This is a genomic window from Amycolatopsis sp. A133, from assembly GCF_031082405.1.
Lineage (GTDB): Bacteria > Actinomycetota > Actinomycetes > Mycobacteriales > Pseudonocardiaceae > Amycolatopsis.
In genome coordinates this window covers 286,426-344,096 of record NZ_JAVHJU010000057.1, presented here as the reverse complement: position 1 = coordinate 344,096, position 57,671 = coordinate 286,426, and the positions used below count along the sequence as shown (strand labels likewise).

The 57,671-nt window shown below is 72.7% G+C and carries 47 protein-coding genes (2 of these 47 only partly in view); 27 read left to right on the top strand and 20 right to left on the bottom strand.

All coding sequences use genetic code 11. The annotated features are described in order from the left end of the window. The 3 genes from Q5425_RS33995 to Q5425_RS33985 all read left to right on the top strand — a co-directional run. Positions 1–1,431, top strand: partial view of a phospholipid carrier-dependent glycosyltransferase gene (locus Q5425_RS33995; RefSeq protein ID WP_308676452.1) — the 3' portion only. It extends 204 nt beyond the left edge of the window; the window shows 1,431 of its 1,635 coding nt (coding positions 205–1,635); the start codon falls outside the window, past its left edge; its stop codon occupies positions 1,429–1,431. A 222-nt stretch (positions 1,432–1,653) separates the two neighbouring features. Further along, positions 1,654–2,106, top strand: coding sequence for a hypothetical protein (locus Q5425_RS33990; RefSeq protein ID WP_308676451.1), 453 nt, complete (start codon positions 1,654–1,656; stop codon positions 2,104–2,106). A gap of 233 nt (positions 2,107–2,339) precedes the next feature. Beyond that, positions 2,340–5,999: a glycoside hydrolase family 3 C-terminal domain-containing protein gene (locus Q5425_RS33985; RefSeq protein WP_308676450.1), complete on the top strand. Its 3,660-nt coding sequence runs from the start codon at positions 2,340–2,342 to the stop codon at positions 5,997–5,999. A gap of 9 nt (positions 6,000–6,008) precedes the next feature. Here Q5425_RS33985 and Q5425_RS33980 read toward each other — a convergent pair whose 3' ends face one another. Beyond that, complete coding sequence (locus Q5425_RS33980; protein WP_308676449.1) at positions 6,009–7,628, bottom strand: tannase/feruloyl esterase family alpha/beta hydrolase; 1,620 nt, start codon at positions 7,626–7,628, stop codon at positions 6,009–6,011. Between the two features lie 27 nt (positions 7,629–7,655). Beyond that, positions 7,656–9,044, bottom strand: a complete 1,389-nt coding sequence (locus Q5425_RS33975) for an MFS transporter (RefSeq protein WP_308676448.1) — start codon at positions 9,042–9,044, stop codon at positions 7,656–7,658. Positions 9,045–9,189: 145 nt separating this feature from the next. Between Q5425_RS33975 and Q5425_RS33970 the strand changes: the two genes are divergently transcribed. Then, a complete protein-coding gene (locus tag Q5425_RS33970) occupies positions 9,190–10,878 on the top strand; it encodes a GAF domain-containing protein (protein ID WP_308676447.1) in 1,689 nt (562 codons plus the stop codon). A gap of 6 nt (positions 10,879–10,884) precedes the next feature. Here Q5425_RS33970 and Q5425_RS33965 read toward each other — a convergent pair whose 3' ends face one another. Further along, a complete protein-coding gene (locus Q5425_RS33965) occupies positions 10,885–12,498 on the bottom strand; it encodes a long-chain fatty acid--CoA ligase (RefSeq protein WP_308676446.1) in 1,614 nt (537 codons plus the stop codon). Between the two features lie 201 nt (positions 12,499–12,699). Beyond that, a complete protein-coding gene (locus Q5425_RS33960; protein WP_308676445.1) occupies positions 12,700–13,461 on the bottom strand; it encodes a TetR/AcrR family transcriptional regulator in 762 nt (253 codons plus the stop codon). 109 nt (positions 13,462–13,570) lie between these two features. Between Q5425_RS33960 and Q5425_RS33955 the strand changes: the two genes are divergently transcribed. Both Q5425_RS33955 and Q5425_RS33950 read left to right on the top strand, forming a co-directional pair. Continuing rightward, positions 13,571–14,533 carry an ATP-binding cassette domain-containing protein gene (locus Q5425_RS33955; RefSeq protein WP_308676444.1) on the top strand — a complete coding sequence of 321 codons (963 nt, stop codon included), beginning with the start codon at positions 13,571–13,573 and terminating at the stop codon, positions 14,531–14,533. Continuing rightward, entirely contained in the window at positions 14,526–15,308 is a 783-nt protein-coding gene (locus Q5425_RS33950) for an ABC transporter permease (protein ID WP_308676443.1), read from the top strand. The genes Q5425_RS33955 and Q5425_RS33950 overlap by 8 nt, the downstream gene beginning before the upstream one ends. On the opposite strand, the gene Q5425_RS33945 is transcribed toward Q5425_RS33950, so the two are convergent. Next, positions 15,289–15,882, bottom strand: a complete 594-nt coding sequence (locus tag Q5425_RS33945) for a TetR family transcriptional regulator (RefSeq protein WP_308676442.1) — start codon at positions 15,880–15,882, stop codon at positions 15,289–15,291. The genes Q5425_RS33950 and Q5425_RS33945 overlap by 20 nt on opposite strands. Before the next feature lie 98 nt (positions 15,883–15,980). Here Q5425_RS33945 and Q5425_RS33940 point away from each other — a divergent pair, with 98 nt between their 5' ends. Next, positions 15,981–17,015: an NAD(P)-dependent alcohol dehydrogenase gene (locus Q5425_RS33940; RefSeq protein ID WP_308676441.1), complete on the top strand. Its 1,035-nt coding sequence runs from the start codon at positions 15,981–15,983 to the stop codon at positions 17,013–17,015. A gap of 121 nt (positions 17,016–17,136) precedes the next feature. Here the strand turns inward: Q5425_RS33940 and Q5425_RS33935 are convergent, their stop codons facing one another. Then, positions 17,137–19,518, bottom strand: a complete 2,382-nt coding sequence (locus Q5425_RS33935; RefSeq protein WP_308676440.1) for a ricin-type beta-trefoil lectin domain protein — start codon at positions 19,516–19,518, stop codon at positions 17,137–17,139. 362 nt (positions 19,519–19,880) lie between these two features. Between Q5425_RS33935 and Q5425_RS33930 the strand changes: the two genes are divergently transcribed. Next, entirely contained in the window at positions 19,881–21,236 is a 1,356-nt protein-coding gene (locus tag Q5425_RS33930; protein ID WP_308676682.1) for a glycoside hydrolase family 6 protein, read from the top strand. On the opposite strand, the gene Q5425_RS33925 is transcribed toward Q5425_RS33930, so the two are convergent. Next, positions 21,224–21,358 (bottom strand): hypothetical protein, encoded by a 135-nt coding sequence (locus tag Q5425_RS33925; RefSeq protein WP_308676439.1) that lies wholly within the window; start codon positions 21,356–21,358, stop codon positions 21,224–21,226. The two genes, Q5425_RS33930 and Q5425_RS33925, sit on opposite strands and share 13 nt — an antisense overlap. 122 nt (positions 21,359–21,480) lie before the next feature. Between Q5425_RS33925 and Q5425_RS33920 the strand changes: the two genes are divergently transcribed. Beyond that, the gene (locus Q5425_RS33920) at positions 21,481–22,068 is read left to right on the top strand and encodes a TetR family transcriptional regulator (RefSeq protein ID WP_308676438.1); all 588 of its coding nucleotides are present in this window, start codon (positions 21,481–21,483) and stop codon (positions 22,066–22,068) included. Here Q5425_RS33920 and Q5425_RS33915 read toward each other — a convergent pair. Next, entirely contained in the window at positions 22,052–22,207 is a 156-nt protein-coding gene (locus Q5425_RS33915) for a hypothetical protein (RefSeq protein WP_308676437.1), read from the bottom strand. The two genes, Q5425_RS33920 and Q5425_RS33915, sit on opposite strands and share 17 nt — an antisense overlap. A 94-nt stretch (positions 22,208–22,301) precedes the next feature. On the opposite strand from Q5425_RS33915, the gene Q5425_RS33910 reads away from it, so the two are divergent. The 4 genes from Q5425_RS33910 to Q5425_RS33895 all read left to right on the top strand — a co-directional run bounded on the left by Q5425_RS33910 (position 22,302) and on the right by Q5425_RS33895 (position 28,818). Then, positions 22,302–22,952, top strand: a complete 651-nt coding sequence (locus Q5425_RS33910; protein WP_308676436.1) for a DUF4230 domain-containing protein — start codon at positions 22,302–22,304, stop codon at positions 22,950–22,952. 26 nt (positions 22,953–22,978) lie between these two features. Continuing rightward, positions 22,979–24,424, top strand: a complete 1,446-nt coding sequence (locus tag Q5425_RS33905; RefSeq protein WP_308676435.1) for a hypothetical protein — start codon at positions 22,979–22,981, stop codon at positions 24,422–24,424. Between the two features lie 140 nt (positions 24,425–24,564). After that, entirely contained in the window at positions 24,565–25,923 is a 1,359-nt protein-coding gene (locus tag Q5425_RS33900) for an RICIN domain-containing protein (protein WP_308676434.1), read from the top strand. A gap of 30 nt (positions 25,924–25,953) precedes the next feature. Continuing rightward, positions 25,954–28,818, top strand: coding sequence for a glycosyl hydrolase family 95 catalytic domain-containing protein (locus Q5425_RS33895; protein ID WP_308676433.1), 2,865 nt, complete (start codon positions 25,954–25,956; stop codon positions 28,816–28,818). Between the two features lie 324 nt (positions 28,819–29,142). Here the strand turns inward: Q5425_RS33895 and Q5425_RS33890 are convergent, their stop codons facing one another. Continuing rightward, the gene (locus Q5425_RS33890) at positions 29,143–30,096 is read right to left on the bottom strand and encodes a LysR family transcriptional regulator (protein WP_308676432.1); all 954 of its coding nucleotides are present in this window, start codon (positions 30,094–30,096) and stop codon (positions 29,143–29,145) included. Between the two features lie 115 nt (positions 30,097–30,211). Between Q5425_RS33890 and Q5425_RS33885 the strand changes: the two genes are divergently transcribed. The 12 genes from Q5425_RS33885 (at position 30,212) to Q5425_RS33830 (ending at position 40,349) form a co-directional block, all read left to right on the top strand. Then, entirely contained in the window at positions 30,212–31,129 is a 918-nt protein-coding gene (locus Q5425_RS33885) for an NAD(P)H-binding protein (protein WP_308676431.1), read from the top strand. Next, positions 31,119–31,484 carry a darcynin family protein gene (locus Q5425_RS33880; RefSeq protein WP_308676430.1) on the top strand — a complete coding sequence of 122 codons (366 nt, stop codon included), beginning with the start codon at positions 31,119–31,121 and terminating at the stop codon, positions 31,482–31,484. The genes Q5425_RS33885 and Q5425_RS33880 overlap by 11 nt, the downstream gene beginning before the upstream one ends. A gap of 434 nt (positions 31,485–31,918) precedes the next feature. Continuing rightward, positions 31,919–32,164 carry a zf-HC2 domain-containing protein gene (locus Q5425_RS33875; RefSeq protein ID WP_308676681.1) on the top strand — a complete coding sequence of 82 codons (246 nt, stop codon included), beginning with the start codon at positions 31,919–31,921 and terminating at the stop codon, positions 32,162–32,164. Then, positions 32,161–32,787 (top strand): sigma-70 family RNA polymerase sigma factor, encoded by a 627-nt coding sequence (locus tag Q5425_RS33870; RefSeq protein ID WP_308676429.1) that lies wholly within the window; start codon positions 32,161–32,163, stop codon positions 32,785–32,787. Before Q5425_RS33875 ends, Q5425_RS33870 begins: the two co-directional genes overlap by 4 nt. 116 nt (positions 32,788–32,903) lie before the next feature. Further along, positions 32,904–34,154, top strand: coding sequence for an MFS transporter (locus Q5425_RS33865; RefSeq protein WP_308676428.1), 1,251 nt, complete (start codon positions 32,904–32,906; stop codon positions 34,152–34,154). A gap of 122 nt (positions 34,155–34,276) precedes the next feature. Beyond that, positions 34,277–35,080 carry a BTAD domain-containing putative transcriptional regulator gene (locus Q5425_RS33860; RefSeq protein ID WP_308676427.1) on the top strand — a complete coding sequence of 268 codons (804 nt, stop codon included), beginning with the start codon at positions 34,277–34,279 and terminating at the stop codon, positions 35,078–35,080. 167 nt (positions 35,081–35,247) lie between these two features. Continuing rightward, positions 35,248–36,795: a hypothetical protein gene (locus Q5425_RS33855; protein WP_308676426.1), complete on the top strand. Its 1,548-nt coding sequence runs from the start codon at positions 35,248–35,250 to the stop codon at positions 36,793–36,795. A gap of 13 nt (positions 36,796–36,808) precedes the next feature. After that, positions 36,809–37,246, top strand: a complete 438-nt coding sequence (locus Q5425_RS33850; protein ID WP_308676425.1) for a hypothetical protein — start codon at positions 36,809–36,811, stop codon at positions 37,244–37,246. After that, positions 37,243–38,238 carry an FHA domain-containing protein gene (locus Q5425_RS33845; protein WP_308676424.1) on the top strand — a complete coding sequence of 332 codons (996 nt, stop codon included), beginning with the start codon at positions 37,243–37,245 and terminating at the stop codon, positions 38,236–38,238. The genes Q5425_RS33850 and Q5425_RS33845 overlap by 4 nt, the downstream gene beginning before the upstream one ends. A 19-nt stretch (positions 38,239–38,257) precedes the next feature. Then, the gene (locus Q5425_RS33840) at positions 38,258–38,545 is read left to right on the top strand and encodes a hypothetical protein (RefSeq protein ID WP_308676423.1); all 288 of its coding nucleotides are present in this window, start codon (positions 38,258–38,260) and stop codon (positions 38,543–38,545) included. After that, positions 38,542–39,753 (top strand): cation:proton antiporter, encoded by a 1,212-nt coding sequence (locus tag Q5425_RS33835; protein WP_308676422.1) that lies wholly within the window; start codon positions 38,542–38,544, stop codon positions 39,751–39,753. The genes Q5425_RS33840 and Q5425_RS33835 overlap by 4 nt, the downstream gene beginning before the upstream one ends. 80 nt (positions 39,754–39,833) lie before the next feature. Beyond that, on the top strand, positions 39,834–40,349 hold the full coding sequence (locus tag Q5425_RS33830) for a DM13 domain-containing protein (RefSeq protein ID WP_308676421.1): 516 nt from the start codon (positions 39,834–39,836) through the stop codon (positions 40,347–40,349). A 56-nt stretch (positions 40,350–40,405) separates the two neighbouring features. On the opposite strand, the gene Q5425_RS33825 is transcribed toward Q5425_RS33830, so the two are convergent. From Q5425_RS33825 to Q5425_RS33790, 8 genes are read right to left on the bottom strand one after another with little or no spacing between them, the layout of a single operon-like run. Continuing rightward, positions 40,406–40,807 carry a thioesterase, FlK family gene (locus tag Q5425_RS33825; RefSeq protein WP_308676420.1) on the bottom strand — a complete coding sequence of 134 codons (402 nt, stop codon included), beginning with the start codon at positions 40,805–40,807 and terminating at the stop codon, positions 40,406–40,408. Between the two features lie 15 nt (positions 40,808–40,822). After that, positions 40,823–42,250 (bottom strand): pyridoxal-dependent decarboxylase, encoded by a 1,428-nt coding sequence (locus Q5425_RS33820; protein WP_308676419.1) that lies wholly within the window; start codon positions 42,248–42,250, stop codon positions 40,823–40,825. Next, positions 42,247–43,530, bottom strand: coding sequence for a diaminobutyrate--2-oxoglutarate transaminase (locus Q5425_RS33815; RefSeq protein ID WP_308676418.1), 1,284 nt, complete (start codon positions 43,528–43,530; stop codon positions 42,247–42,249). Before Q5425_RS33815 ends, Q5425_RS33820 begins: the two co-directional genes overlap by 4 nt. Positions 43,531–43,563: 33 nt before the next feature. Continuing rightward, a complete protein-coding gene (locus Q5425_RS33810; protein ID WP_308676417.1) occupies positions 43,564–44,913 on the bottom strand; it encodes a peptide ligase PGM1-related protein in 1,350 nt (449 codons plus the stop codon). Positions 44,914–44,938: 25 nt separating this feature from the next. Further along, positions 44,939–46,117: an acyl-CoA dehydrogenase family protein gene (locus Q5425_RS33805; RefSeq protein WP_308676416.1), complete on the bottom strand. Its 1,179-nt coding sequence runs from the start codon at positions 46,115–46,117 to the stop codon at positions 44,939–44,941. Then, on the bottom strand, positions 46,117–47,442 hold the full coding sequence (locus Q5425_RS33800; protein WP_308676415.1) for an aminotransferase class III-fold pyridoxal phosphate-dependent enzyme: 1,326 nt from the start codon (positions 47,440–47,442) through the stop codon (positions 46,117–46,119). Before Q5425_RS33800 ends, Q5425_RS33805 begins: the two co-directional genes overlap by 1 nt. After that, positions 47,439–48,437 carry a ketoacyl-ACP synthase III gene (locus Q5425_RS33795; RefSeq protein ID WP_308676414.1) on the bottom strand — a complete coding sequence of 333 codons (999 nt, stop codon included), beginning with the start codon at positions 48,435–48,437 and terminating at the stop codon, positions 47,439–47,441. Before Q5425_RS33795 ends, Q5425_RS33800 begins: the two co-directional genes overlap by 4 nt. 32 nt (positions 48,438–48,469) lie before the next feature. Beyond that, positions 48,470–50,053: a beta-propeller fold lactonase family protein gene (locus Q5425_RS33790; protein WP_308676413.1), complete on the bottom strand. Its 1,584-nt coding sequence runs from the start codon at positions 50,051–50,053 to the stop codon at positions 48,470–48,472. A gap of 186 nt (positions 50,054–50,239) precedes the next feature. On the opposite strand from Q5425_RS33790, the gene Q5425_RS33785 reads away from it, so the two are divergent. After that, complete coding sequence (locus Q5425_RS33785; RefSeq protein ID WP_308676412.1) at positions 50,240–50,893, top strand: DUF2278 family protein; 654 nt, start codon at positions 50,240–50,242, stop codon at positions 50,891–50,893. 4 nt (positions 50,894–50,897) lie between these two features. Here the strand turns inward: Q5425_RS33785 and Q5425_RS33780 are convergent, their stop codons facing one another. From Q5425_RS33780 to Q5425_RS33770, 3 genes are all read right to left on the bottom strand, one after another. Beyond that, complete coding sequence (locus Q5425_RS33780; protein WP_308676411.1) at positions 50,898–51,836, bottom strand: TIGR03564 family F420-dependent LLM class oxidoreductase; 939 nt, start codon at positions 51,834–51,836, stop codon at positions 50,898–50,900. A gap of 321 nt (positions 51,837–52,157) precedes the next feature. After that, positions 52,158–54,707 carry a transcriptional regulator gene (locus Q5425_RS33775; RefSeq protein WP_308676410.1) on the bottom strand — a complete coding sequence of 850 codons (2,550 nt, stop codon included), beginning with the start codon at positions 54,705–54,707 and terminating at the stop codon, positions 52,158–52,160. Between the two features lie 15 nt (positions 54,708–54,722). Next, positions 54,723–55,952 carry a pyridoxal-dependent decarboxylase, exosortase A system-associated gene (locus Q5425_RS33770; RefSeq protein ID WP_308676409.1) on the bottom strand — a complete coding sequence of 410 codons (1,230 nt, stop codon included), beginning with the start codon at positions 55,950–55,952 and terminating at the stop codon, positions 54,723–54,725. A gap of 482 nt (positions 55,953–56,434) precedes the next feature. Here Q5425_RS33770 and Q5425_RS33765 point away from each other — a divergent pair, with 482 nt between their 5' ends. Then, positions 56,435–57,671 carry the start of a type I polyketide synthase gene (locus Q5425_RS33765; RefSeq protein WP_308676408.1) on the top strand. It continues 6,758 nt past the right edge of the window, so 1,237 of the gene's 7,995 nt are visible here — the first part of the coding sequence; the start codon lies at positions 56,435–56,437; the stop codon falls past the right edge of the window.

Here is a 57,671-nt window from a genome sequence, read left to right as displayed (position 1 = left end):
CACCCGCCGCTGGGCAAGCTGATCATCGCGACCGGCCTGGCCTTCTCCGGCGCCCAGGCCGACCCGGGGTTCGACGGCGACCAGACGCAGCTCGGCCGGCACGTGCTGTACGAGCGAGGCAGCGACCCGGCCCGGCTGATGCTGCTCGCGCGGCTGCCGGTGATGGTGCTGACGCTGCTGTTCGGGCTGGTCGTCTTCGCGTTCGCCCGCGACCTGACCGGCCGTGCGGGCGGGGTGACGGCGCTGGCCCTGTATGCGCTTTCTCCCGACGTCATCGCGCACGGTTCGCTGGCCACCCTCGACGTGCCGGTGGCCGGTTTCCTGGTGACGTCGGCCTGGCTGCTGTGGCGGGCCCGTGCCCGCCCCGGCCGTTACCTCCCCCTCGCGGGCCTCGCCCTGGGTGCGGCCGTGGCGACGAAGATGAGCGCCCTCGCCGCGGTCCCCGTGCTGCTGCTCTTGGCCGCGCTCTCGGTCCGGCGGCCCGCTGGTCCACAAAGGACGCTCCGGCCCCTCGGGCTCGGCCTGGCGGCGGCCGCCGGCGTGGCGCTGCTCGCGATCGCCGTGGTGTGGGCGTCCTACCTCGCGGTGGATCCCCGGCTGCGGTGGGTGCCGCCGCCGGGGATGCCGGCCGTCCACGGCGTGCGCGCGCTCGCCGTGCTCCTGCCGCTGCCTCAGCCGTACCTCGACGGGATGCGCGTCCAGTTCGGCTTCGAGGACCAGGTGTGGAGCACGTTCCTGTTCGGCAGGCTCCACGTCGGTTCGCTGTGGTACTACCTCCCGGCGGCGCTGCTGGTGAAGACGCCGCTGGGCACGCTGGCGCTGTGGGCGGCCGGCGTGGTGGCGATGGTGGCGGTCCCCCGGCTGCGCCCGGCGGCACCGTACGTCCTCCTCCCCGCGGCGGTGCTGCTGGCCTCGGCCATGACCGGCAGCCGCGACCTCGGCGTCCGCTACGCGCTCTTCGTCCCGATGTTCCTGGCGATCGCGGCGGCCGGCGTGGTCGCCGTCCGCCGGCGGTGGGCGCACATCGCCGTGGCGGCCTTGGCCGGCTTCACGGCGATCAGCTCGCTGGCGACGTTCCCCTACTACCTGCCGTATGCGAACGAGGCGTTCGGCGGGCCATCGGCGACCCACCGCCGGCTGCACGACTCGAACGTCGACTGGGGCCAGGACCTGGGCCGCTTGGCCGACCGGCTGCGGCAGCGGTACCCGGGTGAGCGGATCTGGCTGGTGTACAAGGGCAGCGGCGTGCCGTCGTACTACGGGATCGCCGCGGCGGATCCGTTCGCCGTGCCCCCGGAGGAGGTGCGCGGCCTGCTGGTGGTGTCGGATTCGGCGGCCGCCAAAGCGGACGGCCGCCTGGCGGCGTTGATCGGCAGCAGCGCCCCGATCGACGAGGTGGGCCACTCGATCACCATCTACCGGCGGCCCTGACTCGAACCGGGCTTCCACGGTAGCGCAGTGGCGCTCGACGCCGAGTGCACAACGGAGTGGCGTCGATCGGGCGAGCCTGTCACGGATCTGTCACAACCACTTCGGCACCAGAAGAACCACTTGTCCCACCGTTCTCTCCAGCGGCCCGCCGGGGCGCTACCGTGGAACCGCGTCGACCCGGGGCGTACACGGTTCGCAAACGGCGAGGGGCATGGTTCAGCCGTGGACGAAGACCAAGACGAGCACTTCTTCAACGAATTCTCCGGAACCGCGGAGGATGTCGTACAGGCACGGGACATCTACGGTGACGTGACTTTCCACTCCACCACGGAAGCCTCCGAGCCGAGCGACCAGGGATACGTGGTCGGGACCGTTTACCGTGGCGCCGGAGTGGCGTACTTCTTCGCCTTGTTCGTCTTGTCCACGGCCTACGCGCGTGTTGTGGCGGAGGCAGGCCTCGGCTTCTGGGATTGGGGCAAGCTCGCCGCCAGCACCGTCGCGTTGGTGACGGTATTCGTGCGAACCGAATGGGCGATCTTCGGAAACCTCTTCACCAGCCTGCGCCGGCTGGCGATGGCCGTCGTGGTGGCGCTGGGCATCGTGCAAGGGCCTCATTGGGAGTCCTTCGGGGAGCTTGCGACGCTGCTCGGCCATTGGCTGATCTGGCGCTTCTGACCCGAAGGACGCCGCCGCAGCCGACCTGCGCCGCTCGCCGAGGTGAAAGTTTCAGCCGCTGCCGGGCTCCCGCCAGCGGCGACGCCGGGACCACCCTCGACCGCTTGCCAGAAACCCCCTCCCCTGCCAACGATGGTGACCGGCCGGCCTGTGGACCGGCGGTCCCCCTCGGCCGGCGGCGTGCCCGCCGCCCCTGCCTCGGCCACCAGCTGCCCCTCTGTGACGGAGTTCCGATGTCCTTGCGCTTCCCCGGCCGGCGACGGGTACGGCTCGCCGCCGCTTGTCTGCTCGCCACCACGATGACGGCAGCCACCACGGCGGCCACGCTCGCCTCCGCCGCGTCGGCGGCTCCGGCCGCCGTGCCCGTCTACCGCGACACGCACTACAGCTTCGCCGAGCGGGCAGCCGACCTCGTCTCGCGCATGACGCTGCCCGAAAAGGTGCTGCAGCTGCGCACCAACAGCGCACCGGCCATTCCGCGGCTCGGCGTGCAGCAGTACACCTACTGGAGCGAGGGCCAGCACGGCCTCAACACGCTCGGCGCGAACACCGATGACGGCACGGCGACCGGCGGGGTGCACGCCACGAGCTTCCCGACCAACCTGGCGAGCTCGATGTCCTGGGACCCGGACCTGATCCACCAGGAGACCACCGCGATCTCCGACGAGGCGCGCGGCATGCTGGACAAGTCGCTGTGGGGCGTCGCGCAGAACAACATCGGCCCGGACAAGAACAACTACGGGTCGCTGACCTACTGGGCGCCGACGGTGAACCTGGACCGCGACCCGCGGTGGGGCCGCACCGACGAAGGGTTCGGCGAAGACCCGTACCTGGTCGCGAAGATGGCCGGCGCGTTCGTCAACGGCTACCAGGGCCAGACGCCGTCCGGTAAGCCGACGACGCCGTACCTCAAGGTCGCGGCCACCGCCAAGCACTACGCGCTCAACAACGTCGAGAACGACCGGCACGCGGACTCCTCGGACACGACCGAGGCCAACATCCGCGACTACTACACCAGGCAGTTCCGGCACCTGATCCAGGACGCGCACGTGTCCGGCCTGATGACGTCGTACAACGCGATCAACGGCACCCCCGCCCCGGCTGACACCTACACGGCGAACGCCATCGCCCAGCGCACCTACGGCTTCGACGGCTACACCACGTCCGACTGCGGCGCGGTCGGCGACGTCTACGCGCCGGGCAGCCACAACTGGGCGCCGCCGGGCTGGACCACCGCCACCTCCAACGGCGGAACGCGGTGGACGAACACCACGACCGGGCAGCAGGTCTCCGGCGCCGCCGGCGGCCAGGCGTACGCGCTGCGCGCGGGCACCCAGCTCAACTGCACCGGCACGGAAGCCACCGTGGCCAACATCCAGGAGGCCATCAAGGCCGGGGTGCTGTCCGAAGGCGTGCTCGACAACGCCCTGGTGCACGTGTTCACCACGCGCATGCAGACCGGCGAGTTCGACCCGCCGGAGCGGGTGGCATACACGAAGATCACCAAGGACGTCATCCAGAGCGCCGGGCACCAGGCGCTGGCCGCGAAGGTCGCCGCGAACTCGCTGGTCCTGCTGAAGAACGACCCGGTCCCGGGCACCGCCGCGCCGCTGCTGCCCGCCGATCCGGCCAAGCTCGGCACCGTCGTCGTCGTGGGCGACCTCGCGGGCAAGGTCACCCTCGGCGGTTACTCCGGTGAACCCGCGCTCCAGGTGAACGCGGTGCAGGGCATCACGTCCGCGGTCAAGGCGGCGAATCCGGGTGCCACCGTCACGTTCGACGCGTGCGGCACGTCCACCGGCACGACCACGGCGGCGAGCTGCTCGGCGGCGACCCTGGCCGCGATGAAGACGGCCGACCTGGTCGTGGTGTTCGCCGGAACCGACGGGAACGTGGCCACCGAGGGCCGGGACCGCACCACCATCGCCATGCCCGGCAACTACGACTCGCTGATCGACCAGGTCAAGGCGGCCGGCAACCCCCGGACCGCGCTCGCCGTCCAGGCGGGCGGCGCGGTTTCGCTCGGCCACGCCGAAGGCATCCCGGGCATCGTGTTCAGCGGGTACAACGGCGAAAGCCAGGGCACCGCGCTGGCCGACGTGCTGTTCGGCAAGCAGAACCCCGGCGGGCACCTCAACTTCACCTGGTACGCCGACGACTCGCAGCTGCCCGCCATGAAGAACTACGGGCTGACGCCGTCGCAGACCGGCGGGCTCGGCCGGACCTACCAGTACTTCACCGGCACGCCGGCGTACCCGTTCGGCTACGGCCTCTCCTACACGAAGTTCGCCTACTCCCGCGTGCACGCGGACACCCGGGCCGTCGACGCGAACGGGCGGGTGACCGTGCACGTGGACGTGACCAACACCGGCAGCACGCCCGGTGCCACCGTCGCCCAGCTGTACGCGGCCACGGCGTTCGGCGTGCCCGGCGTGGAACTGCCGCGCCAGCGCCTGGCGGGGTTCAAGAAGACCGACGTGCTGGCACCGGGCCGGACCCAGCACATCGCCATCCCGGTGCGGATCAGCGATCTGTCCTTCTGGGACGAGGGGAAGCGCCGCGAAGTGGTGTACCCCGGTCAGTACCGGTTCGGCGTGGGCGCCGATTCCGCCCACCTCACCGGCACCGCCAAGGTGGCCGTCACCGGCGCGATCAAGCCCAAGACCAAGTACGTGACCGTGCAGCCGGGTCAGGTCGTGTTCGCCCCGGGCGAGCGCCTCGACCTGACCGCGAAGAACCCGTGGATCGCCGACGACACCGCCCAGGCCGGCCGGCACGTGCCCGCCGACCACATCGTCGAGGCGGTGCACGACGACCAGTCGTTCGTCGACCTCGCGCACGCCCGGATCGGCTACCGCAGCAGTGATCCGCGCGTGGCCCAGGTCAGCCGGACCGGCCAGGTGACCATGGTGGCGCCCGGCGTCGCGACCATCAGCGTCACGGTCGACGGCGTCACCGGCACCACGCCGGTGGTGGTCGAGCAGCCGTTCACGCTCACCGCACCGGCCCAGGTGAAGGCGGGCACGACGTACGCCGTCACGACCACGCTGCCGAACCCGGCCGGAGCCCGGCCGTTGCGCGACGTGGCGCTGACGCTCAGTGTGCCCGCCGGCTGGACCGCGAAGGCCACCTCGCCGTCCACCTTCGCCACCGTGCCCGCCGGGCAGACCGTCAGCACGACCTGGGAGGTCGGCGTGCCGGCGGCGGCGCAGCCCGGCAAGTTCGACGTGTCGGCGCAGGCGACGTTCACCTCCGTTAACGGGCGGGGCGCCTCGACGGACGCGACCACGGTGCTGCTGCCGCACCCGCCGTACCCGTCGCTGGCCGCGGCGTACAACAACGTGGGCACCAGCGACGACGCCACGCCCGGCGCGGGCAACTTCGACGGCGGCAACGCCAGCTTCTCCGCGCAGGCGCTGGCCAACGCGACGCCGAGCCTCACGCCGGGCGCCACGTTCACCCACGACGGGTTGACGTTCACCTGGCCGGACGCCCCGCCCGGCAGCCCGGACAACGTCGTCGCCGGCGGCGTGGCCGGCGGGCAGACCATCACGATCTCCGGCTCCGGCCACACCCTCGGCCTGATCGGCGCGGGCGACTACGGCAGCCCGAGCGGCACCGCGACGGTGACCTACACCGACGGCACCACCGAGTCCCACTCCGTCAGCTTCGCGGACTGGTGGTCCAACGCGGCGACCGGCGGCGACATCCTCACCACGCTCCCGTACCTCAACAACAGCAGCGGACAGCTGAACCAGCCGGTGAGCCTGTACTACGCCCCGATCCCGCTGCAGCCCGGCAAGACCGTGCAGTCCCTGACCCTGCCGGACGTCAGCGACGGAGCGAACATGGGCACGGCGGCGATGCACATCTTCACCGTCGCCATCGGCTGACCGGGCGGGTCAGCGGGCGCAGGCGAAGCTCGACGCGGTGTCCGGGTCCCCCGCGCGGTACCGGGGCCAGCCCGGATAGGCGCACAGCGGCCGGGTGCGCGGGTGGGCCAGGTCGGCGACGACCTGGTTCGCCGGCGCCCGGCCCGTGTCGACCCACCGCTCGAGCGCCGTGAGCGAGTCCCAGGCCGCGGCGAACGCCGGCGCGCCGAAGTTGGCGTGGTTCGCCCCCGGCACGAGGTAGTACCGCAGGAACGCGTCGGTCGTCCGGGGGCCCGCCACGTCGCGGACCCGCTCGTAGTAGTCGCTCGTCGAGTACGGGGAGACCAGTTCGTCCGCCGCGCCGTGCATCAGGATCAGCTTGCCGCCGGCGCGGGCGAACGGACGGAGGTCCGCGTTGTTGCGGTCCTGGATCGTGGACAGGGCGCTGATCCGGTCGAGCCACCGGCCGGGGTGCCGGGGATCCACGTCGAGGGAGCTGTGCCCCGGGTCCCGGGTCAGGAAGTACTTGACCCACTGGTCCCAGTACTGCATCCCGTAGCCGCTCGTCACCGGCATCGGGTCGGCCGGCGCGGTGGTGCCGAACCCGAGGAACGGGGTCCGCATGTCCGCCCCCGAGAGGAACGGGAAGCCCGGGTACTCCGTTTCGCCGCTGGCGATCCGGTACGGCCACCGGAACGGCGACGACATAGCCGTCACGGCACCGATCTGGCGGTCCGACAGGCAGGTCGCGCCGGTGTCGGTCCCGCCGGGGCAGCGCAGTGCGCGCGGGTCGAAGCGGCAGCCGCCCGGGTTCGAGACGACCTTGTCCACGACGCCGTCCAGACCGTCACACGCGTTGACGACGCTGTTGTAGAGAAGAGCCTGCTTCGCCGGTCCGGGGAACGCGCCGGGGCGCGAGAGAACCTGCGTCAGGTAGCCGAGGTCGAGGACCTCGGCGAGGTTGTTCCAAGCGGGATAGGCGGAAATCACGCCGTCGAACGCGGCCGGCCACCGCTGGGCGACGATCAGCGCTTCGCGGCCGCCGGTCGACCCTCCGGCGAAGAAGACGTCGGCGGGCATCGCCGCGTAGGCGTGCCGGAGGAGGAACAGGCTCGCGTCCCGCGTCTTCTTGAGCGCGTCGCCGGCGGAGAAGTTCCGCAGCGCTTCGTCGTTGACGCCGAACGAGCCGTCCAGCGACGGCGGGGACGCCGGGTTCTGCTGGTGGCCCGAGTCGCTCGCGAACACCGCGTAACCCCGGGCCAGCGGCGCGGGCCGGTCGGCGGGACCGAACGGCACGTTCGCCGTCGGATCGGGGATGGTGCCGTTGTACCCGCCACCGCCGAACATCATCGCCTTGTGGTTCCAGGCGCGGGGCAGGGCGACGCGCAGCTTGATGGCGGGCGCGGCCGGGTCGACGGGAAAGACGTCGGCGTCGACCCGGCAGTACTCGCCGGTGGCGGGACCCGACACCACCGAAGCCGCCGTGACGCGGCCGCCGGTGGTCGGCAGGCTCATGACCGGCGCGGGGATCCGCAGCCCGGCCAGACCGGCGCAGTCCGGCGCCGCTGGGGTCGCCGCGGCGGTCTGTCCGGGTGCACTCGCCGCCAGCAGCAGGGCCGCCGTCACGACGAGCCGACGTGTTTTCCTCATACCGGCCTCTTTTCTGGATCTCGCGGGTCAGTGCACCTGGTGGAGGTGCGCACCCGGGACGGCGTGCGGATCGGCGCGGACTTCGGCGGGGTTCGTCTCGGGCAGGAACCACGCGCTGGCGAAGGTGATCAGCCCCATCGCGGCGATGTAGGCGGCGACCGGCAGGGTGCTCCCGGTCTTCGCGATGAGGGCGGTCATCAGGAACGGCGTGCCGCCGCTGACGATGATCGCGGAGAGCTGGTAGGACAGCGACGCCCCCGAGTAGCGGACGCCGGGCGCGAACAGCTCGCCGAGGAAGCTCGCGATCGGGCCGTAGGTGAGGCACTGGAACACAAAACCCACCGCCACCGCGACGAAGATCAGCGGCAGCGTGGCGGTGTCGACGAGCCAGAAGTACGGGAACGCCCAGGCGGCGACACCCAGGCCGCCGACGAGGATCAGCGGGCGGCGGCCCACCCGGTCCGAGACGTACCCGGACAACGGGATGGTCGCGAGCATGGCGGCGGAACTGATCAGCACGACCGCGAGCAAGGCGTTGCGCTCCAGCTTGAGCGTGCCGGTGCCGTAGCTCAACAGCCCGGAAATGCTGACGTAGAACAGGCTGTTGGTGGCGGACAGCAGCCCGCAGCCGAGCAGGATGGTCCCCCACTTGCTGCGCAGGACCTGCGCGAGCGGCGCCCGGACCACCGGGCCGTCGTCGTGCGCCACCGATTCCTGCAGCTGCCGGAACTCCGGGGTGTCCTCCACCTTGGCCTGGATGTAGAGCACCACCCCGAACATCACGACGCTGAGCAGGAAGGGGATGCGCCAGCCCCAGCTCAGGAACGCGGCGTCCGGCATCAGGCCACTGGCCGCCACGAAGATCAGGTTGGACAGGATCACGGCCACCGGCACGCTCGTCTGCCCGAAGGTCCCGGCGAACCCGCGTCGCTTGGGACTGGCGGATTCGGTCAGCAGCAGGACGATGCCACCCCACTGCCCGCCGGCCGCGAGGCCCTGGACGAAGCGCAGGATGACCAGCAGCGTCGGGGCCAGTGCCCCGACGGTTCCCGCGCCGGGCAGGCAGCCGATCAGGAACGTGGCGGCGCCCATGAGCGCCAGGCACGCGACGACCACCGGTTTGCGCCCGTACTTGTCCCCGAGGTGGCCGGCGAGCACGCCGCCGATCGGCCGCGCCACGAAGCCGGCCCAGAAGGTGCTGAAGGCCAGGAGGGTCCCGGTCAGCGCCGAGGAGTGCGGGAAGAACACCTTCGGGAACACCAGCGCGGCCGCGGTGCCGTAGAGGAAGAAGTCGTACCACTCGATGGAGCTGCCGATGAGCCCCGCCGCCAGCAGCTTGCGGAAGGCCCGGCGCCGGGGCGGGGACGACGACCCGGCGTCGGACTGCCCTTCGGGTTGGGTGAGCGGGATGGCCATGGATGCCGCCTTCGTCGAGGAGCGCCGGCAGGTGATGGCGGTGATGGTAGGGCGCCGTTACGCTGCGAGCTGAGGTGTGGACCACCCACTCCTCCCGCCGCAGCGGTGGGTCTTTCGCCCACCCGGAGCCGAGGAGGACGCCGCCGTGACCAGTGAGGCGGAGCCGCGCCGGCAGCGTGAACTGGCGTCGTTGTACGCGACCGTCAAATCGCTGACCGCCCTGGGCGAGCTCGATCAGGTCCTGCAGTCGATCGTGCACCACGCCCACGACCTGATCGGCACGGACTTCACCTACCTCTCGCTGGTCGGCGCGGACGGCCGGTTGTCGGCGCGCGCGTCGGAGGGCACGATCTCCGCCGAGTTCCTGGCGGCGGCCATCCCGGCCACGGTGGGGCTCGGCGGCAAGGTGCTGGCCTCCAAGAGCCCGCACTGGGTGCGCGACTACGCCACCTCGACGCTCATCCAGCACGACCCGAACTTCGACCGCCTGGTCGTCACCGAGGAGCTGGTGGCGCTGCTCGGGGTGCCGCTGGTCATCCGCGGCGAAGCGGTGGGGGCCCTGTTCGCCGCGGACCGCTCCGAACGGTCCTTCCAGGCCGAAGAAATCGCGCTGCTGAACGCGTTCGCCGACCACGCCGCGGTCGCGCTCGACAACGCCCGGCTCTACGAAGCGAGCCGGACCGCCCTGCGCGAGCTGCGGGTCGCGTACCGGAAGATCGAGCGGGCGCAGGCGATCCACGAGGCCCTGACCGGGGTGGTGCTGGGCGGCGGGACACCGGGCGACGTCGCGCAGCACCTCGCCGACCAGCTGGGCGGCCGCGTCACGCTCCTCGACCGCCCGGGCGAGACCGACCTGGCCGACGCCGTCGAAGCCGCGCGCCGCTCCGGCCGCTGCACGGTGTCGGCGGGCGCGGACGGTACGACCCGCAGCGTGGCCGCGATCCAGGCGGGCGACAGCTACCTCGGCGCGCTGGTGTGGAGCCGGCCGTCGGCCACCGTCGACGACACCGACCTGCGGACCCTCGAACGCGCCACGCACATCCTGGGGTTGCTCATCCTCCGGGAGCGCGCCGTGGCCGAGGCCGGCGAGCGGCTGAGCGGAGAGCTCCTGACCGAGCTGATGGTCGGCAGCCCGGGCATCGGCCCGGCCCAGCGCGCCCGCGCCCGGGCGCGCAACATCGACGTCGACCGCCTGGACCTGGTCGTGGTCGCGGACTCCCCCGCGGTGGCACCGGCCGACCTTTCGCGCCACCTGCACGACATCGCCCGCGACCGCGCCGGCCTGGCCGGCGAGCACCTGGGCCGCGCCACGATGATCCTCCCCGGCACCGACGCCGAGCGCACGGTCGCGGAGGTCCACACCGGACTGCGGCGCAAACTGGGCGGCCCGGTCGTCGTGGTCGGGGAACGCGCGAGCGGCCACGACTGGTCACGAGCGTTTTCCCTGGCCGGCCGCTGCGGCGCCGTGCTGCGCGCGCTCGGCCACACCGACGTGGGCGCGACCACGCGCGAGTATGCCTTGTACGCCATGGTGTTCGACCCCGAGCGCGCCGGCGAGCTCGACCGCTTCCTGACCGCCTCGATCGGCGCGCTCCTCGAGTACGACCGGCAGCGGGGCACCGACCTGGTCGGCACGCTGACCGCGTACTACGTCCACCGGGCCAATGTCGCGGCCACGGCGAGGGCGTTGCACCTGCACGTGAACACGCTGCTCAAGCGCCTGGACCGGGCCGGCACCGTCCTCGGCTTCGACTACCGCCACGGGAACGACCTGGAGCTGCAGCTGGGGTTGCGGCTGCACCAGCTCCGGGAGACCGCGGCCGGCCCGTCCTGAACCTCCTCAGGCGATCCGCACCGAGTCGCGCAAGGCGGTCTTCGAGATCTTCCCCGTCCCCGTCTTCGGCAGGCTGGTCACGAACACGACCTCATCGGGCAGCCACCACTTCGCGACCATCGGCGTGATGTGCGCCAGGACCTCCTCATCCGTCGCCGTGCTCCCCTCGCGCAGCACGACGTACGCCACCGGGCGTTCCATCCACTGCGGGTCCGGGCGGGCGATCACCGCGGCTTCGGCGACGTCGGGGTGGGAAGCGATGGCACCCTCGAGCTCGACCGACGAGATCCACTCGCCGCCGGATTTGATCAGGTCCTTCATGCGGTCCACCAGCCGCAGGTAGCCGTCGGCGTCGATGGTGGCCAGGTCGCCCGTGCGCAGCCAGCCGTCGGCCGTGAAACTCGGGTCGGCGTCCAGCCGGAAGTAGCCGCCCGCCACCCAGGGGCCCGCTACCTGCAGCTCGCCGACCGCGTCGCCGTCGCGGGGCAGTTCGCGGCCGGTCTCCACGTCGACGATCCGCAGGTTCACCAGCGGCAGCGGCTGGCCCTGGGCGGCACGGACGGCCACCCGGTCCGCCGGGGTCGCGTCCCGGTGCTGGGTGCGCGTGCCGCCGATGGCACCGACCGGGCTGACCTCGGTCATCCCCCAGGAATGCGTGATGGGCACGCCGATCGCGGCGCGGTAGGCCTCCGACAGCGCGGGCGGGACCGCCGATCCGCCGCCGAGCAGGAACCGCGTGGCGCTCAGGTCGTGCGCGCGCAGGCCGGGGGCCATGCTCGTCCAGACCGTCGGGACGGCGCCGGCGACCGTGACCCGCTCCGCCGCCATCAACCGCAGCAGGTGGTCCGGGTCCGCCGACGGGCCGGGGAGGACCAGCGACGCGCCCGCCATCATCGCGCCGTAGGGCAGGCCCCAGGCGTTGGCGTGGAACATCGGCACGATCGGCAGCACGACGTCGCTCTCGCAGAGCCCGACGAAGCCCGCGGCCAGTGTCCCCAGGCAGTGCAGGACCGTCGACCGGTGGCTGTAGAGCACACCTTTGGGCGGGCCGGTCGTCCCCGAGGTGTAGCACAGCCCGGACGCCAGGTTCTCGTCCTCGAAGGCGAACGCGTCCTCGAACGAGCCCGTGAAGGGCGCGGCCCCGGAGACGAGGTCGTCGTAGTGCAGGACGCGGGGGTCGGCCGGGATCGGCTCGTCGCTGCCGTCGGGCAGCACCACCCAGTGCCGCACCCGGGGCAGCCGGGCGGCGCTCGGCCAGATCCGCGGGAGCAGCGCGCGGTCGACGAACACGACGTCGTCTTCGGCGTGGCCGACGATGTACTCGAGGTGCTCCGCCGTCAGCCGGATGTTGATCGGGTGCAGCACCCGCTTGGTGGCCGGCAAGCCCAGGTAGAGCTCGAGGTGGCGCCGGTGGTTGCTCGCGAAGGTCGCGACCCGGGCCCCGGCCGGGACGCCGAGGTCGTCCAGCGCGGTGGCCAGGCGCCGGGTGCCGCGGGCCACCTCGGCGTACGTCAGCCGCTCGGCGCCCGCCGTGACGACCTCTTTGTGCGCGTAGAGCCGCTCGGCTCGCTCCAGGATGTGGGCGATGGTGAGCGGCCGTGGCTGCATCAGCCCGTCCATGACGCCTCTTCCGGTCGGCGGGAGTCTTCTCGTCGCGAGTGACCCTAGGTGCGCCTCCCAGCCGGCCGAGAGGTCAGAACCTCCCACTCGTCCGCCCGCTCCGGTGGTGATCACCTCCACGTCGAGGTGGGTGACGTGCCCCGGACAGCGATCGTGGATTTTCGGGCAGCCGGGTTGCGGCCTGCCGGCGGGTCCCCTCGGTCACGCGTGGCGGTCGACGAGTGTCTCGATGCCGTCGAGCACGCGCTCGAGCCCGAACCGGAAGTCGTGGTCGAGGCCGTCGAAGTCCCCGGCGTCGTCGAACGTGCCCGCGTCGACCACCGCGTGCAGGGCGGGGTACTCCGCTCGGGTGGTCAGCTTCTTGATCAGCTCGCCGTACTGCGGCATGACGCGCGCGGTCGTCGGGTCCGCCGACTCGAACGCGGCCGCGATGTCACCGCTGAGCATGGCGAAGCTGCGGGTGAAGCTGGTGACGAGCAAGACGGCCGACAGCTTGTCCTGCTCGGCGAGCCCGGTACCGCCGAGCGCCCGCAGTCCCCATTCCAGGAACCGCAGCTGGTTCGGCATGATCGGCGCGCCGGTGACCGGGATGCGCAGCACCCACGGGAACCGGCGGTAGGCGGCGAGCTCGATCTCGGCCCACCGCTCGAGCCGCCCGCGCCAGGTGCCTTCGGCGGGCTCGGCGACGTCGAGCCGGCCGAACGCGCCGTCGATCATGAGCGCGAGCAGCTCGTCCTTCGAAGCGAGGTAGCGGTAGAGCGACATGGCCGATGCGCCGAGCTCCTTCGCGACGCGGCCCATGGAGAGGCCCCCGATGCCCTCGGCGTCGGCGACGTCGATGGCCGCCTCGACGATCTGTTCGAGCGACAGTCCGCGTTTGGGCCCCTTGGTCGGCCGGTCGCGCACGCCCCAGACCAGCTCGAAACTGGCCGGGAGCCCGGTCTCCGAGTTGTCGCCGCTCATCACCCCTACCTCGTCTCAGGGAAAAACCCCGATTCACTGTTTAAGCCCTACGCAGTAAAGTTTATCGCGTACGCAGTACGCCGTCGTCGACGAACTCCCAGGGGGAACCATGCCCGGCGAACCAGCGATCGAGGCTACCGGCCTCACGAAGTCCTACGGCTCGGTGCCGGTGCTCGCCGGGATCGACCTGCACGTGCCGCCGGGCAGCGTGTTCTCGCTCCTCGGCCCGAACGGCGCCGGCAAGACCACCACCGTGCGGATCTTGACCACCCTGACCAGCCCCGACGCGGGCTCGGCCCGGGTCGCGGGGCACGACGTCGTGCGTGACCGTGGGCTGGTGCGCCGCAGCATCAGCCTCACCGGCCAGGACACCGCGCTCGACGAAGCGCAGACCGGCGCGGAGAACCTGCTGATGATCGGCAGGCTGTGCCGCCTTTCCCGGCGCGCGGCCGCCGCCCGGGCAGCCGAACTGCTCGCGCAGTTCGACCTCGGCGACGTCGGCACGCGCCGCATCAGCACCTACTCGGGTGGCCTGCGCCGGCGCCTCGACCTGGCCGCGAGCCTGGTCGTGCGGCCCGCGGTCCTCTTCCTCGACGAACCGACCACCGGCCTCGACCCGCGCAGCCGGGCGGCGATGTGGACCGTGCTCTCCGATCTCGCGCGCTCCGGCGTCACGATCTTCCTGACGACGCAATACCTGGAGGAGGCCGACAAGCTGGCCGACCGGATCGCGCTCGTCGACGGCGGCCGGATCGTCGCGGAGGGCACCGCGACGCAGCTCAAGCAGCAGGTGTCGGGCCACCGGCTCGGCCTGACGCTCACCGATCGGGCCGCGTTCGACGCGCTCGCCGCCCACCTCGGCGACCGTGCGCTGCTGCCCGACCGCGAACGGCTGTCGCTGTCGGTCGCGACCGACGGCAGCGCGGGCCACATCCGCGCACTGCTCGACACGCTCGACCCGGCTCGCACCGCGGTGGCGCGGTTCGCCGTGCACTCCACCACCCTCGACGACGTGTTCCTGGCGCTGACCGGGCACGCGACCACCGACGACAAGGAGCGAGCCGGTGTCTGACCCGTCCTCCGCCGCCCGTCCCGCCTCGCCGCTGGGCGACCTCGGCGTGCTGGTCCGCCGCGCGACCACGTTGACGATGCGCAACGGCGACGCGCTGATCACCTCGGTCGCCCTGCCGATCATGCTGATGCTGCTCTTCGTCTACATGTTCGGCGGCGCGATCCAGACCGGCACCGCGTACGTGACGTACGTGGTGCCCGGCGTGATCGTGCTGTGCGCGTCGTTCGGTGCCTCGCTCACCGCGGTGGCCGTCACGAACGACATGACCGGCGGGATCATGGACCGGTTCCGGTCGATGGACGTGCGTGGCGCGTCGGTGCTGGGCGGGCACGTCGCCGCGAGCACCGCCCGCAACCTCGTGTCGACCGCGCTGGTGCTCGGTGTCGCGTTCCTGATCGGCTTCCGGCCCTCGGCGTCCGTTGTGGACTGGATGGCGGCCGCCGGGCTGCTGCTGGCCGCGATCCTGGCGCTGTCGTGGGCGTCCGCGGCGGTCGGCCTGCTGACGAAGACCCCGGAGGCGGCGAGCGGGTTCACGTTCTTCGTGATGTTCCTGCCGTACCCGAGCAGTGCGTTCGTGCCGGTGGACACGATGCCGGCGTGGATCCACGGGTTCGCGGACAACCAGCCGTTCACGCCACTGATCGAGGCGCTGCGCGGATTCCTGCTCGGCACCCCGGTCGGGACCAGCGCGTGGATCGCGCTCGCGTGGTGCGGCGGCGTCCTCGCCCTGTCGGTCGCGGCGACGGGCCGGCTGTTCAAACGCCGGACGGCGTGATGGCGCCGCGCACGCACTCCCGCAACAGTTCCCGGCGCCGGTCGTGGAGCTCGGCGGGCTCCGCGTCCGTGGCCGCGTAGACGTTGCTGACCGGCGACCACGCCATCGACATCGCGATCACGATGGCCATCAGGTCGAACGGGTCGCCCTGCCGGACCAGCCCCGCGTCCTGCGCCGCGGCGATGGCGCGCAGCTTGGGGTCGTCCATCCGGTCGGCGTTGTCCACCAGGTGCCCGGCCGGACGGCGCTCGAGGCGGGTCCACGTGGCGAGCCGGATGAGGTCCGGGCGGCGCAGGTACTCGTCGTAGAGGCGGACCGCCCAGCCGGCGAGGTCGGTTCCGTCGATCGGCACCACGTTCACGATCCGCTCCAGCGAGGCGTGGAAGATCGCGTCGAACAGCCCTTCCTTGCTGCCGAAGTAGCCGTACAGCTGGGCCCGGTTGGTCCGGGCCGCCTCGACGATGCGCTCGACCCGGGCGCCGGCGATGCCGTACCGGGCGAACTCTTCGGTCGCCGCGTCCACGATGCGCTGCTTCGTGGCGGCTCCGCGGGAGGTCAGCGACTTCTCGGCCATGCCCCCAGCCTACAACAGAACAGTCGGTTTGCTTTCTGCGCCCCTGCGCGCTAGCTTCGAGAAAGTAAACCGACTGTTCTGTTTTCTTGGGAGCTGCGATGCGAACCACCACCGGCTGGCTGGCCGGCGCGCACGAGCCGACGCTCAGGCGCACCACCCTCGACCGGCGCGACCTGCGCGACGACGACATCGCGATCCGGATCGGCCACTGCGGGGTCTGCCACACCGACCTGCACTCGGTGCGCGGCGACCGCGACACGTCGCTGGTGCCGGGCCACGAGTTCACCGGCGTCGTGACCGAGACCGGCCCCGCGGTGACCCGGTTCGCCCCCGGTGATCCGGTCGCGGTCGGCAACATCGTCGACTCCTGCGGGAAGTGCGCGATGTGCCGCCGCGGCCAGGAGAACTTCTGCGCCGAATTCCCGACGCTGACCTACGGCGGGACCGACCGCCACGACGGCTCCCCCACGCTGGGCGCGTTCTCCCGCGAGTACGTGGTCCGGGAGGAGTTCGCCTACCGGCTCCCCGCGGGTCTCGACCCCGCCGCTGCCGCCCCGTTGCTGTGCGCGGGCATCACGGTCTGGGAGCCGCTGCGGGCGCTCGGCGCCGGGCCGGGCACCCGGGTGGCGGTGGCCGGGCTCGGCGGCCTCGGGCACCTGGCGGTCAAGCTCGCGGTCGCCCTCGGCGCGGAGACGACGGTGATCAGCCGTTCGGCCGGGAAGGCCGCCGACGCGAGCCGCCTCGGAGCCCGGGAACTGCTGCTCTCGACGGACCCGGAGGCGCTGACGGCGGCCCGCGACCGGTTCGACGTGGTGATCGACACGATCGCCGTGCCCCACGACCTCGGCCCGTACCTGCGCCTGGTCGCCCTGGACGGCACCCTCTGCCAGGTCGGTCACCTCGGCTCGATCACGCTGGAGGCGATGGACCTGCTGGTGGGCCGCAAGAAGCTGACCTCCGCGGGCAGCGGCGGCCGGGCCGCGACCGCCGCGATGCTCGAATTCTGCGGACGCCACGACATCACCGCCGACGTCGAAGTCGTCCCGTCGGCCCGGGTGAACGACGTCCTGGACCGCCTGGCCCGCAACGACGTCCGCTACCGCTTCGTCCTCGACCTCGCCGACCTCGGCTGACGGCCCCGCAGGACCCTGGCCTGCCCCGCCGCGTCGAAGCGGTGGGGCAGGCCAGGTCCTCTCCCTCCGCGAGCTCGCCGGATCCCGGCGGGCTGCGCGTCGCGTCCGGAAAGCAGTGCCGCTAGCTCCGGCCCCACTTCTGGGCGCTGCTGCCCGTGCAGGCCTGCAGGGTCACCGGCGTGCTGTTCCCGGTGCCGTTCGGCGCCAGGCAGAGTCCCGACTGGACACTGGTGATGGTCCCGTCGGTGCCGGCGTTCCACTGCTGGTTGGCACCGCCCGTGCAGTCCCAGATGATCGCCCGGGTGCCCGCGGTGGTGCCGGCGCCCTCGGCGTCGAGGCACTTGCTGCCGTAGACCAGCAGCTGCTTGCCGGAGGTGAGGGTCCACTGCTGGTTGCTGCCGCCGTTGCAGTCCCACAGCGCCACCTGGGTGCCGTTGGTCTGGGACACGTTCGGGACGTCGAGGCAGCGGCCGGCACCGGTGTTGCGCAGGATGGAGGTCGACCCGCCACCCGAACCGGTGACGGCGAGGTTGTCGAACTGCGCGGTCTCCCCGACGCTCGTGCCGATCCCGACCTGGCCGGCCGGGAAGGTGCCGTCGGTGACCGTGCCGAGCACGGTGCCGTCGACGGAGGCGGTGATGGTGCTGCCGGAGAAGCCCAGTGACAGCTTGTGCCAGCTGCCGGTGCCGAGCGCGGCCGTCGTGCCGGTGCGCAGGGTCGTGTTCTGCTGGCTGGTGTTGTTGCGCCGGATCGACCAGGCGCCGTTGTCGCTCACCCGCAGGTAGTACGCGTTCAGCGCGCCCTGGTTGCCCGTGTCCTGCGAGCCGGCCCGGCCGAGCAGCTCGACGTACCCGGACTTCTCCAGCAGCACGTCCGTGCTGAGCGTGTAGTTGCTCCAAGCCACGTTGCCCAGCAGCGCGTAGGGGTCGACGAACTTCTTCCAGGGGATCGTCTTCTGCGTCGCGGACTGGCGCACACAGGTGCCCGCCCGGCCGGCCCCGCAGGCGGAAGTCTCGAAGGCGCCCTCCATGTCCATCAGGTACTTGGCCTCCTTGCCCTTCGCGTATGACTCGAAGTCATCGCTGTAGGGCAGGTTCAGCGAACCCTGAGGCGGGCTGGTCGCCGTGCCCTTGCCCGGCCCGGTGGTGGTCGTGATGGAGTAGAGGTAGCCGGGCTGGACGGTCAGGGAGTAAGCGCCGCCGGACGGCGTGATGTCGGTGCTGTGGACGAAGTGGTCACCCGCGTTGTTCGAGTTGAGGTTGGTCGCCCACACGTGCACCTGGCCGCCGGACAGCCCGCCGGTGACGTTCAGGTTCAGCGTCTGCGCCGAGGTGGCGTCCATCGTCTCGATGATCGTGCTGTAGTCGGTGTTGTTCGGCGACTTCAGCGAAACGTAGCTGCCGTTGTTGCGGTTCCCGCCGAGGTAGCCGCTGGAGGAGTCGAGGTACTTCCAGCCCGGCGCGGTGAACTGCGTCGTGTGCGCCAGCGCCCACGCGTCCTTGCCGACCGAGTAGTAGCCCGACCACGGCTGGTTGGCCAGGATCAGCCCCACGGTCGGCCACGGGATGTTCGGCGTGACGGCGGCGATCAGGTCCCAGTTGAGGTAGGCGGTCATCTTGCCGTCGAGGTAGACGCGGTTGATCCCGCGGGCCAGCGGCTTGGCGCCGTCGTTGTAGTCCTGGGAGCCGTTTTCGCTGGACCACAGCGTCTTTCCGGTGTTCGTGACGTTCGCCGGGACGCTGCAGGAGGTCTGCGCGCTGAGGTAGCCGCAGGTGTAGTGGGCGCTCAGCACGTCGGTCGCGTTGCGGTAGGCCGTGTTGGTCGAGATCGCGCTCGCGGGACCCCAGTCGCCCGGCCACGAGTCACCGGAGATGATCTTGACGGCGCTGTACCCGTTGGCGTTGAGCGCGTTGCGGAGGGTGACGGTCCAGTCCGCGCTCCACTGCTTCTCGTTCTGGACGCTGGTGAGGTAGTCGATGGTCAGCCCGTGCTGCTTGGCGCACCCCAGCCACGACAGGTAGTAGTCCGTCAGGTCGCTGGAGAAGAAGGTGCCGTTGCCGATCCAGCCCGGCGCGCCCCAGGGCAGGCCCACGAGCTTGATGCCGGGGTTGCGCGCCTTGGCCTGTTCCATGATCCACCACTCGTACCCGCGGTTGCAGTCGAGATCGCCGCGGAAGTGGGCGTGGCTGGGCTCCGCGCCGCTGGTGGAGTTGGTGTCCCCGCCCATTTCCACCTTGAGGATCTGCAGGGCGGCGCCGTAACCGGGCTTGAAGAGGTAGTCGAGGATCTGGCCGCGCTGCGGCTCGGGGTAGTCGATCAGCAGGCGGCTGTTCCCGCCGCCGCCGCTGACCGCGCCGACCCCGTCGAACGTGCGGCCGCCCGAACTCCCGTTGATCGTGATCGAGGTGGCCGCCTGGGCCGGCGTCGCGGCGACGACGCCGCCGGCCACGGCCAAGACGATCGCGGCGAACACCGCGGCCACGGTTCTCGCGCTCCGGAGCATGGTTGTCCTCACTTCCGACAGAGGGCGGCACCCGGCGAAACTCTCGGGCCTGCCGGCGAAACAATCGGTCGATCAGCGAAAGGGGAAACGCACTGTTCCAGCCGGTGATCCGCCCGGGAGAACCCGTCGCCGCCGCGGGCGAATCCGGGCTGCGTTAACGCTAACAGCCCCCTCGCCGCCGAACAACTATCGATCTCCGGGCCGGTGTAATTTTCCGGCCGGCGAGCGAAAACAAGGCGGGAGCCCCCTTTCCCGGCCCGCATTCCCGGGTTACAGTCACCGATTGCTGGGAGCGCTCCCAGCAATCGGACGTTTCCGGCGCCCCCGCCGTTCGAAGGAGAAAGTGCATGCGAAGCAGGACAGTGGCCGCCGGTGGACTCGCCGCGCTGGCCGTGACCGGCGTCGTCGCCACGACCACCCTGGCCGGCGCGCAGGCCGCCGCCTCGGCGTACTACGTCGACCCGGGCACCAACGCGGCCAAGTGGGTCGCGGCGAACCCCGGCGACTCGCGCGCCGCGGTCATCCGCGACCGCATCGCCGCGGTGCCGCAGGCACGGTGGTTCACCACCACGAACACGTCCACGGTGCGCAGCGAGGTGGACGCCTACACGAGCGCGGCGGCCGCCGCCGGGAAGATCCCGATCATGGTGGTCTACGACATCCCCAACCGCGACTGCGGTGGTGCGAGCGGCGGCGGCGCGCCGTCACACGACGCCTACCGGGCCTGGATCGACCAGGTGGCCGCCGGTCTGGCGGGCCGGCCCGCGGCCATCGTGCTCGAGCCCGACGTGCTCGCCCTCATGACGAACTGCCAGAGCAGCGACCAGCAGCGCCAGACCTCGGCGTCGATCGCGTACGCGGGCAAGCGGCTCAAGGCCGGCTCGGCCCAGGCGAAGGTGTACTTCGACATCGGGCACTCCGCCTGGCTTTCACCGGCCGAGGCCGCCGCGCGGCTGCGGGGCGCGGACATCTCGAACAGCGGCGACGGCATCTCCACCAACGTGTCCAACTACCGTTCCACCGCCGACGAAGTCGCCTACGCCAAGGCGATCCTCGGCCAGCTCGGCGACTCGCGGCTGAAAGCGGTGATCGACACGAGCCGCAACGGCAACGGCCCGGCCGGCAGCGAGTGGTGCGACCCCGCGGGGCGCGCGATCGGCACGCCGAGCACCAACCAGACCGGCGACGGCCAGATCGACGCGTTCCTGTGGATCAAGCCGCCGGGCGAGGCGGACGGCTGCATCGCCACCGCCGGCCAGTTCGTGCCCCAGCGCGCCTACGACCTCGCCGTCGCGGCCGGCCCGGTCCCGACGACCACGCCGACCACGCCGACCACGCCGACCACGCCGACCACGTCCACCACGCCCACCAGCCCCACTCCCCCGACCACGACGACCCCGCAGCCGACCGGCGGCTGCAAGGTCACCCACCGGGTGGTCAGCACCTGGCCGACCGGGTACACCGCCGAGATCGTCATCGAAAACCGCGGTGCGCCTCTCGACCATTGGACGCTCACCTTCTCCGCTCCCGGCGTGACCGTCAGCCAGGGCTGGAACGGGACGTGGACCGACAGCGGCGACACCGTCAAGGTCGACAACACGGCGTGGAACGGCAGCCTGGGCACGGGCGCGACCGCCACCCTCGGCTACAACGCGAACTACAGCGGCAGCACTCCGCCCTTCGCGCAGCCGGCGTTGAACGGCACCTACTGCTCCTGAGCCCAGCGTCGCCGGAGCACGCCGGCGACGAGCTGCACGGCACCGGCGGGCAGGCCGGTCGCGACGCTCACGTAGAGCGCCGCGACCGGCCTGCCCGCTTTCGACGAATGTCCGTCGATCACAGCGGGTACGCCACCCGCAGCGCGATGCCGGCCGGGCCGGGGCCGGCGTCCGCTCCCGTCGCCAAAGACCGATCGTTCTATCCGCTACGCTGGCCGCAGCGAATCCGGAAGGCGGGAGTCCAGTGTCCGAAGCACGAGCGCGGCTGCTCGCCTCGGCGAGCCGGCTGTTCTATTCCGAAGGCCTGCACTCGGTGGGCATCGACCGGGTCATCGCCGACGCCGGCGTCACCCGCGCCACGCTCTACCGGCACTTCCCCAGCAAGGACGACCTGCTGGTCGCCTACCTGGCCGAGGCCGACCGGGCCATCCGCGGGGGGATCGAGGCGGCCCGGGCCGCCGGCGGGCCGCCGGCCGACGTCGTCCGGGCGGTCGCCGGCTCGATCGCGGACGGCATCCGCTCCCCCGGCTTCCGGGGATGCGCGTTCCTCAACGCCGCCGCCGAATACCCCGACCCGGCCCACCCGGTCCACCGCACGGTCCTCGCGCACCGGCAGTGGTTCCTGGACACCGTCACCGAACTGCTCGCCGCCACCGGCGAGACCCCACCCGAGCCGGCGGCCCAGCACTTCGTCATGCTCCGCGACGGCGCGATGGCCGCGGGGTGCCTCTCGGACCCGGCGCCGATCTGCGAGACGTTCCTCCTCGGCGTCGAAGGTCTCCTGAGGTTTCGGGACGCGCCGGTCGCGGCGGAAGTCAAGCGGCGCAGGTGAACGAGCTCCAGGCCGCCACCGGCTCCGGTGCCGCGGGCGCTCCGAGCTTCGTGCCTTTGCGGTAGCCGCCGAAGATCAGCCCGAGCACCAGGATGGCGAGGACGACCAGCAGAATCCACAGCCACCAGGACTTGCGCACGACGTTTCCCCTCGTCGGAGTCCGACCACGCGAGCGAGCACACCGTACCCCCGCTGCTGATTGGCCCGGCGGCGACGTGGGTAAACCTCCCGGTATGACTGCATGGGGCAAGCGGCTCGTCGCCGTGGCGGTGGCCGTGGTGGTGCTGGCCGGCGCGGTACTCGTCGGATCGGCGGTGCACCTGTTACCCCAGCTGCGCAACCCCTTCGCCGAACGGACCGAGGAGCACTCCGGTCCGGTACTGCTGCAGTCGATTGTCGAGCTCTCGCGCTACGAGGCGGCCAGTGGTTCGTTCCAGGTCGTCGTCGACATCAAAACCACTTCGGTCCTGCCCAGCTTCCTCGCGGGGAGCGACACGCTGTTCATCGGCGTCGGCACGGACAACGCGTTCGTCGACTTCTCGCGGCTGAAGGGCGATGCGGTCCAGGTCTCCGACGACCGCCTGTCCGCGAAGATCACCCTGGGCCACGCGCAGCTGGAGCCGGCGACCCTGGACGTGCACGAGTCCCATGTGTACGCCCAGCAGCAGGGCCTGTTCACCCGGATCAACGAGTTCCTGACCGGGAACCCGAACTCCCAGCAGGCGCTCTACGAGCTGGCCCAGAAGGAAATCCAGGCCGCGGCCGCGAAGAGCTCCTTGATCGCCGACGCCGAGCGGAACACCAAGGCGATGCTGACCGGCCTGCTGCAGTCGCTGGGCTTCAAGACCATCACCGTCGACTACGCCGACAGCAACCCCGGCTGACCCGAGCCGCCGCCGACCCGGTGGCGGTGGCCGAACTGCCCACGGCGACCGTCCGGTTCCTGGTACCGGCCGGACCGGGCTACGCGCACACCGGCGCGGCGGACCGGGCGCAGCAGGTCGCGCTGGCCGTCTGGGCGTTCCGGGAGGCCGACACGCGCGGCCTGACCGACGTCGAAGTCCGGTTCGCGGTCGGCGGCCCGGGCCCGGCGCGGGTGGGGTCCGGGCCCGCGCTGGAGATCGTCGGGCGGGTGCTGCGCGACGGCGTCGCGAACGCGAGCCCGGTGCTGCGCGCCTCGATCGGCCGGATCACCGCCGAACTGGCGGACTCCGGGCTGCGCTGGCCCGCGGCGGCGCTGGCGGAACTCGGCGAACAGCTGGACGCGTACGCCGCCCGCAGCGCCCGGCACCGGCTCCATCGGTGCGCGGAACTGCTGGCGGAACTGCCGGCGCGGTTCCGGGCGAGCGGCCCGCCGTCGCTGGTGCTGGGCACGGACGAACCGGCGGAAACGAAGCTGCGCCGGATCCGGCTGACCGCGCTGGGCGCCCGGGTGTCCGGCGGACCGGGCGAGCGCCGGGCGACGGTCTACTTCGCCGGTGACGGCTCGGTTCTGGTGCTGAACTCGCGCTGGGACACCGGCGACGAACCGGTGACCGGTCACGACCTGGGCGGCCGCCGCGTCGCGGGTTCGGCACTGGCGGTGCTGGCCGCGTCGAACGTGGTCTCGGAGACGGCCGTGCGCAGCGCCGGCCGGGCGCTGCGGCTGGGCACGTCCCGGATCGGCGCGATGTCGGTGACCCCGGTCGGCGCGGCCTGGGACGACCTGCCGTCGGTGGTCCGCGACTTCGCGGCCGCGGCCGAACGGCTGGCGGACCTGCCGCCGAAGCTCATCCGCCCGCGCGTCGAGGCCGAAGACGTCGCGGTGGTGGCGATCGCCGAGGTGCGCGAGCTGGGCTACCACCCGGGCGCCCAGCGCCTGGACGCGGTGATCGCGGACGCCCGCGGCGCGCACGCCCGGGTCACGGCCACGCACAGCGGCGTTTGCCCGGGCCGGCTGGACGCGCTGCACCGGGCGCTGGCGTCGAACCCCACCCAGCTGAGCGGCGCGCTCCGCCGCACCGGCGGCGAACTGCTGATCGACCCGCTCGCTGTGCGCACGGAAGCGGGCGTCCTGGTTCCGGACCTGGCCGCCGACGACCGCGCCGGTCCCCTCGGCCCACCGCCCCCACCGGAGGACGACCCGCTGCGCACGGCGTTGGCCGCGGCGGAGTCGGTGCTGGCGGAGGCGGCCCACCGGGGTCTGGCGCACGCACCCCCGACCCTGCGCACCCGGGCCGGCCGGACCGCGGACGAGCTGACCGCGGCCGGCCTGCGCACCACGGCGGCCACCATGCGGGAATTCGCAGCGGGGTGGACTCCGGAAACGTGGACGACGGCGCAGATCCGGGTGCTGACCGCGGCAGAACTCCGCTGACGCCCGCGGGTAATTTTCAGCACGCCGGAATGCGCTTTCCGACACGGGCGGCAGGTGAAACTTTCCTTTACCCGCCTTCGAATCCCGTGCTACAACCCACCGTGCGTCGAGAATTTCCCCGCCAGTGGAAGAGGTTGCGGATGCCGAGGCCCCGATCGTCGTTCCGGACCGTCGTGACCGCTGCGCTACTGGTGCTGGCCGCCGTCGGCGTGCCGCACAGCGCCCGTGCCTCCACGGCGCCCGAGGCGGCGGCCGCTCCCAGTGCCGGCTGCGGCAAAACTCCCACGCTCGCCAGCGGCAAACGCACGATCCAGAGCAACGGCAAGAGCCGCAGCTTCATCCTGAAGCTCCCCGACACCTACGACAACAGCCACCCGCACCGCCTGGCTTTCGGCTACCACTGGCTGGGCGGCACCGCCGAGCAGGTCGCCTCGGGCGGGAGCGACGGTTACGCCTGGGCCTACTACGGCATGCAGTCGCAGGCGGGCAACTCCACGATCTTCGTGGCGCCGCAAGGGCTCAACAACGGCTGGGGCAATTCCGGCGGCGAGGACGTCACCTTCACCGACGACATGATCAGGCTGATCGAGAACGACCTCTGCGTCGACACGACGCAGCTGTTCTCCATCGGGTTCAGCTACGGCGGCGCGATGAGTTACGCGCTCGCCTGCGCCCGGGCGACGGTCTTCCGCGCGGTCGTGGCCATCGCCGCCCCCGGCGCGATCAGCGGGTGCAGCGGGGGCACCCAGCCGATCGCCTACATGGGCATCCACGGGGTGTCGGACAACATCGGCGCCGGACGCGGGCTGCGGGACACGTTCGTCCGGAACAACGGCTGCACACCGCAGAACGCCCCCGAGCCCGCACCGGGCAGCAAGACCCACTACCGGACCGTCTACTCGGGGTGCCGGGCCGGCTACCCGGTCGTCTGGGCCCCGTTCGACGGCGGCCACCAGCAGGGTCCCGTCGACGGCTGCACCGGTTGCGAAAGCGGCGCGCGGAGCTGGGACAAGGCCGAGATCTGGAAGTTCTTCAGCCAGTTCGGCGGCGACCCGGTGCCGCCCACGCCGCCGGTGCAGGTGGGCGTGAACTACTCGCTGGTGGCGGCGCACAGCGGCAAATCGGCGGACGTCAGCGGCGGCGCCACCGCGGCGGGAGCGGCGCTGATCCAGTGGGCGGCGCACAACGCGGCGAACCAGCAGTTCGATTTCCTGGCCTCGGCCGACGGGTACTACCGGATCCGGGCCCGGCACAGCGGGCTCGTGCTGCAGGTCGCGGGGGCCGGCGCGGGTGCCGACATCACGCAGCAGCCGGACGCCGACGCGGCGGCTCAGCAGTGGCGGGTCACGGACTCCGGCGGCGGGGCGGTCACCCTGGTGAACCGGCTGAGCGGCCTGGCGATGGACGTGTGGGGTGCGTCGACGGCCGACGGGGCGCGGATCTCGCAGTACGCCGCCTCGGGCGGCGCCAACCAGCGGTTCCAGCTCCAGCGCGCCTGATCGCGGCCGCTGCCGATCGGAGGGACGAAGATGCCGGATCTGACGCGCAGGCAGGCGATGCGGCTCGGCGCCGCGGGCGTCGGAGCCGCGCTGGTACCCGTCGGGTGGACGGCGACCGCCCGGGCCGGGTCGGCCGCACCCGCGGACGTCCGGGCGGCCGGCGACCTCGCGCTGTGGTACGACCGGCCGTCGGGTTCGGAGTGGCTGCGCGCGTTGCCGATCGGCAACGGCAGGCTGGGCGCCATGGTGTTCGGCAACACCGACACCGAACGCCTGCAGCTCAACGAGGACACGGTCTGGGCGGGCGGCCCCCACGACTACAGCAACTCCCAGGGCGCGGCCGCGCTGCCGCAGATCCGGCAGCTGGTGTTCGGTAACCAGTGGACGCAGGCGCAGTCGCTCATCGACCAGAAGATGCTCGGCAGCCCGGCCGCCCAGCAGCCGTACCAGCCCGTCGGCACCCTCAGCCTCGCTCTTCCGGGCAACAGCGGAGTGTCTTCGTACCAGCGGTGGCTCGATCTCACCACCGCCACGACGGTCGTCACCTACGTCGCGAACAACGTGCGCTACCGGCGTGAAGTGTTCGCCAGCGCGCCGGACCAGGTGATCGCCGTGCGCTTGACGGCGGAAACACCCGGCTCGATTTCGTTCTCGGCGTCGCTGGGTACGCCGCAGCGAGCGACGGCGTCCAGCCCCAGCGGCTCGACGATCGCCCTGGACGGGATTTCCGCGGACAGCCGGGGCATCGCCGGCTCGGTCCGGTTCCTCGCGCTGGTCAGCGCGACCGCCGAGGGCGGGAGCACCAGCAGTTCCGGTGGCACGCTGCGGGTGTCCGGTGCCAACGCCGTGACGCTGCTGATCTCGGTCGGCACCAGCTACGTCGACTACCGGACGGTGAACGGGGACTACCAGGGCATCGCCCGCGCCCGGCTGAGCTCCGCGCAGGCCGTCCCCTACGACACCCTCCGCAGCCGTCACGTGGCCGACTACCAGAGGCTGTTCGGGCGCACCACCCTCGACCTCGGCCGCACCACCGCGGCCGACCAGCCGACCGACGTGCGGATCGCGCAGCACAACAGCGTGACCGACCCCCAGTTTTCGGCCCTGCTCTTCCAGTTCGGCCGCTACCTGCTGATCTCCTCGTCCCGCCCCGGCACCCAGCCGGCCAACCTGCAGGGCATCTGGAACGACCAGATGAACCCGTCGTGGGAGTCGAAGTACACGCTCAACGCCAACCTGCCGATGAACTACTGGCCGGCCGACGTGACCAACCTCGCCGAGTGCTACGAGCCCGTGTTCGGGATGATCGCCGACCTCGCGGTGACCGGGGCCCGCACCGCGCAGGTCGAGTACGGCGCGCGGGGCTGGGTCACCCACCACAACACCGACGCCTGGCGCGGATCCTCCATTGTGGACTTCGCGCAGGCCGGCATGTGGCAGAGCGGCGGCGCCTGGCTGGCCACGATGATCTGGGACCACTACCGGTTCACCGGCGACACCGCGTTCCTGCGCGCCCGCTACCCGCTGCTGAAGGGCGCCGCCCAGTTCTTCCTCGACACGCTGGTGACCGAACCCTCGCTGGGCTACCTGGTCACCAACCCGTCGAACTCCCCCGAGCTGAACCACCACACGAACGCGTCCGTGTGCGCGGGACCGACGATGGACATGCAGATCCTGCGCGACCTGTTCGACGGCTGCGCCGGCGCGTGCCAGGTGCTGGGCGTGGACGCCGCCTTCGCCGACCAGGTCAAGGCGGCCCGGCAGCGGCTGGCGCCGATGAAGGTCGGCTCGCGCGGGAACATCCAGGAATGGCTCTACGACTGGGTGGAGACCGAGCGGAACCACCGGCACATCTCGCACCTGTACGGGCTGTACCCCAGCAACCAGATCAGCAAGCGCGGGACGCCCCAGCTGTTCACCGCGGCGCGCCGGACGCTGGAGCTGCGCGGCGACGACGGCACCGGCTGGTCCCTCGCCTGGAAGATCAACTACTGGGCGCGCATGGAGGAGGGCGCCAAAGCGCACGACCTGCTCCGCCTCCTCGTGCGGACTGACCGGCTGGCGCCCAACATGTTCGACCTGCACCCGCCGTTCCAGATCGACGGCAACTTCGGCGCGACCTCCGGCATCGCCGAACTGCTGCTGCACAGCCACAACGGTGAGCTGCACGTGCTGCCCGCGTTGCCGCCCGCCTGGCCGTCCGGCAGTGTCACGGGCTTGCGCGGCCGTGGCGGCTACACGGTCGGCGCGACCTGGAGCGGTGGCTACGCGACGCAGCTGACCATCACACCCGACCGCGACGGCGACGTCGTGGTCCGCAGCCGGATGTTCGCCGCGGACCACGAAGTGCTCGACACCACGAGCGGCGCGCAGGTCCGGCCGGTGCCCGTCGAGGCGGAGCTGGTGCGGTTCGCGGGCCAGGCGGGCCACACGTACCGCGCGACTTCCACGGGCGGGCCGCCGCCGGTGGTGGAGCCCGGGGTGAACTACCGGCTCGTCGCCCAGCACAGCGGCAAACCGGCCGACATCAGCGGCGGCTCGACGGCCGCCGGCGCGGCACTGGTCCAGTGGCAGGCCACCGGGGGCCTCAACCAGCAGTTCGACTTCCTCCCCGCCGACGGCGGCTTCCACCGCATCCGCTCCCGCAGCAGCGGCTTGGTGCTCCAGGTCGCGTCCACCGCCACGGGCGCGGACATCACCCAGCAACCGGACACCGGCGCGGCCACCCAGCAGTGGCGGGTGACCGACCAGGGCAACGGCGTGGTGAGCGTGGTGAACCGGGCCAGCGGCTTGGCCATGGACGTGTGGAGTGCCTCGACCGCCGACGGCGCGCGCATTTCCCAGTGGACGGTGACGGGGGCCGCCAACCAGCGGTTCCAGCTCCAGCGGGTGTGACGGGGCGGCGGGGTTTCCGGCCGGTGAAAGGGATGCGCTGGCGCACGCCGACCAGCGGCATCAACGCGCGTGATCGGGCGGCGCGGTTTCGGCCCGGTCACGCGCCACCACGGCGAGACCGCGTACCCCGCGCACGCCGACCAGCAGCATCAACGCGCGTGATCGGGCGGCGCAGTCTCCACCCGGTCACGCGCCACCACGGCGAGACCGCGTACCCCGGCACACGCCGACCAGCGGCATCAACGCGCGTGATCGGGCGGCGCAGTCTCCACCCGGTCACGCGCCATCGCGAGCGTAACCAGGCGCAGTTCCCCTCCACCGCGGCTAACCAACCGCCGCACTTTCCCCGCCGCCGCGAGCCACACCCAAAACGCGGCGCACCGCGTCCCTCAGCCATTGATGCCCGCCGTCGGCGGTGTGGCGGGGGTGCCAGGCCATGCCGATCGTCAGCGGGGGCAGGGGCAGCGGGATGTCCAGCAGGCACAGCCCCAGCGCGTGCGCCGCGTCGCCGAGCGGGGACGGTGGCTCGCCCGGCAGCGCCGCCGGTACCAAGCAGACCACGTCACTCGTCGCGGCCAGCGCCATCGCCGCCAGGTGGCCGGGCAGGACGGCGCTCACCCGCCGGCCGAGCCCCTCTTCGGCCAAGGCCGCGTCCAGCGGGCCGGTGAAACGGCCGCGGCGGCTGACCGTCACGTGCCCGGCCGCGGCCAGCCGGGCCGGCGTCAGCGTTCCTTCGGTGAGCGGGTGCCCCGCCCGGACGCCGGCCGCCATCCGCAGCGTCACCAGCTCCTCCACCCGGGTCTCCGGGTCGACGTGGTCGATGGCGCCGATCTCCAGGTCGATCCGGCCCTCGCGCAGGGCGGGACCGGCCTCCCACTCCTCGGCCAGCACCCGCAGCGACACGCCCGGCGCCTGGCGGCCGGCCAGCCCGAGCAGCCCGGGGGCCAGTGCCGCGCCGACCAGGTCCGAGGCCTGGACGGTGAAGGTGCGCCGCAGCACGGCGGGGTCGATCCCGCCGCTCGGGGTCAGCAGCGCCTCCAGCCGGCGCACGACCGCGGCGGCCTCGTCCCGCAGCGCCTCGGCACGGGGCGTGGGCACCATCGCCTGACCCGCCCGGACCAGCAGCGGGTCCTGGAGCACCCGGCGCAGCCGGGCCAGGGTGCGGCTCATCGCCGCCGGCGAGGTGCGCAGCCGGGCGGCGGCGCGGGTGACGCTCTGCTCGGCCAGCAGGGCGTCGAGGGCGAGCGCGAGGTTCGCGTCGAGGTTCGGGCTGGTCACCGGCGTTATTCCGTTTCGGGCAAGGATCGGATGCTGAAGTTCCCATTGTGGCAATGCGGCCCGGGTCCGCACGCTGGAGGGGTCATTCCGCTCCGATACAGAACCGCGAGGTTTCATGATCGTCATCACCGCACCCACCGGGAACATCGGCCGGCACCTGCTGTCGCTGCTGGTCGAGGCCGCACCCGCGCACGGAGAGGAACTCCGCGTCGTGGTGCGCGATCCCGCCCGGCTACCGGGGCCCGTGCGCGAACGGGTCGAGGTGGTCACCGGCTCGCACGGTGACGCCGTCACCGCCGACCGCGCCTTCGCCGGGGCCGACGCCGTCTTCTGGCTGGTGCCACCGGACGCCTCGACCACACCCGAGGAGGCCTACAGCGGCTTCACCCGCCCGGCCGCGCGGGCGTTCGCCGCCCACGGGGTCGGCCACGTCGTCGGCGTCTCGGCCCTCGGCCGCGGCACCCCCTTGGCCGGCCGGGCCGGGCTGGTCACCGCCTCCCTGGCCGTGGACGACCTGATCGCCGGCTCCGGCGTCGCCTACCGCGCGCTGGCCAACCCGTCCTTCTTCGAGAACCTGCTGGAGGAGGCCGGTTCGATCCGGGAGCACGGCGTCTTCACCGACACCGTCGCCGCGGACCGCCCGGCCCCGCTGGTGGCCGCCGCCGACATCGCGGCCACGGCGGCCGGGCTGCTGCTGGACCGCTCCTGGACCGGCACCGGCAGTGTCCCCGTCCTCGGCCCGCAGGACCTGTCACCCGACGACCTGGCGCGCATCATGACCGAGGAGCTGGGCCGTCCGGTCCGCTACCGGCGCCAGCCGCTCGGTGAGCTGCGCTCGGCCCTGCTCGCGCACGGCCTCGACGAAGAGTTCGTCGAAGGCATGGTCGCCATGAAGCGCGCCAAGGACGAAGGCCTCGACGCGGGTGCCGTCCGCTCGCCGCACGCGATCGCGGCCACCACGTTCGCGCAGTGGTGCGCGCACACCCTCAAGCCCGCCGTTCTCGCCGCACCGGAGGCCGCTGATGCCCGCTGACGCCACCGCCTCGCCCGTCACCGCGTTCATGCTGGTCAAGACCACCCCCGAATGGCTGGCGAAGACCGTGGCCGAACGCATCGAGGCCTTCACCACGCAAGTCGTCCCGGTGGTCGAAGCCCGGACCCGCGGCGTCCGTTCCCGCTTCTACGACACGGAGTTCTACTCGGCGCGGGTGACCGACGTGTGGGTCTGGGAGGCCGACGACCACGACGCCTACCGGCTGCTGATCGACGCGCTGCGCGAGACCCCGTTCTGGGACCGCTACTTCGAAGTGGTGGATTTGCTGGTGGGCGTGGAAAACGGCTACGCACGCACCTACGACGTGGCGCCGGTGGCCACCATCGCCACCTGAAAAATACCGCCATGGCCCTGCCACCCGGTCGCCACCCGGGTGGCAGGGCCATTTGTTCGCCTTTCAAAAGAAGGCGCGCCCCAGCGCGGCCATTGCGGATCGGCCGGGAATTCTCGCGGGTTCTTGATCGATTTCCGCGTCGAATCGACAATCGCCGTCTCCCGCAATCGATCGGACGCTCGAAATTCGCGGGACCGGGACACGGCCGTGATCGGCGCATCAACCTTGGACGCCGCTGCACTCTTTAGTAGGCTTCGAGCCGGGACAGCCTCGATCGGCTGTGGGCAGCACGTGCCGCGGAGGCAGCACGTTTCTTGGGGGATGCGATGGGATACGTCGGCGTGGGGGTCCGCCTGTCCGCGCGCAACGTCTTCGTCACTGCCGTTTCCGGTCCCGTGTCACGCCCGATCTGCCAGACTGTCGGCGTGGACGAGATGGTGTGCGCCGAACTGGTCGAGCGGGTCACTGAGTACCTCGAGGACGTCCTCGGCGAGCAGGACCTGCTGAGGCTGAACCGGCATCTGGCCGTCTGCGACAGCTGCGAGAGCTACGTCGCCCAGGTGAAGGCCACGATCCGCGTCGCGGGGAACCTCCCCGGCGACGGGCTCGACGCGGACGCCGAAGCCGGCCTCGTCGAAATCTACCGGTCCTGGGTCGCCGAACGAGACAGAGACCGGTGATCGTCGTGGACGTCCAGGCACTGCGCCGAGGCGACGAAACCGCCTTTCTGAGCCTGGTGACGGCCTACAACCCCGTTCTGCTCCGGCTGGCCATGGTCTACTCGCCCACCCGGGCGGTCGCCGAGGAAACCGTCCAGGAAACCTGGATCGCCGTGCTCCGCGGCATCGACGGGTTCGAGGGCCGGGCGGCCCTGCGCACCTGGATCTGCCGCATCCTCGTCAACATCGCCCACCGCCGATCCGCCGCCGAGGTGCGCAGCCTGCCGTTTTCGAGCTTCTCCAACAACCACGAGGACTCCCCCGCCGTGGCCCCCGACCGCTTCCTGCAGTCGGGCCCCTACGCCGGTCACTGGGCGAGCCCGCTGCCGGACTGGTCGAGCGTGCCCGAGCACAAGCTCCTGTCCGACGAGCTCAAGGGCGTGGTCGCGGACGCCATCGCGCAGCTGCCCGAAGCCCAGCGCATCGTCATCACCCTCCGCGACGTCGAAGGGTGGACGAGCGAGGAGACCTGCGAGCTGCTCGAGCTGGAACCGGGCCACCAGCGGGTCCTCCTGCACCGGGCCCGCAGCCGCGTCCGCGCGGCGCTCGACCGGTACCTCGTCGCCGAGGTGGCCGAAGAGTGAGGAATGCTCACCCAAAGTAGTGAGCAGCCCGCTGTAACGAATGTCCGGTTCGCTCCCTCTGGAACTGCGCAGTCTGAAAGTTGCCGCGCGCAGCGGCCCTACCTGGAGGGGTGATCATGACCGCCACCGATGACGTGACCCGGTCGCAGCCGCCGGCCGAAGCGAAAGGAGCCCGGGCGTACCTGAAGGTGGTGAAAACCCCGGGGATGCCCGCGTGGACCTTCGTGGTCCTGTGCCAGCGCCTGCCGATCGCCATGTCGCCACTGGCGCTGGTCTACCTCGGCCACCTGGCCGGGTCCTACGCGCTCGGCGCGCTGCTCGCCGGCGCGTTCGCGTTCGCCGAAGCGATCGCGGCGGGCGTGATGGGCCGCCGGTTCGACCGCCGGCCCGCGGGGCCGGAACTGCGGCTCGTGCTGGCCGTGCAGACGGTTGTGCTGATCGCGCTCGGCGTGGCCGCCATGGTCTCGCCGGGGTGGCTGCCCGCGTGGGCGATGATCGCGCTGGCCGCGATCGCGGGCGGGGTGGCGTCGGGGGCCCACGGGGGCCTGCGGGCGCTGCTGGTGCGGACGGTCGACTCCTCGGCGCACCACGCGGCGTTGAGCCTCGAAGCGACCCTGACGACCTTGCTGTGGGCGATCGGTCCCGCGGTGGTCGGCCTGATCGCGCTCGTGTCCGGCCAGGCGTGGCCGATCCTGGTGATCGCCGCCATCGCCGCGGTCGGCGCGCTGGCCTCCGTCCTGCTGAAGGACACCGGCGTCGCCCGTGACGAGAGCGGCGGCGAGCAGGCCGACGTCCGGGTCTGGCGGCTGAGCTGGCCCGCCCTGTTCCAGGAGGGCGCGGTCATGCTGTGCGTCGGTGCCGCCTACACCGGCCTGCCGTCGCTGCTGGAACTGGTCGGGACCGACGCCGGGATCGCCGGCCCGGTGCTGGCCGTCTTCGCCGTGGCCGGCCTGATCGGCGGCCTCGTCTACGGCAGCCGCAAGTGGCCCGGCGCCTACCGCAGCCAGAGCTTCGTGCTGGTGCTCGCGGTGACGGCGGTCGTGGCCGCCGCCGTTGTCAGTCCCACCGCCGCGACGATCATCGGGTTGATGATCCTCTCCGGCCTGGCCGGCACCCCGGCGCTGACCGCCCGGGCCGCCGGCATGCAGGAACTGCTGCCCGAACGCGTGTGGGCCACCGGGTTCTCCGGTCTCTACGCCGCGGGCGGGGTCGGGTTCGGCGTCGCCGGGCTCGTCGTGGCCGCGCTGCTGGAGCCGATCGGCATCCGCGGGTCGCTGCTGGTGTGCGTGGCGGTCGCCGCGCTGGCCGCGGTGGTCAGCGGTGTCGCCGAAGCCCGGAAGGCGGCCCGCCCGGCCGGCGCGGCGTGAGCGCCGTGCCCGTGCCGGGCCACGACGGCCGGCACGGGCACGGGAGGCGGCGACCACGACCTGACCGACCGGCACCGGACCGATTCCACCGAACGGACACTCGAACTTCTCTGGGGGAAGCAATGACGTCCCAGCTCATCCGTCCCGCGGCCTTCACCCTCGTCGCCCCGGCCCACCACCGGGTGGCTCCGGACCCGGCCCCGCCCGCCGCGGCCGATCCGGCCCCGCCCTGCGCCTTGACCCTGCTGGGCGGCTTCCACCTCCACCTCGACGGCCACCCGGTGGCCCTCGGCCCCAACGCGCAGCGGCTGCTGGCGGTCCTCGTCTGCCTCGGCAGGCAGGCGCCGCGCTCGACGGTCGCCCAGCTGCTGTGGCCGGACAACCGCACCTCCCGGGCGCACGCGAACCTGCGCACCACGCTCTACCGCCTGCAGCGGGTCCTGCCCGATCTGGTCCTGTCCAGCAAGACCGACCTCCGGCTCGCCCCGGCGGTCGGGGTCGACATCGAGCAGATCCGGACGACCGCGATCTCCCTGCTGACCGCCCACCCGGACGATCCACTGTGGACGTCGCGACCGGACTGGGCCCAGTTCACCGAGGATCTGCTGCCCGCCTGGGACGACGAATGGCTGGCCGACCACCAGTTCAGCTACCGGAGGATGCGGCTGGACGCGCTCGAACGGCTGTCGGCCCTCTTCGTCGGCAATGGGCTCCACGGTGCCGCGGTGCAGGCCGCGCTCGCGGTGCTGCAGGCCGACGAGCTCCGCGACACGGCCCACGAAACGCTGATCCGCGCCTATCTCGCCCAGGGCAACCGCAACGACGCCATCGTGCAGTTCGGCACCTACCGCAGATTGCTGCGGGACGAACTGGGCCTGGAACCACCGGAAGCGCTCGACCGGCTCTTGTGGAGCCACGCCGCCTGAGCCGCGTTTCCCGTCTCCACCGCTACTGGGCCGCGTCCACCGGACGCGGCCCAGTCGCCTGTCACGGCGGCACAACGCACCCGAGACGGCGCATCGGCGATCGTGGAACCTGCCCGTTTCCGCCGGTCCGCGACCGGCGTCCAGCACGACAAGGACGGTGAATTCCCGTGACCGAGTTGATCGAAGCCAACCACGGGCCCCACCTGCAGGCGGCGACCGTGCTGCCGGACCTGCTGCGCTCGAGCGACCGGTGGACCGACGAACTGCTGATGGCCGCCGGCATCCCCTTCGAGGACAAGCCGATCGTCACCGTTGGCGGCGGGATCGGCTCCTTCGTCACAGTCGACTACCTGCGCATCGCCGGCGCACTGTCCACAGATGACATCAGTGTGGTGTCCAACCTGGAGCGGCCCTGGCAGACCTACGAGCACCTGGCGACCGTTTCCCAGATCGCGCGGGACAACCGGATCCGGTCGGACTCCGCGTCCCGGCCGGACAACCTCTGGGGCTTCCCGTCCTACGCGCTCTCCGAAGCGTTCCGGCGGCGCACCCCGGCCCCGCTGGCCCAGGTCCTCGCCGAGCCGGTCTTCGCCGACTTCTACACCCCGCGGCTGGGTACGGTCCTCGAGTCGATCGAACGCGAGGCGAACCGGATCCGGTACTGGGACATGCTGCAGCGCGGCGACGTCGAGCTGGTCCGGCGCCGCAGCGGCGGAGGCTACTTCGTGCTCTTCGACGACCGCCGCGCGGACGAGCCCGCCTACCGCGCCATCCGCTGCCGCGACGTGCACATCGCCGTCGGCTACACCGGCCTGAAGTTCCTCCCGGAGCTGCAGCGGTTCCGCACCGAACGCAACGACTTCCACCACGTCGTCAACGCCTACGAGGACCACGAGCACGTCTACCAGGCGCTGCGCCGCCGACCGGCGACGGTCCTCGTCCGCGGCGGCGGCATCGTGGCTTCCCGCGTGCTCGAGCGGCTGATCCGCGACCGCCTCCAGAACGGCCTGCGCACGGAGATCGTGCACGTGCTCCGCACCTACGTCGACGGGCGCCACGGAAAGCACGTGTGGGCCCGCCGCAAGGGCCGGGACGGCTTCGCGTACCAGGGTTTCAACTACCCGAAGTCGGTGTGGGGCGGCCAGCTGAAGGCCGAGATGCGCCGGCTCGACGACGGCCGCCGCCACGAGGTCTACGAGGCGATCGGCGGGACGACGACCGCGTGGCGGCGCGAGTGGCAGCGGCAGATGCGCACCGCCCGCGAGCAGGGCTGGTACCGGACCGTCACGGCCACCTTCGACGGTCTCGAACCGCACGGCGACGGGGTCACCGCCCGGCTGCGGATGGCCGCGGGCCTGCTCGACGTCCACGCCGACTTCGTCATCGACTGCACCGGGCTCAACGCCGACGTCACCGAACACGGGGTGCTCAACGACCTCCTCGACCACGGTGGCGCCCGGCTGAACACGCTCGGCCGGCTCGACGTCGGCCGCAACTTCGCGGTGCTGGGCGCCGACAGCGGGATGGGCCGGATGTACGTGACCGGCGCTGCCGCCCTCGGCGGGCCCTTCCCGGGCGTCGACACGTTCCTCGGGCTGCAGATCGCGGCTCAGGAGGTCACCGACGACCTGGCCCGGCGCGGCTTCTGCCGCCGCATGGGCCCGGCCACGTCCCTGGCCGGCTGGCTGCGCTGGGCGACCGGCCGGCAGATCTGAGAAAGGATTCGTCGTGGTACCCACATTGCTCGGCCGGATCCAGACCCGGCTGTTCCTGCTCGCACTCGTCGGCGCGGCGGTGACGGCCCTGGTGACTCCGGTGCTGCCCGCCGACGGCCCGCTCGCCGGCCGCTACCAGGCCACCTTCGTCGTCCTGGCCGCCGTCGCGGCCCTCGGCGTCGGCTGGGAGCTGCTCTACCACCTGCTGATGCAGTGGCGCTGGGAGAAGGACTGGCCCACGCTGTTCGGGCTCCTCACCCTCGTCCCCGAAGGGCTGCTCGCCGGCTGGCTCGCGGTCACCGGCCGGCTCCCGTGGCTGCCGGGGCCGGTGCCGGTCGCGGCGTTCGCCGTGCACTTCGTGCTCGTGTGGCTGGCCGTGTGGCTGGTCGCCAACGGCCCCCTCCGGGTGCCGTTCATCCGCTGGCGTTTCCGAGGTGGGAGGCTGCTGTGACGACGACATCGCTGCGCGACGAACCCCTGAAGTTCCGGCCGGGACGGGGAATCCTCGTCCGCCACCCGGGTCTGGCCGTGCTCACCGGGCCCTGCGACGACGAGACCACCTCGGGCGTCCTGCGCACCGCGGCCGACTCGGCGGCGGACGACCGCCCGGGCCAGGCCTTCGGCCGCGCGATCCTGCGGCTGCTGGCCGGCGGCACCGAACTGCCGGCGCTGTGCGCCTTCGGCGCGCTGGACGAAGGGGTCTCGGTCCTGGTCCACGGCGCCGCCCGGATGACCGTCCGGACGCCGTCCGCGGACCAGGTGCTCGACGGGCAAGACGCCGTGACGCTGGTGGACCGGGTCCTGCCCGCCGTGACGTCGCTGCGGGCCGCCTTCGGCGACGAAAGCACCGAACCCGGGCGCTGGTGCGAACTGGGCTCCGGCACGGTGCCCGCCGAGGCGATCTGGTGGGGCGCGGCCGGTTCGCCGCCGGAACCGGCCGGCACCGAACCACCGGAGGAGGCCCCGGCGGCGCCCGCCCCGACGATCGCCGGGGTCCGCTGCCGCAGCGGGCACTTCAACGACCCCGACATCAGGTACTGCAGCTCCTGCGGGCTCGGGCTCACGCAGGCGGGCCGCACCCCGGCCCGCAGCGAACGCCCGGCCGTCGGGGTGCTGGTGCTCGACGACGGTTCGGCCTTCCCGCTCACCGGCGACCACCTGATCGGCCGGATGCCCCACGAGACCGACGAGGTCCGCGCCGGCACCGCGACCGCCGTCCGCCTGCAGGACCCGGCCGTTTCGGGGGTGCACGCCCGGATCACGCTCGACGACTGGAACGTGGCCGTCACCGACGCCGGCTCGGTCAACGGGACCTTCCTCCGTGACCCCGGGACCGGGGCCTGGACCAAGCTGGCCAGGGACACCCGGGCGGTTTTGCGGCCCGGCATGGTCGTCGCGGTCGGCGGACGGCAGCTGCGCTACGACAGCTACCGCAAACCCTAGACCGGCCGAGGAGACCGCCATGACCACCGCAAACCCCCACCGCCTGACCCCCGTCCCGGCACCGGACCCCTGCGACGTCCTGACCGAGCTGACCGAGCTGGCCGACGTCGCCGACCTCCTGCGCCAGCACGTCGAAGTGCTGCGGTTCCGGCTGGCCGACCGGCCGACCGTCACCGCCCACCTCACCCTCGCCCACCGCTGGGCGGCCGATCTGCGGCGCAGCCTGCACAGCGCGGCCGGCACCTTGGACGCGACGACCGCGTGCGGGCCGCCGTCGGCCGGGCTCGAGCGCCGGGAGGTGTCGTGAACAGCCTCACGATGCTGCTCGACGTGGCCGCGATCCTGCTCGCGGCCCGGATCGCCGGACGGCTCGCCGTCCGGATCGGCCAGCCCGCCGTCGTCGGCGAGATCGCCGCCGGCGTCCTGCTCGCGGCGGTCATGCACGGCACCGGGCTGACCCAGACGGTCCTGCCGGGCTCGGCCAAGAACGCGCTGCACGCCATCGCGACGGTCGGGCTGGTGCTGTTCATGTTCACCGTCGGCCACGAGTGGGACGGACGGCACCTGCGCGGCCGCGCCGCCGCCGGGATCGCGCTCGGGTCGGCGATCGTCCCGTTCGCGCTGGGTGCCGCGCTGGCCGCCTGGCTCGCCGCGACGACGTATCACCCCGCCGACCCGGTCGTCTTCGTGCTGTTCCTCGGGGCGGCGATGTCGATCACCGCCCTGCCCGTGCTGGCCAGGATCGTGACCGACCGCGGGCTGCAGGGCACGACGATCGGCGGCCTGGCGATCGGTGCGGCGGCGGTCGTCGACGTGCTGGCCTGGGTCGCGCTGGCGGCGATCGTGACGCTCGGCGGCGGCAGCTCGGCGTGGCAGATGCTGCTGGCGGTGCCCTACGTGCTGCTGCTGTTCGTGGTGGTGCGCCCGTTGCTGCACTGGGCGTTGCGCCGCCGGGCCGGTGGCATCGGGTTCGGCACCATCCTGGCGGGCCTGTTCGTCTCGGCCGCGGCGACGGAGTGGCTGGGCCTGCACTTCGTGTTCGGCGCGTTCCTCTTCGGCGCGTTGCTGCCCGGGCGGGACGATCCGGTCGTCCGGCAGCAGGTCGACGACATCGCCCGGTTCTGCCGGACGTTCCTGCTGCCGATCTTCTTCGTCGTCGCCGCGCTCGACGTCGACCTGTCCGGGGTGGGCCTGGCCGGGGCCGGTGAGCTGGTCCTGATCCTGCTGGTGGCGTTCGCCGGCAAGGCGGGCGGCGCCTACCTCGGCGCCCGCGTGTGCGGGCTGCCCAAGTCCGAAGCCGGGCCGGTGGCGGCGCTGATGAACGCGCGCGGGGTCACCGAGATCGTCGTCCTGCAGGTCGGGCTGCAGCTGGGCGTGCTCGACACGCGGCTGTACTCGCTGATGGTGGTGATGGCCCTGATCACGACGGCCGCGACCGGGCCCCTGCTGGGGCTGCTGCGAAAGCGGCACCGGGTCGCGGAGCTGCCCGAGCCCAGCCTCGCCGGAAAAGACTAGCCCGCCCCTCCCCCTCGCCGTGCCTGCCGGGCCGCCCCTCCCCGGCAGGCACGGCTTCCTTCGTACCCGAGGAGACAACGATGAAGCACCTACCCAAGCCCCTGCCGGTGGCCGGTGGCCTCACCGCCGCGGCCGCCCTGACCGCGGGCCTGCTCCTGTTCGAACCCTGGCGGCTGGTCACCTCCACGACGGTGACCGAGCAGCTCGTCACCACCGGCGTCCCGGCCGCACCGGCCGGCCGGATCGCCGCCGGCCCGGTGGTCCTCGGCGGCGGCGGTTTCCAGTCCCTGGAACACGAAACGACCGGAGCCGCCCAGCTGGTCCGCCTTCCGGGTGGCGAACACGTGGTCCAGTTCGCCGGCCTGGCCACCAGCGACGGCCCGGACCTGCACGTGTACCTCTCCCCGCACCCGGCCACCGCCGGGGAAGGCGCGTTCGCGACGGGCTTCACGTCGCTGGGCGAGCTGAAGGGCAACCGGGGCAACCAGGTCTATCCGGTGCCCGCGGGTGCCGATGTCGCGTCGATGCGCAGCGTCGTCATCTGGTGCAAGCGGTTCTCGACCGGGTTCGGGGTCGCTCCGCTGACTTCGTCTTGAAGCACGACGGAAAGCGGCCCGCCCCCTCGGGGACGGGCCGCTCTTGTCCGGGCCGGTCAGGCCGGTGGCGACACCGCCTTCGCCTCCAACCGGTCCAGGAACTTCTGCCGATCGACCACCGCCCGCGTGTGCGTGCCACGCAGGACCTCGTCCACGCCGTCGTGGCCGTACACGTCGAACACCAGCTTGCGGCCGGCCCGGTGCCGCAGCTCGGCCGTGAGCTGGATCGCGCGGCCCGGTGGGGTCGGGGCCAGGTGGCTCGAGTCGTGGCTGAGGCCGACCGTCATCTCGTGGTCGTCGAGGTACTCGGCGATCGCGTGCATCGCCGTGACCTCGCCCAGCCACAGCAGGACCGGGGTCGCCAGCACCGGCAGGTCGTTCTGCCAGCGGTCGGCCGTGTCGTGCTCGGTCACCTCGTGGCGGTAACCGGCGGCGACGACGTCGGGCAGGGGTTTCATGTCGGCTCCCAGTGGTCAGGCCGCGGCGGGCGCGGCGCAGAGACGGGTGACGGCGGACCCGACCAGGTCGAGCAACCGTCCCCAGTGGACACTCTCGGTTTCGGGGTTGAGCACGGTGAACTTGAGCCACACCAGACCGTCCTCGGCGATCGTGGCGCGGCCGATCACCGCGGTTCCGTCGGCCAGCAGCACCCGGCGGACCTGCGCGACCAGCTCGTTGCCTTCGGCCGGCGGCAGCCGGTCGGCGGCCACCGGGCGGAACAGCACGGTGCTGATCTCGGGACGGGCGAGCAGCCGCAGCTCCGGCCGCCGCTCGATCTCGTCGGCGATGGCGGCCGCCGCCGTGCAGCACCGCGCGGTCAGCCGGGCGATGCCCGAGCGGCCCAGCGCCCGGAACGTCACCGCGAGTTTCAGCGCGTCCGGACGGCGGGAGGTGCGGATGGACCGGCCCAGCAGGTCCGGGAACCCGGCCTCCTGGTCGTCGTCGGCGTTCAGGTAGTCGGCCACCAGCGAAAGCGGGGCGAGCGCACTGCTCTCCCGCACCGCCAGCAATCCCGCCGGCAGCGGCTGCCAGCCGAGTTTGTGCAGGTCCAGCGCAACGCTGTCGGCCCGGTCGAGCCCGGCCAGCAACCGCCGGTGCCCGCCGAACAGCAGGCCGCCCCCGTACGCCGCGTCGACGTGCAGGTGCGTGTTCAGCCGCCGCCGGGTCAGCTCGGCGATCGGCTCGATCGGGTCGATCACCCCGCGATCCGTCGTGCCCGCCGTGGCGACCACGAAGAGCGGGCCCGGTGTCCGCTCGAGGACCTCGGCCAGTGCGCCGACCCCCATCCGGCCGCCCGTCGTGGACACCACGACCGGCGGGGCGAGCCCGAGCAGCCAGGCCGCCCGGCCGACGCTGTGGTGGGCGTCGGCCGAGCAGACGACCCGGATGCCCGGCCCGCGCTGCTCGCGCGCCAGCAGGAGGGCGACCAGGTTGGACTCGGTCGCCCCGGTCGTCACCAGCGCGTCGGCCCGGCGCCGTCCCGGGTAGACCAGGTCGGCCACCGCGCCGGTGACGAGCCGTTCCAGCTCGCCCGCCGCGGGGGCCTGGTCCCAGGAGTCCAGCGACGGGTTGAGCACGCTGGCCGCGAGGTCCGCGGCCGCCGCGACGGCCAGCGGCGCCGCGTGCAAGTGGGCCGCGCACAAGGGATCCGCGGGGTCGGCGGCCCCGGCGGCGACGGCTTCGACGACCCGGCGCAACGCCGCCTCCGCGCCCTCGCCCTCCTCCGGCAGGACCACCGGCACCGCGCGGCCGAGTTCGCCGGCCACGCGGGCGGGGCCACCGGCGGGTGCGGGTCCCGCCCGCCGGGCCCGTCCCCGGTCGAGGGCGTCGAGGGTCACCGCGGTGAGGTCCCGGAGGGCGGCGAGGCCCGCGGGCGTCGCGGCGAGCGCACCGGCGTTCACGCCGTCACCCCGGCGGCGAGCGGCGTCCGGAGCACGGCGTCCACGACGACGTCGGTCAGCCTGCCGGCCACGCCGGCCCAGTCGGCCAGTGACATCGTCAGCGGGGGCAGGAGCTTGAGCACCCGGCCGTCCCCGGAGGTCTCCGCGATGATCGCCGCGCGGAACAGCTCGTCCCGCACCGACGAAGCGACACCGGCCTCGGTGAAGCGCAGGCCGCTCATCGCACCGCGCCCGGCCGGCACCGCGGTCCCTTCCGGCAGTTTCCCGACCACGTCGCGGACGGTCTCGCGGATCGCCACCGCCAACCGGGCGACGTGGGCTTCGAACCCGGCCGCGGCCCAGTAGTCCAGCGCCGCCGTGGCGCCCACGAACGCCAGGTTCTGCCCGCGGAAGGTCCCGTTGTGCTCGCCGGGCCCCAGCACGTCGCGGTCGCGCCGGACCACCAGCATCGCCATCGGCAGGCCGAGGCCGCTGAGCGACTTGGACAGGCAGACGATGTCGGGGTCGAGCCCGGGCACGTGCTCGAAGCTGAAGAAGGTGCCGGTGCGCCCGCAGCCGGCTTGCACGTCGTCGACGATCACCAGGGCGCCGACGTCGTCGGCGATCTGCCGGATCCGCGCCAGCCACGCGCGCGACGCGACCGAAAGGCCGCCTTCGCCCTGCACCGTTTCCAGCACGAAGGCCGCCGGCGGCCCGATCCGGCCGCCCGGCCGCAGCGCCGCTTCGATGGCGTCCGCCGAGCGGTCGCCTTCGTCGTAGGGCAGGATCGTCGTGCCGGGCAAGGCGATCCCCGCGGCCCCGCGCAGCAACCGCGACGACGTCACCGCGAGCGAACCCAGCGAAGCGCCGTGGAAACCGCCGCTGAACGCCACGACGTTCGTGCGGCCCGTCGCCTTGCGGGCGAGCTTCAGGGCCGCTTCCACCGCCAGGGTGCCCGCCGGGCCGGGGAACTGCAGGACGTGGTCCCGCATCCCGCGTTCGGCGAGGATCTCGGTCGAGAACCGGTGCAGGAACTCGGCTTTCGCCGTGGTGTGCAGGTCGAGGGTCTGGATCGGCCCGCCACCGGTCAGGTAGGCCGCGACGCGCTCGAGCACGGGTGGCGGGTTGTGACCGTAGTTCAATGACCCGGCGGCGCACAACAGGTCGACGTAGCGGCGACCGGCGGTGTCCCAGAGGTGGTGCCCGGCGGCCCGTTCGAACACCACCGGGAAGCTCCGGCAGTAGCTGCGGACCTGCGACTCGTACCGGTGGAACACCGCGGTCGCCGTCGTCTCCGACATCGCTATCACTCCTTCTGCACTCGGTCCGGGGAATCAGGCCGCTTCGAACGCGGCGAGGGCGCGCTTCTCGAGTTCGTGCGCGTGGGCGAGGTCGCGGCCGATGACCATGTAGTCGATGGCCCCGCAGCGTTCGACGTCCTCGATCGCGATGACCACGCCGGTGCGGGACTCCCGGTCGAAGCCGAGCCCGGCGTCGTCCAGCGCCTTGACCGCGGCCGCGAAGTCGCCGACGCTGATCCAGTTGTAGGTCAGCACGACGCGTTCGCGGGTGTAGTCCTCCCCGACGAGCACGCGGGCGAGGTAGTCGATGTTCGTGCAGCAGCCCATGCGGCCGTTGACCTCGTTGAAGAACAGGGCGCCGTCCACCGTGGTGATCGAGTCGATGTTCATGTACCCGACGAAGCCGCGGCGGCCGGCCTCGGCGGCGAGGTTCATGCTGTGCGCGGCCATGTCGCCCAGGTCGGAGGCGAGCATCCGCTGGCCGGGGATCTCGAACCCGATGAACGTCGGCTCCATCCGCATCTCGCCGAAGTTCAGCAGCTTCGGGCTGCCGGCCGGGCCGGGCACCCACAGCTCGCTGTAGTAGACCTGGGCGGCCTGGTGGTAGGCCTCGACGACGACCCGCGTGTTGCGTTGCACGGACACCAGCGGCCACAGCTCGGCGGCGAGCACACCGAAGTCGCACGCGCCGTCCGGGACCGGGACGACCCGCGACGCCCCGGTGAGCTCGGTGTCGCCGTGCGCGGTGACCACGGTGTTGCCCGCGCTGCCGGAGTTCATCTCCTGCTTGATGATCACCCGGCCGGTGTCCGGCAGCAGGGTCCGGATCGCGACGGCGAGTTCGTGCTCCGAGCTCGCCACCCGGCCCGACGGCACGGGCGCCTTGACCGTCCCGGCGAGCTGGCGGAAGAGCACCTTGCTGTTGAAGGTTTCCGCGCCACCGCAGCGCAGGAAGTCCCGGCACACGCGGTCGGTCTCCTCGTCGATGCCGTACAGCGGCACCCCGAGCTCGTCGGCCAGCGCGAGCACCGGGCGGTCGAGGAAGTAGGCCTCCATCCGCCAGCCTTCGAGCGAGCCCGCCCGCTCGCGGATCTGCGCGGCCACGTGGCCGTCGTTGAGCGACGCGTCGTTGAGGATGAGCTGCTTGACGTCGCCGTCGCGCGGGATGACGACGTTGCGCCGGGACAGGTTCCGGCCGAGCAGGCGGGCGACGTAGTCGAGGTAGGCCCCGGACACCGAGTGCGGCAGCACGACCAGGTCGTCGTCCTCGGCCATCACCAGCAGCCGGCAGCAGCACATCGAGCTGAGCGCGTGGATCTCCGGCGGCATGTCGTTGCCGCACATCGAATCGCTGTCCACATTGGCCACGATCACCTTGGGCATGGCTTGTTCCTTCCGGTTCGACGGATCAGGCGGCCTTGGGCACGCCGGCGGACACGGTCTTCCGCAGCTTCACCAGCTGGGTGAAGATGTTCTTGCGCTGGATGTCGGAGGTGCCGCCGGCGATGAGCGTGCCGAGCGCGTCCTGGACGTTGCGGCTGTGGCGGCTCTGCTCGTACCCGGCGTGCCCGAAGATCTGCATCACGTCCAGCGCGGCCCCGGCGAGCCCTTCCGAACCGATGAGCTTCGCCGTCGAGGACAGCAGTGCCGCGTCTTCGCGGCCGTCCACCAGGCTGCCCAGCGCCGCGTAGGACACCCAGCGGGTGGACTCGATGGCGAGCTTGACGTTCGTGACGCGCCGCTGCACGTACTGGTAGTCGGCGATCGGGTGCCCGAACGCCTCCCGCTGCGCGGTGAAGGTCATCGCGTCCTCCAGGAGGCTTTCCAGGTAGGCCGCGCCGATGACGCCGTAGAGGAGCCGGTCGAGGGCGATGGTCGCGTAGGTGGTGCTCAGCCCGTTGCCGGGCTGCCCGAGCACCTGGTCGGCCCCGATCGGCAGGCCGAAGAACGAGATCGGCCCGGTCGGGCTGGTGCGGTTGCCGAACATGTGCTCGTGCTCGCCGGTCTTGATCCCGCCGTCGCGGCGTTCGACGACGAACACGGAGATGTCCCGCTTGGCCGGGAGCCCGTTGATCCGGCCGAGCACCCAGAACATGTCGGCCACCGGCGCGTTCGTGATGTGGGTCTTGGTGCCCACCAGCTTGTAGCCGTCGCCGTGGGGGTACGCGGTCAGCGCGCACTTCGCGACGTCGGATCCGCCGCTCATCTCGGTGAGCGCGGTCGAGCCGACCGCACCCGACATCATCTTCGGCAACGCAACCTCGAGGTGGTAGCGGCCGCCGAAGAGCACCAGCGACCGGAGGAACCCGGCGTGGGCGATCAGCGACAGGCAGAAGCCGAGGTCCTTGCTCCCCCGCGTGATCCCTTCGAGCGCGGCGCAGAAGTCCCACCAGGAGAGGCCGTGCCCGCCGAGGTACTCGGGCACCGGGATCCGCCACAGGCCGTCGTCGGCCATCGCCTGCCAGGCCTGGCGGTCGAGCTGTTCCCGGGTGTAGTGCCACTCCGAGCGGGGTGCCACGTGCTCGCGGGCGAGCTGTTCGTAGTGGTCGGCCATGGCCCGCTGGGCCAAGGTCCATCCGAGCTTCATCAGGGTGCTCCTTCCAGCACAGCGGGTCCGTGGGTCAGGACGGCGTCGAGCGCCGTCGCGAATCGGGTGACGAGGTGGTCGAGGTCCACCGGGCTGATCGTCAGCGGCGGCGCGACCACGACGACCTGCGGGACGGGCGTGACCCCCGCGGGGTAGAGCAGCAGGCCGGCGTTGCGCGCCTCCCGCACGACGTCGGCGGCGGTGATGTCCGGTGCCCGCCCCGGCCGGCCGAAGTCCACGGCCAGCAGCAGCCCGCGGCCGCGCACCTCGGCGTCGACCCCGCGGTCGCGGAGCACCTCGCCCAGGGCCCCGGCCAGCAGCGGCCCGAGCACGCGGGCCCGTGCGGGCAGGTCGTGCTCGCGGGTGTACCGCAGGACCGCGAGCCCGACCGCGGCCGAGAGCGGGTTGGCGGCGTAGGTGTGCCCCAGCACGAACTGCCCGCTGCCGGTCCGGATCGCCTCGTGGATCCGCCCGGTGAGCAGCACCGCGCCGAGCGGGGCGTACCCGGCGCTGAGCCCCTTGCCGAGCACGAGCAGGTCCGGTTCGACGTCCTCCTCGCCGCAGCCGAACCACTGCCCGGTCCGGCCGAGCCCGGTGATGACCTCGTCGGCGATCAGCAGGACGTCGTGGCGGCGGCAGATCCGGGCGACTTCGCGCAGGTACCCCGGCGGCGCCGGGACCGCCCCGCCGGACGCGCCGACCACCGGCTCGATGACGACCGCCGCCACCCGGTCGGCACCGGCGCCTAGAATGGCGTCCTCGATCGACTGGGCGCACTCGAGCCCGCACGACGACGGCGTGAGCCCGAACGGGCAGGCGCGGCAGTTCGCCGCCGCCGCCCGCGGCCAGTCCGGCAGCAGCGCGCGGACCGGGCGCCGCCGGGCCGGGTGCCCGGAGAGCCCGATAGCGCCCAGCGTGGCCCCGTGGTAGCTGCCGTCCCGCGAGACGACGACGGTGCGCTCCGGCCGGCCGCGCTCCTGCCAGTACTGCAGGGCCAGCCGCAGCGCGGCCTCGACCGCTTCCGAGCCGCTGTTGGTGAAGAAGACGTGGTCGAGTTCGCCGGGGGCCAGCAACGCCAGTTCCGCCGCGAGCCGCTCGGCGGGTTCGTTGGTGAACTGCAGCCGGGTGACGAACGTGATCTCCTCGGCCTGGGCCCGGATCGCCGCCGCGATCTCGGGGACCCCGTGGCCCAGGTTCACCACGATCGCGCCGGAACAGCCGTCGAGGTAGGCGTTCCCGTCGGCGTCGTGGACGTAGCTCCCCTCGGCGCGCACCGCGACCGGGTAGTCCTCGCCGAGCCGCGGGTAGAGCAGGTGCGTCTTCACCGGGATTGCACCCCCGCCCAGCGGTGCAGGGACGCACCCGCGCTCATGCCGCCGCCGATGCCCAGCAGCACGACGGTCGCCCCGTGGTCGATGCCGCGGGTGCGCACGACGTCGTCGAGCGTGACGGGGATCGACGCCGCGGCCGTGTTCCCGTACCGCGGGCAGGTGAGGTGCAGCTTGCCGGCAGGCACCCCGGCGTCGGCGAACGTCCGCCGCAACAGCACGGCGTTGGCCTGGTGCGGCACGACCAGGTCGACGTCGTCGATGGTCAGGTCGGCTTCCTTGAGGACCGTCCCCAGCAGCTCGGGGACGACCGTCTCGACGTAGTCGCGCACCGCGCGGCCCTGCATGCTGAACAGCGCTTCGCCGCTGAGCACCGACGTCGGGGTGAGCGGGTGGCGGCTGCCTCCGCCGGCGACCTTGACCAGCTCCTGCAGCCTGCCGTCCGAAAGCAGCCGGGAGCCGAGCACCCCGAACCCGTCGCCGACCGGGCCCAGCACCACCGCGCCGGCCCCGTCGCCGAAGAGCACCGACGAGCGCGGATCGGAGAAGTCCAGCTGCCGGGAATAGACGTCCGCACCGATCACCAGCGCGTAGCGGGCGCTGGGGTCCGCGGTCAGCAGGCCCCGTGCGGTGTCCAGCGCGAAGACGAAACTGGTGCAGACCGAGTTGACGTCGAACGCCGCTGCGCGCCCGGCCCCGATCCCGGCCTGCACGACCACGGCGGTCGCCGGCTGCGGGAAGTCCGGGGTGGACGTGCCGACGATGACGAAGTCGAGCAGCTCGGCGGGCACGTCGGCCGCGTCGAGCGCCCGGCGGGCCGCGACCAGGGCCAGATCGCTGGTGGCCTCGCCGGACGCGGCGAACCGCCGCTGTTCGATCCCGGTCCGTTCGCTGATCCAGGCGGGGCTGACGCCGACCCGCGGCGCGAGTGCTTCGTTGGTCACCACGGAATCCGGGAGGTACGAGCCGGTTCCGAGAATGCCGTACTGCATGGGTTCCCACTTTCCGTTGTGGACGGTCGGGCTCAGAACGCGGCGATCCCGAAGGGCGCGGCTTCGCCGCCCTTGCCGAAGGGCTGCAGCTGGAACACCTGGTGCTGCTCCACGAAGGACAGCAGGCCCTCGGCACCGACCTTGAAGACCCACAGCGACCCGGTGAACGAGTTGAGCTGGTAGAGGAACTGCGAATCCCGGCTGAGGGTCATGTCCGTGGTGCCCTCGCCGACGACGTCGTTGTTGGCGTCCTTCCCGTCCGGCGCGGTCGCGACGGGCTGCGCCAGGGTCAGCGAACCGTCCGCGCCGAGGCGGTAGGAGGAGATGATCCCGCCGTTGAACGGGCTGGACACGAAGGCGAACTTCTGGTCGTCGGTGATGGCGACCCAGCAGCTGTCGGTCTGCGCGTTCGAGACCGATCCGTTGACCGCCTTGAGCGTCCGGTCGCCGGTGATCTCGTACGTCGCGGCGTGGCCGCCGCCCGGGTTGGCCAGGCCGCCGTTCTGCTCGCTGGAGACGAGCTTGCCGTCCTTGGTGAAGTTGAAGCCGAACGGCCCGGCGCCGCTCGGGTCGACCTGCTGCTTGCGGCCGAGCGTGCCGTCGTAGCGCACGTCGAACAGGTCGAAGGCGCCCTTGCCCTCCTTGGCCTGGCCGGGCAGCGACGCGATGCGCTCGCTCACCACCAGCGTCCGGCCGTCCGGGGTGAACGACACCTGGGCGCAGCCGGAGCGCGCCCGGCCGCTCAGCTGCCGGGTGGAGTCCTCGATGGCCTGCAGCACGCCGTCCGGCCCGACCCGGAAGCCGGTCACCGACGGCAGGTCGCCGTGGCCGCAGTTCTCCAGGGCCGACGTCGGGCCGAGGATGAGGCGGCGGTCCTCTTCGCCGCTGTTGAGCACGTAGAGCAGGCCGCGGTTGACGGTCAGGCTCACCGGGCGCTTGCCGCCGGACGGGGTCTGGCCGACGAGCTCGAGGCCGCTTTCCTGGACGCGGAAGACGGAAATGCTGCCGCTGCCGGCGTTCGCGACGAACAGCAGTTCGGCGCGGTCGACGTTCTGGATGGGCGAGGCCTCGGCTTCGGAGGTGCCCAGGACGATCCCCTGCGCGCTGTCCTCGAAGCTGCCCGTGCCGGTGCCGCCGGTCGGGTACCGCCCGACCTCGCGCAGCGTGCCGTCCTGCTTGCGGGCGAACGCGACGACCTCGTTGGCCGTTTCGTCGTTGGACTGGACGTAGACCGCGCCCTCCCGCAGGTTCCCGTCCCCGATCGACCGGGGACCGGCGGCGGCCGCGTTCGCGGGCGCGGGCCCGGCCGGGGTGGCGGGCGGCCCGGCGGGCGCGGGTGCCCCGTTCGCGGCGACGGGCACCGCACCGGCCGCGTCGTCGCCGGAGAACTGCAGGGTGACGACGGCGGTGGCCGCGACGACCACGGCGACGACGAGCACCCCGAGCACGGCGAACAGGGTGCGTCTGCCCTTGCGCCGGGGCGGCGCGGCGGCCCAGGCGGGCGGGCCCGGGGTGCCCTGGGCGGGAAACGGATGGGGGGCGAAGGCCTGGGCCTGGCCGGCGGTGTCGGAAACCTGGCACGCACAGGCTCCCTCGTGTCCGCACTGCTTCTGCATGACAACCTCCTCGGGAGAACCGGTCTTCCGAGGGTGCGGGGGCGTGCGTGGCCACCCAGTCACAGAGGCGTCGCAGCCCCGCCCGGGTGAACGACGGCAAGCTCCGTAACAGCTCTCGCGCGGGTGGCGACCCATGGGTGCCGGGGGTCCCCACCGGGCCGGACCGGCCCGACCCGAGGAGACACCATGCCGCTGGCCGACTACGGCGTCCTGATCGGCACGCTGCTCTCGTTCAGCCGGGAAGATCCCACCGACTTCGGGTCCTGGTACCACGGCAAGCTGACCGTCCAGGCACCCGCGGGGCGGTACGAGTGCGCGGTGGACGTGTCGGCGCCGAGCGGTGTTCCGGTGCAGTACCGCGAAGTGCGCAACCTCGACGCCACGCTCTTCGCCACCGTCTCCGGCCTCGGACCGGGCTGGCACCGCCTGGCCCGCGACGCGAACTCCGGCGCGCTCGACTACCTCCGGTCCCCGCTGCTGCACGGCCGGGGCTGCCTGACGCTGGTCGCGAGCCCGCTGGCCACCGTGCTCAACGCCATCCTGCGCTCACCGCGGTTCGGCTGGGTCGAGAGCACCGCGGACAACGCGCTGAACCTGCTCGAACAACGGCTGAGCGGCTGCCTGCGGGTCTACGTCTTCGGCGCGCCCTACACCCACGGCCTCGGGGTGCACGACATCCACTACAACCAGGGCGACCCGCCGGGGCAGTTCCAGCGCCTCGACGGCATCTGGCAGGACGGCGGCACCGTCATCCAGTCCACGACCGGCGAGCTGACCGCGTTCCTGACGAAGTTCAAGACCCAGGTCCTCGACACCGACGACAACGGCCTCCCGGCGTGAGGGGTCACGCCGTCCCGGCGTTCAGCGAACCCGCGAGGCGCCAGGTGCGCAGCCGTTCGCGCGGGGACCGCATACCGGACTGGATGAGGACGATTTCCGTGGCGCCCGCGTCCAAGTAGCGGCGCAGGCCCGCCTCGACGGTGCGCTCGTCGCCGATCAGGGCGAGGTCGGCCGCGTGCGTGGCGCCTTCGGCGTCGAGGATGCGGCGGTAGGACGGGATGTCGCCGTAGTAACCCAGGTGCACCGCGGCGATCTGCCGGACGGTGTCGGTGTCGTCGGTGACCACCGCCGGCACCGCGGCGATCACCCGGGGTTCGGGGCGCCCGGCGTCGGCGGCGGCCTTGGTGAGCGTGGGCACGACGTGCTCCGCGAGCGCGCGCGGGCCGGCCAGGAACGGGAGGGTGCCGTCCGCGAGCTCCCCGGCCACGCGCAGCGCCTGCCGTCCCATCGCGGCGACGACGATCGGGACGTCGCCGCCGCCGGGAACGGCCGTGGGCAGGGGCGGGCAGGCGGTGAGGGTCTCGCCGTCGAACACCGGGCGGCCGCCGTCGAAGACCTCGCGCAGCACGGTCAGGGATTCGCGCAGCGACGTGATGGGCGGCGGGTATTCGAAGCCGAACGCCGGTTCCAGCAGGCTCTGCACGCCCAGGCCCACCCCGAGGGTGAACCGGCCGCCGGTGGCCGCCTGCGCGGTCTGCGCCTGGGCGGCCAGGTGCAGCGGGTGCCGCGGGTAGAGCGGCACCACGGCGGTCCCGACGGCCAGCCCGGGCACCTCCCGCCCGGCGAGGGCGGCGAGGGTGAGGGCGTCGTGGTCGAACAGCTGGGAGAACCACACCGAGCGCAGGCCGGCGGCCGCGGCCTCACGGGTCTGGGCGAGCAGCTCCTCCACGCTGTTGGCGGACCCGGACAGGTCGCCGGCGGGCAGGGCGGCACCGATGGTCATGGCGTTCCTCCGGGGTCGGGGGTGGTTCAGGGTGCGCGAGGCGGGGCGGGGCTGGTGGCCGCGGCGTTGCGCCGGGTCGGCGGCGGTCCAGGGTTGCGCGGGGTGAGGCAGCGCCAACGCCCGCGGCGTGCTCCGGATCGCTCGCGGTCCACAGTTGTGCGGGGCGGGGCAGCGCCGACGGCCACGGCGTTGCCCACGATCAATCGCGGGTTCAGGGTTGCGCGGGGTGAGGCAGCGCCAACGCCCGCGGCGTGCTCCGGATCGATCGCCGTCCAGAGTTGTGCGGAGTGCGGCAGCGCCGACGCACGCGCGGCTTTCGGCTCAAGCCTCCTCGGGGTACTCCGACTCCCGCCGCCACGAGATCGGGCGGGGGCGTGGCAGCCTTCGATGCCCTGCCCGGCCCGTCGAGCGGGTCCCGCCGTCGTGCTGGGCGCGGTCGGCCGCCAGCTCGAACTGGTTGCGGCCCAGAGCGATCCGCGGCGACGCCGTCTGGTTGCCGGCCCCCGGTGCCCGGGGCACCGGGGCGAGCGGCACCGGCTCCGCGGCCACCGCCGCGCGGGCCCGATCCACTCCGGCGAGGACCTGGCGGACCAGGTCGTCCCAGCTCACCCCGCCGGCCTGCTCGCCCGCGGTGAGCGCGCGGGTGATGCGGCCGGCCGCGTCGGCGAAGCGGCTTTCGCGGACCGCGAGCTCGCCGAGGGAACGCTCGAGCGCGGCCTCGGCCCGGCGGTCGCCCGCCGAAACCACCGCGCGCAGGGCCGTTTCGCCGCTCTCCCGCCACTCCGCGTACCGGCCTCGTTCGCCGGCCAGGTCGGCCACCGCCAGCGCGAGTTCCGCGCAGTAGCCCGGTTCCCCGGCACCGGCGGCTTGGCGCACCGCGGCCAGCAGACCGGGGTGCTCGCGGTCGTACCAGGCGCCCGGGTCGCCGAGGCCGGCCGCAACCGGTGTCCGGGGCAGGCCCGCGGCCGCGACGCCCCGGGCTTCGTCGGCCAGGTGCAGCCACGCGCCGAAGAGCCGGCGGGACGCGGCCGCGCGGGCCGGGAGTGGTTGCGCCGCCAGCAGTTCGAGCGCGAGCAGCCGGGTGAGCGACGGCAGCCGGTAGCGGGTGCCGGCGACGTCGACCAGGCGGGCGTCGACGAGGGCTTCCAGCGCGTCGGCGGCTTCGGCCGGGCCGAGGTCCGCGAGCGCCGTCGCCGACCACCCCGCCCAGCTGCCCGCGGGGAGCAGGGCCAGCCGGGCGAAGAGGTCCCGTACCGGCTCGGGCAGCTCGTCGAGGCCGCGCCCGATGGCGGCGCGGACACCCGCGCCGAGCCGGCGGAGCCGGTCGCCCTCGGCCCGCAGCCGCGCCACCGCCTGGGCCAGCGTGCGGCCGGGCCGGGCCGCGACGTGCGTGGCGGCGGCGACCACGGCCAGCGGCAGCCCGCCGCACAGCTCGACCAGCTCGACCGCGTCGGACAGTTCGGCGGTCACCCGGTCCTCGCCGACGAGGACCGACAGCAGTTCGACGCCGTCGGAGCCGTCCAGCACGTCGAGCTCCGACACCGCCACGCCGGGCAGCGACGCCACGTGGGCGGGGGTGGTGACGAGCAGACGGCAGTTGCGGGCGTCGGCGACGAACGGCGTCACGTGCGACAGTCCCGTGGCGTCCTCCAGCACGGTCAGGACCCGGCGCCCGGCGAGCACGCTGCGGTACAGCGCGGCGCGGCCGTCCAGCTCTTCGGGGAGCTCCGCCGCCGGCACGCCGAGTGCCTGCAGGAAGCGCGCCAGCACGTCGGCCGCGTCTTCCTCGGCCAGCCGCGCGTAGAGCACCCCGTCCGGGAACGCGGGCGCGGCGCGGTGCGCGGCCTCCACCGCCACCGCGGACTTGCCGACCCCGCCGCGTCCGGTGAGGACGGTGACCACCGCGGCCCCGGGACCGTCGTCGGCGAGACCGCGCCGCAGTCCGGCCAGCAGGCGGTCGTGCCCGGTGAAGTACGGCAGGCGCGCGGGCAGCATCCGCGGGGCCGCGCGGCCGGCCGCGGGCGCCTCGCCCGAACCGGCGAGGATGTCCTGGTGCAGCTCTCGCAGGGCAGCGCCGGGCTCCAAGCCGAGCTCGTCGACGAAGCGGCGGCGCACGGCCCGGTAGGCGGCCAGGGCCTCGACGCGGCGGCCGCACCGGTGCAGCGCGGTCATCAGCTGCAGCACGAGCCGCTCGCGCAGCGGGTGTTCCTCGGTCAGCACCGCGATCTCCCCGACGATCTCGCGGTGCAGGCCCAGTTCCAGTTCGGCGTCGAGACAGTCTTCGAGCACCTCCACGCGCCGCTGCGCGATGCGGACTTGGTGGGCGCGCACGACACCGCTGTCGATGCCGGTGAGCGGTTCCCCGCGCCACAGCGCCAGTGCCTCGCGGAACGCGGCGCGGGCGTCTTCCGGCCGGTGCGCGGCCCGCCCGCGGGCCACCAGCGCTTCGAACGCGTGCAGGTCCAGCTCCCCCGGCCCGAGGTCGAGGCAGTAGCCGCTGCCGCGCGCGGAAATCCGCTCCCCCAGACCGGCTTTCGCCAGCGCCCGGCGCAGGGCCGACACACAGGTCTGGACCTGGGCCCGGGCCGTCGCGGGCGGCTCGGCGCCCCACAGCGCGTCGAGCAGCGCCGCCAGCGGCACGACCCGGTTGCCGTTGAGCAGCAGCAGCGCGAGCACCACCTGCTGGCGGCGGGCGGTCACGACGACCGGCTCGCGGCCGTGCACCTGCAGCAGGCCGAGCACGCGGAAACCGGGGCTCGGCACGGGATCGGCGACGGCGCGGAGCACGGGGGCCGGCAAGGGCGTCGGCTGGGAGGTCGGCAAGGGGGTCGGCAAGGTGGTCGGCAAGGGGGTCGGCAAGGTGGTCTGCACGGTGTTCCTCCGGGGTCAGACGAGGACTTCGGGCGGCGCCGGGTGCCCGAGGAAGGCGGTGGGGCTGGCGGTCAGGCCGTAGGCGCCGGCCTGGAAGATCGCGATCAGGTCGCCGATCGCCGCCCCGGGCAGCGAAACCCGGTCGCCGAGGAGGTCGAGCGGGGTGCACAGGCAGCCGACCACCGTCACCGTCTCTTCGGGACCACCGGGCGCGGACGCCAGCGCGAGCGGGTAGTTGCGGCGGATGGCCTGGCCGAAGTGGCCGGACGCGGCCAGCTGGTGGTGCAGGCCGCCGTCGACGACGAGGAACGTCGTGCCGCGCGAGACCTTCCGGTCGACCACCCGGGTGAGGTACACCCCCGCCTCGCCGACGAGGTAGCGGCCGAGCTCGATCACCACGCGCGCCTCGGGTAGCGCCGGCCGAAGCGAGACTTCCAGGAGTTTCGCCAGGTTCTCGCCGACCTCGTCGAGGTCCAGTGCCGTGTCGCGGGCGGTGTAGGGGATGCCGAAGCCGCCGCCGAGGTTCACCGACCGCACCGGGCCGGGGGCCGCGTCCGCGAGCTGGAGCACCAGGTCGACCGTCGCGCGCTGGGCTTCGCAGAGGCTTTCCGCCCGCAGGTTCTGGGAGCCGGCGAAGACGTGGAAGCCTTGGAAGTCCAGGCCCGCGGCCCCGACTTCGGCGAGCACGGCGGGCACGCGCTCGGCGTCGATGCCGAACTGCTGCGGGCCACCGCCCAGGCGCATGCCGGAACCGCGCACGGCGAAGTCGGGGTTCACCCGCAGCGCCACGCGCGGGGTGAGGCCGAGGCGGTCGCCCGCCTCCTGCACCCGGGCCAGTTCGGTGGTGGACTCCAGCTCGACGGTGACCCCGGCGGCGACCGCGCGGGCCAGCTCGGCCGGGGTCTTGCCGGGCCCGGCGAAGCTGATCCGCTCCGGCGGCACGGTCGTGTCGAGGGCCTGGCGCAGCTCACCGGCGGAGGCGACGTCGAGCCCGTCGACGAGGCCGGCGAGGTGGTGCAGCAGGGCGGGCATGGGGTTGGCCTTGACCGCGTAGCTCAGCTCGACGCCACCGGGCAGCGCGGACCGCACCCGCTCGACGCGGGCGGTGACCAGCGAGCGGTCGTAGGCGAAGAAGGGGGTGGTGCCGACCCGCGCCGCGAGCCGGTCCACGGGCACGCCGCCCACGGTGAGCACACCGCCGGCCCGGCCGAACGGCGCCGCCGCGGCTTCCGTCGTGTTCGCCATCGCTTTCCTTTTCTTCGAGCACGGGAAATGAATACCGGAAACACCGCCGCGGTAGTTCCGCGGCAACCGGGGACCACTGAAGCAAGCGCACCACCACCCGGGCATGGGTAGTCCTCACCCAGATTCGGCGCTCGCGTGGGGACCGCGGCACCCAGGTGTACCTGCTGTGCCCGCACGGTCACTCCGGCAGCACCATCCACAGCAGACCGATGGAACGTTTTCGCAGGTCAGAGCAATTGACCACACCGTTCGGCGCAGTGCGGCGGCGCCGCTGCTCCAGGCGGGTGGCGCGCTCGGTGGCAGCTTCCTGCCGTCGCCTGCCTGCCACCGCCGTTCCGCGAAACGCCCCTTGACGAACGGGGTGCGCGGCACGCACGATCGGAATCCACCGGCCCACCGGGAATTTCCCGCAAACCGGCGCCATCCGGTCACCACCCCCGCATTTCCCGATTTCCGCGATCCCTTCCGACGATGGGTGAACTATGTCTTCCCTGCCTGCTCCCGGTGAGCCGATCGCGGTGGTCGGCATGTCCTGCCGGCTGCCCGGCGCCGCCGGCCCGGCGCGGCTGCGCCGGCTGCTGGCCGAGGGCCGCGAGGCCGTCGGCGAAGTCCCGCCGGGCCGGTGGACGGACGGCGACGGTGCCGGGCGGGGCGGCTTCGTGTCCGATGTGGACGGATTCGACGCGCACTTCTTCGGCGTCTCCCCGCGGGAGGCCGCGGCGATGGACCCGCAGCAGCGGCTGGTGCTGGAGCTGGCGTGGGAGGCGTGCGAGGACGCCCGGATCGCCCCCGGCACGTTGCGCGGCAGCAGCACGGCGGTCGTGGTCGGCGCGATCGCCGTCGACTACGCGCTGCTGCACGACCGCCTCGGCGCCGGGCCGCACACGCTCACCGGCACCCACCGCAGCCTCATCGCGAACCGCGTCTCCTACGTGCTCGGGCTGCGCGGCCCGAGCCTGACCGTCGACTCCGGACAGTCGTCGTCGCTGGTGGCCGTGCACCTGGCCGCCGAGCAGCTGCGCCGCGGCACCGCGGCCGTCGCGCTCGCCGGCGGGGTGAACCTCAACCTGCTCGCGGCGGCCACCGAGACCGTGGACCGCTTCGGCGCGCTTTCCCCGCAGGGGCGCTGCCACACCTTCGACAGCCGCGCCGACGGGTACGTCCGCGGCGAGGGCGGCGGCCTCGTCGTCCTGAAGCCGCTGAGCGCCGCGCTCGCGGACGGCGACCGCGTCCACGCGATCCTGCTGGGCGGGGCCGTGAACAACGACGGCGGCGGCGACGGCCTCACCGTGCCGCGGGCCGAGGCGCAGACCGAGGTCATCCGCCTGGCGTGCGCCGACGCCGGGGTGGCGCCGGCGGACGTCCAGTACGTCGAGCTGCACGGCACCGGCACGCCCGTCGGCGACCCGATCGAGGCCGAGGCACTCGGGGCCGCGTTCGCCGGGGACCGCCCGGAGCCGCTGCCCGTCGGTTCGGTGAAGACCGTGGTCGGCCACCTCGAAGGCGCCGCCGGCATCGCCGGGCTGCTGAAGGTGCTGACCTGCCTGAAGGAACGCCGGCTCAGCCCGAGCCTGAACTTCGCCACGCCGAACCCGGCGATCCCGTTCGAAGCGCTGAACCTCGAGGTGGTGCGCGAAAGCCGCGACTGGCCGCGGCCGGACGCCCGGCTCGTCGCCGGCGTCAGCTCGTTCGGCGTCGGCGGCACCAACTGCCACCTCG

Bases quoted from the DNA above. Each gene is read 5' to 3' on its own strand.
- Q5425_RS33985 (WP_308676450.1), top strand. From the start codon at position 2,340: ATGTCCTTGCGCTTCCCCGGCCGGCGACGGGTACGGCTCGCCGCCGCT.
- Q5425_RS33980 (WP_308676449.1), bottom strand. From the start codon at position 7,628: ATGAGGAAAACACGTCGGCTCGTCGTGACGGCGGCCCTGCTGCTGGCG.
- Q5425_RS33975 (WP_308676448.1), bottom strand. From the start codon at position 9,044: ATGGCCATCCCGCTCACCCAACCCGAAGGGCAGTCCGACGCCGGGTCG.
- Q5425_RS33965 (WP_308676446.1), bottom strand. From the start codon at position 12,498: ATGGACGGGCTGATGCAGCCACGGCCGCTCACCATCGCCCACATCCTG.
- Q5425_RS33960 (WP_308676445.1), bottom strand. From the start codon at position 13,461: ATGAGCGGCGACAACTCGGAGACCGGGCTCCCGGCCAGTTTCGAGCTG.
- Q5425_RS33955 (WP_308676444.1), top strand. From the start codon at position 13,571: ATGCCCGGCGAACCAGCGATCGAGGCTACCGGCCTCACGAAGTCCTAC.
- Q5425_RS33945 (WP_308676442.1), bottom strand. From the start codon at position 15,882: ATGGCCGAGAAGTCGCTGACCTCCCGCGGAGCCGCCACGAAGCAGCGC.
- Q5425_RS33940 (WP_308676441.1), top strand. From the start codon at position 15,981: ATGCGAACCACCACCGGCTGGCTGGCCGGCGCGCACGAGCCGACGCTC.
- Q5425_RS33935 (WP_308676440.1), bottom strand. From the start codon at position 19,518: ATGCTCCGGAGCGCGAGAACCGTGGCCGCGGTGTTCGCCGCGATCGTC.
- Q5425_RS33910 (WP_308676436.1), top strand. From the start codon at position 22,302: ATGACTGCATGGGGCAAGCGGCTCGTCGCCGTGGCGGTGGCCGTGGTG.
- Q5425_RS33900 (WP_308676434.1), top strand. From the start codon at position 24,565: ATGCCGAGGCCCCGATCGTCGTTCCGGACCGTCGTGACCGCTGCGCTA.
- Q5425_RS33895 (WP_308676433.1), top strand. From the start codon at position 25,954: ATGCCGGATCTGACGCGCAGGCAGGCGATGCGGCTCGGCGCCGCGGGC.
- Q5425_RS33885 (WP_308676431.1), top strand. From the start codon at position 30,212: ATGATCGTCATCACCGCACCCACCGGGAACATCGGCCGGCACCTGCTG.
- Q5425_RS33880 (WP_308676430.1), top strand. From the start codon at position 31,119: ATGCCCGCTGACGCCACCGCCTCGCCCGTCACCGCGTTCATGCTGGTC.
- Q5425_RS33875 (WP_308676681.1), top strand. From the start codon at position 31,919: ATGGTGTGCGCCGAACTGGTCGAGCGGGTCACTGAGTACCTCGAGGAC.
- Q5425_RS33865 (WP_308676428.1), top strand. From the start codon at position 32,904: ATGACCGCCACCGATGACGTGACCCGGTCGCAGCCGCCGGCCGAAGCG.
- Q5425_RS33860 (WP_308676427.1), top strand. From the start codon at position 34,277: ATGACGTCCCAGCTCATCCGTCCCGCGGCCTTCACCCTCGTCGCCCCG.
- Q5425_RS33840 (WP_308676423.1), top strand. From the start codon at position 38,258: ATGACCACCGCAAACCCCCACCGCCTGACCCCCGTCCCGGCACCGGAC.
- Q5425_RS33830 (WP_308676421.1), top strand. From the start codon at position 39,834: ATGAAGCACCTACCCAAGCCCCTGCCGGTGGCCGGTGGCCTCACCGCC.
- Q5425_RS33825 (WP_308676420.1), bottom strand. From the start codon at position 40,807: ATGAAACCCCTGCCCGACGTCGTCGCCGCCGGTTACCGCCACGAGGTG.
- Q5425_RS33815 (WP_308676418.1), bottom strand. From the start codon at position 43,530: ATGTCGGAGACGACGGCGACCGCGGTGTTCCACCGGTACGAGTCGCAG.
- Q5425_RS33810 (WP_308676417.1), bottom strand. From the start codon at position 44,913: ATGCCCAAGGTGATCGTGGCCAATGTGGACAGCGATTCGATGTGCGGC.
- Q5425_RS33805 (WP_308676416.1), bottom strand. From the start codon at position 46,117: ATGAAGCTCGGATGGACCTTGGCCCAGCGGGCCATGGCCGACCACTAC.
- Q5425_RS33795 (WP_308676414.1), bottom strand. From the start codon at position 48,437: ATGCAGTACGGCATTCTCGGAACCGGCTCGTACCTCCCGGATTCCGTG.
- Q5425_RS33790 (WP_308676413.1), bottom strand. From the start codon at position 50,053: ATGCAGAAGCAGTGCGGACACGAGGGAGCCTGTGCGTGCCAGGTTTCC.
- Q5425_RS33785 (WP_308676412.1), top strand. From the start codon at position 50,240: ATGCCGCTGGCCGACTACGGCGTCCTGATCGGCACGCTGCTCTCGTTC.
- Q5425_RS33780 (WP_308676411.1), bottom strand. From the start codon at position 51,836: ATGACCATCGGTGCCGCCCTGCCCGCCGGCGACCTGTCCGGGTCCGCC.
- Q5425_RS33770 (WP_308676409.1), bottom strand. From the start codon at position 55,952: ATGGCGAACACGACGGAAGCCGCGGCGGCGCCGTTCGGCCGGGCCGGC.